Genomic DNA, 55,169 nt, shown 5'->3' with positions numbered 1-55,169 from the left:
CACGCCGCGCCACCTCCAGGGCTCTCCAGCAGAGATCGCTGGTACGCCACGACCGCGCGGGTCGCGGCGGGCAGATCACAGGGCGCGGTCCAGAGCAGCGCCCTGGCCGCGCTGTAGCCGGCCAGAACGTCCGAACGCTCGATCAGGCCGAGCCGGGCGGCCTTCGCCCGGTAGGCCTCCAACCGGCCGCGTAGTTCCTCGCGCCGGGCGAGCAGGCCGTCGGCGAACCGGTGCCGTTCCCCGGCGTGGTCCAGCGCCTCGCGGACCGACCGCTCCAGCGCGGGCAGCGCGGTGTCCAGCGCGACGACGTCGAGCCGCTCGAGCGTGGCCAGCCGCCGCCGCAGCGCCGGTTCGGAGTCGGTGGCCGCCGGGAGTCGCGGGTCGTGGATCTTCTCGGTCGCCAGCGCGTACACGTCCCGCGCCGCGCTCTCGGCGGCGGCCAACCGGTCGAGCGCCTCTTGCACGGCCGCGCGCCGGGCCGGGTAACCCGCGCGCAGCGCGGCCTGCCGCGCCAGCCGCGCGGCGGTCTTCTCGACGGCGGCGACGAGACGCTGCACGTCCGCTCCGGCCGGGTCGGTGCCGAGCGGATCGGCGGTCGCGCGGGCCCGCAGCTCCCGCAGCGCCGTCCGATGCGCGTCCACCTCGGCGTCCGCCGCCGGCGCAGGCCCGGCGCCCACACCCAGCCCGGCGTCCGCGTCGGTGAGCGCGCTCTCCAGGCGGCCGAGGAGTGCGGTCAGCGCGGCCACCCGCTCGTCGACGACCGTCAGGGTCCCGCGGATCTGGCGGCAGTCCTCGTCCAGCCGGTAACACAGCGCCGCGGCGCCCAGCACGCGGTAGGCGCCGGGCAGCGACTCGTCCGCGATCGGCGCCTCCAGCAGCGCCGACACCTCGGTGACCTGGGTGCGCGACGGCCACCGGGCCGACGTCCGCAGCCGGGCCGCGGCGTCGAGCACGGTTCCCAGCGCCGCGAAGCCCGCCCACAGAGCGTCCACCTGAACCCGGACGCGCTCCGCGACCTCAGCCGTCGCTCCCCGGAGACCGGGGGACCGCAAGTGGGCCAGGCCGCCGTGCTCGGTGTCCATCGCGACCAGCGCCGCCGCGAGCTGTTGGCGACGCTCGTTCAGCGCGGCCAGTCCGCGGTCGACGCCGCCCCGGCTCCTCGGCGCGGCCACGTCAATCCCGGTAGTCCGAGGGCAGCGCGGGCGGCTCACCGAGCGCACCCAGCCAGTTCCGGTAAGCGTTCACCAGCGAGCCGTCGGCGCGCAGGCCCTCCAGGACCTTGTTGACGAACCGGACCAGATCGACGTGGCCCTTCTGGATCCCGATGCCGGACAGCTCGCTGCTCAGCGGCTCTCCGACGATCTCCGTGCCCGGGTCCTGGGCGGCCAGCCCGAGCAGGATCGTGTCGTTCGTGGACACCGCGTCGATCTGGCCCTGCTGGAGCATCAGCATGCAGTCGACGGTCAGGTTCGCGCTGACCGGGACCACGCCCGGCACCGCCGCGATCTTGACGATGCTCGTGCTGCCGCTGGTCGCGCAGATCTTGCCGCCGCGCTTACCGATGTCGAAGATCGTCGTGATGTCCGACCCCCTGTTGACCAGGAGCTTCTGACTGGCCCACAGGTACCCGGACGAGAAGTCGATCTGCTTCCAGCGCGCGCAGTTCATCGTCATGGTCCGGATGACCATGTCCACCTCGCCGCGTTGCAGCACCGGGATCCGGTCGGCGGTCGTGATGTGCCGGAACTGGATGCGGTTCGGGTTCGTGCGCCCGTCCGGGAACAGCGCGGCGGCGATCCAGCGGGCCATGTCGATCTCGAACCCGGCGAGGTCGCCGGTCGTCGGGTCGAGGTAGCTGAGTAGGTTCGCGTTCTGGTCGGTGCCGATGATCAGCCGGCCCCGCTTGACGATCGCCGCCATCGTCGATCCGGGAGGCATCCGGCCCGGCGCAGGCAGCGTCGAGACGGGCCGGTAGCTGGCCTCGGGGAAACAGTCGGCCTGCGGTGGCGGGCTCGTCACGACCGCCGGATCCGACACGCCGGGCGGACGGGGCGCCGCCGCGGACGGGTGATCCACCTCCGGCAGTGCGGCCGGGGACCCACACGCCGCCAGCGTCAGCACCAGCAGCAGTGCACCGAGACGTTTCATCGGTACTCCCCGATCCGGGCGCGGGTGCCGAGCACCGTCGCGACGAGGACGATCAGGATCGGCAGCACGAGCCCGATCCGCGCGCTGGTCAGGCCGCCGACGGCGTCGCCGGACTCCCGGGCGAACCGGTCGCCGGTGATCTCGATGGCCTTGCCGAGGTCCGCGTCGAGCTTCGCGAACCCCGTCGACGGGCTCTCGGCGTTGTCGCTCAACGCGAGCGTGACCGCCTCGGCGTGCCGGCCCTGGTCGTCGAGGAGGCGGAGGCCGTCGTGCTGCGCCTCCCAGGCGCGCGCGGTCTCGGTGAGACCGGCAACCAGGTCCCGGTCGCCGGTGTCCCGCGCCCGGTCGGTGATCTCGCGGAGCACACCCGACTGCCGGTCCTCGCCGAGGAGCTGATCCATCATCACCTGGTAGTGATCCTCGTCGGACGCCCCGTCGCCGCGCGCGATCAGCGCGAGCGACTCGTCGGCGCGGGCCTGCAGGGCGAGCACCCTGGCCTCGGCGAGGTCGGCGAACAGGGCCGATCCGGTCCGGCGTCCGGTGTCGACATGGCCGGTCGCCGAGCCCAGCGCGACCGTCACCCAGACGATCGAGACCACTGTGGCCAGCGTCGCCACCGCGAGGCCCGGGTTGACCAGCCGGTTGGTCCGGCGAGTGACGAACACCTGGACGCCGATCAGCGCGCCGAACAGGACCAGGCCGAGCAGGAAAACGAGCACCGGGAAGTCGGCGCCGCTCCGCTGAGCCGCGGCCAGCCGGTCGGTCTCCAGCGTGAACAGCTCCTGCGCGGCGGGGAGCAGCGTGCCGCGCATCAGGCCGGACGCCTCCTGCAGGTAGGCGCCGCCCAGCGGGAGCCGCTGGCGGTTGTACGCCCGCGCGGTCTCCACGACTCCGGTGTAGACCGGCAGTTGGACGGCGAGCGAACGGAGCAGCGTCTCGCTCCGGTTGTTCGGGTCGGTGGCGTCGTCGGTGGCGCGCAGCGCGAGCGCGAGCGCCGAACTGGCCCTGGCGATGTCGTCGAGGTACCGCTGGCGCAGCGCCGGGGTCTCGACCCCCTTGGAGAGGAACGCCGCCGCGGCGGTGGCGTCGGCGTCCGACAGTGACCGGTAGACGTCCAGGGCGTGGACGCTCAGCGGCCCGCTGACCGTCCGGATCTGGTCGACGCGCGCCGCGCGCTGCTGCACGGCCAGCAGGCCGACGACGCCGAACAGCACGGCCAGGGCGACCAGGGCGGCGGTGAGCGTGACGAGGAGCCCGGGGGTGGTTCTCGCCCGCCGGACGGCCGGTAACGTCGCGATCCGCGTAGGAAGTTCGACCGACACCCAGACGCCCCCCGATGCAAGCCGAGCGAACCAAGCACTGCAAGGTTAGGGCCGACGGTCAAGCCCTCGTGCCGTTTCCGGGTCAGCCCGGGTCTGACGTCGTGTAACGGGTGCGCGCACCGCAATAACAAGCCCAAACATCCGGTGGTCCGGCAGCCTGCGGGATGTATCAATCCGGGCGCCCGCGCCTCTGTGTCTGCGAACAGCGGACGCAGGGGAGAACTGATGGAAGACACCGAGAGGCTGGCGATCGTCCGTCTCGCGGCGACGTATCACGAGACGCTCGGGCGCATCCAGACCGCCGGTCAGCTGGACGCCGTGCTGCGGCTCGGCCGGGAGTTGTCGACCGCGCTGCCGGAGGACCAGGCCCGGCTGTTCGGCCGGCTCGTCGCCGCGAAACAGGGTGCGGCCGGCCGGGTCCCGCGTCCGCGGGACGGCGACTAGCCTCGTGGCACCGAGTCGCCGTTGAGCGGATTGCATTTGGAAGGGCCCCGGGTCTCCCAAATGCAATCCGCCCGGGCGGCGTCATGCCCCGACGGCGGCGTCCAGCTGCTCGGGGCGGAGGCGGCTGAGGCCGCTGAGGCGGAGTAGCGGCGGCGCGAGGACGAGCAGTCCGACGCCGAGCGCCGCCACCGCCACCATCGCCCCGCGCAGCCCCACCGCGTCCGACCAGAGCCCGACGTACACCGGGCCGCCGAGGAACCCCAGGTACGACACGGTCGTGACGATCGACGTCGCGCGGCCCCGGTGCGTCTCGTCGACCGCCCGCGACACGATGCCGACGAGGGTAGGGAACAGCACCGCGGTTCCGGCCGCCGCCAGCGCGAGCCCGAGCGCGGCGACGACGAGCGTGGGCGCCACCGCGATCAGGCCCGCGCCGGCGGCGGCACCGACGGCGCCGGCCAGTAGCACGGTGCCGGCCCGGTCGGCGCCCAGGCCGCCGGCCGCGAACCGGGTCAGCGCGACCGTGGCCGCGAACACGGCGGGCGCCACCGCGCTCAGCCCTCCGGTGGCGTGCAGTTCGTCGTCGGCGAAGACCGCGCTCCAGCTCTGGTGCGCGTTCTCGCTGGCGAACGCCAGAGCGCCCAGGATCCCGACGAGCACGAACGGGCCGATCCGCCACCGGCCGGTCGCCACCGCATCCCGGCGAGGCTCCGGGGAAGCGACACCCACCGGCAACGTCCGGCGCAGCGCGACACCGGCCGCCACCGACAGCACCGCGACGACGACGAACGGCACCGCGAGCGGCAGCGACGCCGCCGAGGCCAGACCGGTCCCGAGGCTGCCGAGGACCACCAGGCTCGAGAACACACCGTGCGCCCGCGTGATGACCGGTCGCCCGGCGAGCGTCTCGGCCCGTCCGGCGACCGCGTTCATCGCCACGTCGGCGGCTCCGCTGGTGGCGCCGACGAGCGCCAGCCCGGCGCACAGGCTGACCAGGTCCACCGCGGTCAGCGCCAGCCCCGCGGCGGCGACGCCGAGCGACGCGATGAGCGCGGCCGCGACCGGGAGCCCCCAGCGGTCGAGCGCCCGGCCGACCAGCAGCATCGCGGGAAGAGCGCCCGCGCCGACGAACAGCAGCGCTAACCCCAGCTCGCCGTCGCTGAGCCCGGCTTGCTGCTGGACGCGGGGCACGGATGCGCCCCACACCCCCCAGAACGCGCCGAAGGCGGCGAACGCGACGAAGGCCGAAGTCGTGAGGCGTGGCATGTGTGTAACGATACACAGCCGAGCTAGGCTGAGCACGTGGCATCCTCGAAGCGGGTCACGCTGGCCCAGGTGGCCGAGCTGGCCGGCGTCTCGGTGATGACCGCGTCCTACACGTACAACCAGCCCGGGCGCGTCTCCGACCAGGCGCGCTCGAAGGTGCTGGAGGCGGCCGAACGCCTGGGGTACGCCGGGCCGGATCCCAGCGCCCGATCGCTGCGCCGCGGCAGCACCCAGACGCTCGGCGTCGTCCTGGGCGAGCACCTGACCTACGCGTTCGACGACCCCGGAGCCGTCGCGTTCCTGGCCGGGATCGCCGAGGTCTGCGCCGGCCGCGGTTACGGCATGACGATCCTGCCGATCACCGGCGCCCCCGACGACGTCCCGCGGGTCACCGGCGCCGCCGTCGACGGGTTCATCGTCTGGACGACCTCGGACGACGACCCCGTGCTCGCCGCCGTCCGCGCGACGAAGCGTCCGGCGGTGATCCACGGTGGACCGGCGGTTCGCGGACTGGAGCTGGTGACCGTCGACAACCGCGCCGCGGCCGCCGCGGTCGGAGTGCTCGCGTTCGCGGGCGCGCGGCGCCCGGCGATCCTGAGTTTCCCGCTGTCCCGCGAACGGGTCAGCACGATCGGACGGGCCGCCGACCTGCCGCACGCCACGTTCCCGGTGACCCGCGAGCGGCTCCAGGGTTATCGGGACGCCGCCGAGCGCACCGGGTTCGCCTGGGACGACGTCGTCGTCGCGGTCTGCGCGCGCAACGACGCCGCCGAGGCCGAACGCCTCGCGGCGACGCTGCTCGGATCCGCCGATCCGCCCGATGCGATCGCCGCGATGGGTGACCAGCAGGCGGCGGGCGTGCTCGCCGCGGCCCGCGCCGCCGGGTGCGCCGTCCCGGACGACCTCGCGGTCACCGGGTGGGACGACGCCGAGGTGGCGGCGCGGCTCGGGCTGACCACGGTCGCGCAGTCGCTGCGCGAACAGGGCGCGGTCTGCGCCCAGGTCGCGCTCGGGCAGCAGACGAGCCCCCGCGCCGCGCGGTGGTCCCTCGTCCGCCGGAGCAGCACCCGGAGCAGCACCGGGCGCGGCGCCCGCTGACCGCCGGACGGCGGCCCGGTCAGCGCGGACGAGTCAAACGGTCAGCGCGAACGGGTCAGGAACGCAGCGGCGCGGTCCAGGGCGTCGTCGGCGTCGTCGAGCACGCCGTGCGCGAGCTGATAGACGTGCGGTAGCCCGGCGGCGACCTCCAGCGTCACCTCGACGTCGTCCGCGGCCGCGCGAGCCGCCAGCCGGACCGCGTCGTCCAGCAGCACCTCGACGCTCCCGACCTGGATCAGCAGCGGGGCGATCCCGGAGAGGTCGGCGAAGATCGGGCTCGCCGCCCGCGCGTCCTCCGACACGTACTTGTCCGCGTACCACCGCAGCGCGGCCTCGTCGAACAGCGGGTCGCGCCCGACCCTGGTGCGGATGCTCTCGCCGGTCAGCGTGAGGTCGGCCCACGGGGAGAACACCGCAGCGGCGGCCGGCTGGGCGAGCCCGGCCTCGCGGGCGGCGGCGAGCAGCGCCACCGCCAGCCCGCCGCCCGCGGAGTCGCCGGCCACGAGGAGCCGCTCGGCGGGAACCGTGTCGAGCAGCTCGCGGTAGGCGGCCAGCGCGTCGTCGAGCGCGGCCGGGTACGGGTGCTCGGGAGCCAGCCGGTAGTCCAGGGAGTAGGCGGTGGCTCCGAGGCGGCGGGCGAGTCCGGCGGCCAGGTGGGTCCCGGTCCGGGCGGAGCCGACCACGTAACCGCCGCCGTGCAGGTAGAGCAGCGTCGTGACGGGCTGCACCCGTACGGCGGGCCGTCCGCCGAGCACGACGTCCCCCAGCGTCACGTCCGGGGCCGGGGGATGGGTCATGGCCGCGGCGAACGACTCCCGCTCGGCGGCCACCGTGCCGCCGATGGGCGGAGCGGCGGCCAGCGCCGCGATCAGATCGTCCCGCTGTTGCTGTCGGTTCACGTCGACCTCCGTCGGGGTCTGCCAGGATGTGCAGAGACTGTTTACCAGTAACTAGATTCCTAGGAATCTAATTCCCGCGATTGGAAGTTTGGATGGCGGATCCGTTCGTGTTCTTCACGGCCCTGGTGCGGGTCGAGACCCGGCTCTGGAACGTGATCGACGCTCGCCTGCGTGCCGAGCACGATCTGCCGGTCGGATCGCTGCAGTTCCTCCGCCTGATGAGCGGCCCGGGCCCGTGCCGGGTGCAGGACATCTCGTGCGCGCTCGACCTCACGGTCGGCGCCACCAGCAAGGCCGTCGACCGGCTCGAGGCGCGGGGCTTCTGCGAACGACAGGCCAATCCGGACGATCGTCGCTCGTCGCTGCTCGTGCTCACCACCGCGGGCCGGGAGAAACTCGCGGCGGCGACCCCGACGTTCGACGCCGCGATGACGCGCCTGCTGGCCGCCCTGCCCGCCGACGCCGTCGCCGGCCTGGAGCGCGGCCTGGAAGTGCTGGAGCGCGAGCTGGACGGCTGAGCCGCGGTCAGGCGTAGTCGGTCGAGCGGCTGACGTGGGCCCACTTCTCGGCTTCGGCGTTGCGCGCTGCCCCCGACGCGAGCGCGGACGCCAGCGCGTCGGAGCCCAGCGGCAGCCGCCGCGGCGCGCCACCGCGGCGGCGGCCGCCTGCGGGTCGGTGACGTCCAGCGCGAACGCCTCCACCCGGCCCGGGTGCGCCGCCACCAGATCGTCCAGGTCGCCTGCCCGCCGCGCGGTCGCCATCACCCGGGCACCCGAGGAGGCAGCGGCTGCCGCAATCGACCGGCCCAGCCCCCGGGAAGCGCCAGTGACCAGCCACACCGTCGGCTCTGCCATGGTTCTCTCCACCCTTCGAAACGGAAAAGCATCCGCATCCGAGAGTGGCCCGGGTTCGGCACGGGCGACCCCGGTACCCGACCCTGGTGTCGCCGACCAGGGGGTTCCACCGGGGTGATCGGTGCCCCTCCGGGGGCAGGCTGAAAACCAGCCCCACCACCCCTCGGCAAGGAGCCCGGACATGTCCACGATTCACCTCCACCAGACGACCACCGCGACGCCCGAGCAGTTCGTCGCCGCGCTCACCGACTTCGGGCCGGGCCGGTCCGAGCTGTTCAGCGCCAGCGCCGACGAGTACCTGGAGGTGCACGACAGCGGCCCCAGCCACGCCGACGTCACCGAGGGCTCACGCCGCGAACTGGCCCCCGCCCTCGGGGTGTCCGGTCAGGACTCGAGCCCCGCCGCCCGGGCCATGTAGGCCGCGTACCAGGCAGGCCACTCCGCGTCGGCGTGGCCGAGCTCCTCCTCGTGCTTGCCGTGCGCGATCGCGGCGGCGCGCAGGGCCTGCTCCACCTCGGCCACCGACCCGTACACGACCTGGGTGATCCGTCCCGGATGCCGCTCGGTGACCTCCTGCAGCGTGAACAGGTTGCCGTCCGGGTCGGTGAACGTCGCGAACGAGCCGTACGAGCGTCGCTCCGGCTGCAGCCCGGGCACCCGGTCCTTCCGTCCGGCGTGGTGGAACACGCCTCCGGCGTCGTGGTAGACCTCGCTCACCAGAACGCCCCGGGAGACCAGCTCGTCCCTGGCGGCGACGATGTCGTCGACGACCATGTGGACGCCCTGCGCGGAGCCCGGCTCGGCGGCGGTGATCCCGTGACCGAAGAGGAGCGACGCGGCCGAGCCGGGCGGGGTGAAGTGCACGAGCCGGAAACCGTTCGGACCGTGGTAGTCCACGTCCTCCCGGAAACCGAGCTTGCCGTAGAAGTCCTTCGCGCGGTCCACGTCCGAAACCGGCAGGACGATGACCTCGATCTTGAAATTGACCATGCACCCGACGATCGCGTGCGCGGCCGGTCATCGCCCCCGTGGCGGTCCCTGGTCGAATCCCTGGCGCACCCGGGAGGTCGCGCCCCACACCAGACCGGCCGCCAGCGCGCCGAGCGTCGTCAGCGGGAACAGCCAGCGGGCGATCGCGCCGTCGTCGCCGAGCACGTCGGGCAGCCGGATCAGCGAGTACACGTAGACGAAGCCGGTCACGACGAGCGTGAACGCGCCGGCGACGACCGGGGTCTCCCAGCCGAGGAAGCCGGTGTCCTCCTCGTCGCGGCGCAGGAACCAGACGACGATCGCCAGCGCGGTGAGCGCGATCAGCAGCGTCACGCCCAGGCCGCCGATCATGCCCTGGAACAGCGCCATCCAGGACGAGTCCGAGGTGACCGCGGCCAGCGCGGCCACACCGGACAGCACCGGGCCGATCAGCGCGGCCCTGGTCGGCCTCCCGTCGGTGGCGCGATGTGCCAGCGGTGCCGGCAGGGCACCGTCGCGGGCCAGCGCGGCGACCTGGCGGGCGATCGCGTGCGCGAACGTCACTCCGACCGCGAGGCCGCCCGCCGCGAGCAACGCGGTGAGCAGGTCGGTGACCGCGCCGACCGAGGACGGGTCCACGATCCGCAGCACGACCTCGACGATCAGCGGCTGGCTCCCGGTGCCGGTCAGCGACTGGTAACTGCCCTGCGCCATCGCGATCACGTCCTCCGGGCCCAGTGCCACGCTGATCGCGGTGGCGCTGACCACGAGGACGACGGTGACCAGCGCGTAGGCGATCGTGGTGGCGCGCGGGACCGTGCGCGCCGGCTCGTCGGCCTCGTCGCGGTAGGCCAGTCCGACCTCGGTGCCGACGAACGCGGTCAGCGCGAGGCACGTCGCGAGCGTGAACGAGCCGGTGAGCAGCGAAGCCGGGTCCAGCCCGGCGAACGACACCGTTCCACCGGCCGGGTTGGCCAGCGCCTCGACGTCCAGCCAGACGACCGCGAGTACCTGGACCACGCCGAGCACCGCGAGCAGCCCGACGACGTGGCGCAGCGGCAGCCGGGTGGTGGCGGCGACGAGCACGGCCGCGGCGACGACGCTGCACCACAGCGGGGTGTCGACGTCGACCAGCGCGAACACCAGGCCGCGGAGCGCTCCGCCGAAGAACACCAGCACACCGGCGAGGAACGCGAGGTAGGAAACCAGTGCCAGGGCCGCCGCGCCGAGCCCGGCCACCGGCCCGAGACCGGCGGTGACGAGCGCGTGCAAACCGCCGCCGTGCGGGACCCGCCGGGCCATCCCGGCGTGCGCCGCGGAGAACACGACCATGACGATGCCGCCGAACGCGAGTACCAAAGGCACCGCCACCGAGCCGCTGTACTGGTAGATCGTGGGGAGGAACCCGTACAGCGGGACGAACGGAGCGTGTGCCATGGCGAGCAGCACAACGAGGTGCAGCGTGCCCGGACGGCGCGGTCCGGTATTCGTGCCGACGGGGGTGCGACGCGCATCAGTGCGCATGGGTACTCCAGACAGAAAGGGGCGCACGCGCCCGACTACCCCGGGCGCGACCTGCGGCGAGGCCCCAGATAGTGGCAGTGCGGCGGGCCGGTTTCAACTGCTGGAGCGAATTCCCTAAATCAGTTAGACGAAAGGCTGGTGCGAGTTGTCTAAAACCATTAGGTTCGGATTATGGCGGTGGCGGCGATGACCAGTGTGGATGGAGCCGGGACGATCGCGCTGGACGTGGCCGACGGCATCGCCACGATCACGCTCGACCGGCCCGACCGGCTCAACGCGTTCACCCCGGGGATGGCCGTCGAGCTGGTCGCCGCGTTCGACACGACCGACGCCGACGACGCGGTGCGGGCGGTGATCGTCACCGGCCGCGGCCGGGCGTTCTGCGCGGGTGCGGACCTCGGCGGCGGCTCCACCACGTTCGTCCCGTCCCAGGCCCGCACCGTCGAGACGATCGACGGCGTTCCCCGTGACCTCGGTGGCGTCGCGGCGCTGCGGATCGCCGCGTCGCGGAAGCCGGTGATCGCCGCGGTCAACGGACCGGCCGTCGGGGTCGGTGCCACGATGACGCTGCCGATGGACGTGCGGCTCGCCGCCGAATCGGCCCGCTTCGGGTTCGTCTTCGCCCGCCGCGGCCTGGTGCCCGAGGCGGCGTCGAGCTGGTTCCTGCCCCGGGTCGTCGGGATCTCGCAGGCGATGGAGTGGGTGGCGACCGGCAGGGTCTTCCCGGCCGCCGAGGCGCTCACCGGCCGCCTGGTGTCCCGCGTGGTCCCGGACGCCGACCTGCTGACCACCGCACGCGCGCTCGCCACCGAGATCGCGGAGAACACGTCGGCGGTCGCGGTCGCCGCGGCCCGGCACATGATGTGGTCGATGCTCGGCGCCGCGAACCCGTGGGAGGCCCACCGCCTGGACTCCCGGGTGATCGCCGCGCTCGGCGCCGGGCCGGACGTGGCCGAGGGAGTCGCGTCGTTCCTGGAGAAACGCCCGCCGCGGTTCACCGCGTCGGCCGGCGACGCGGTGCCCGATCTGGTCGCGGAGTGGCCGCCGAGGCCGGACGAGTGGGGCCGTTGATGGATCCACGGACCCCGGTCCTCGTCGGCGGGGGACAGGTCAGCTGGCGCGACGGCGGCCGGGAACCGGTCGACCTGCTCGTCGACGCCGCTGAGCGTGCCGCCGCCGAAGCCGGCACCACCGCACTCCTGAGCGACCTCGACGCGATCGACGTCGTCGGCCTGCTCTCCTGGCGGTACCGGGACCCCGGCGCGCTGCTCGCCGAGCGGCTCGGCGTCACCGTGCGCCGCACCGGCTACACCGGCGCCGGCGGCAACAGCCCGCAGGCGCTGGTCAACCGCGCGGCCGCCGACATCGCGGCCGGCCGGGCCGACGCGGTGCTGATCGGCGGCGCCGAGGCGTGGCGCACCCGGACGAAGCTCCGGGCCCGGGGCGAGCGGCCCGCCTGGACGGTCCAGGACGAGACCGTACCGGCCGCCGATGTCGCGCTGCCGGACGTCCCCATGAAGACGGAAGGCCAGGTGGGGATCGGCCTGGACCGGCCCGCCTACGTGTACCCCCTGTTCGAACAGGCGATCCGGGTGGCCGCAGGCCGCCCGGTCGCCGAGCACCAGGCGAGCATCGCCGCGCTCTGGGCGCGGTTCAGCGATGTCGCGGCCACCAACCCGCACGCCTGGTTACCGCGGTCGCACAGCCCCGAGGAGATCCTGGCCAGCCGGATGGTCAGCTGGCCGTACCCGAAGCTGCTCAACGCGAACAACGCGGTGGACCAGGCGGCGGCGGTGCTGCTGTGTTCGGTCGAGCGCGCGACACGGCTGGGGATCGCCTCCGATCGGTGGATTTTCGTGCACGCGGGCGCCGAGGCCCACGACCGGTACGACGTGGCCGAGCGGTATGAGCTGCACCGGTCCCCGGCGATCCGGCACGCGGGCGCGCAGCTGTTCGCGCACACCGGGAGCGGGCCGGACGACGTCGCGCTGGTCGACGTCTACTCGTGTTTTCCGTCCGCGGTGCAGGTCGCGGTCCGCGAGCTCGGGCTCGACCCGGACCGGCCGCTGACCGTCACCGGCGGGCTCACGTTCGCCGGCGGGCCGTGGAACAACTACAGCACCCACGCGATCGCCGCGCTGGCCACCGCGCTCCGGGAACAGGGCGGGTCCGGCCTGCTGACCGCCAACGGCGGTTACCTCACCAAACACGCGCTGGGGCTGTACGGAACGCGGCCGGCAGCCAAGCCGTTCGCCCGGATCGACGCGCAGCCCGCGGTGGACGCGGAGCGGATCCGCCGGGCGCTGGTGGGTTACGAGGGCCCGGCGACGGTGGAATCGTGGACGGTCGCGCACGACCGTGACGGCGCGCCGGAGCGGGCGTTCGTGGCGTTGCTGACCGCGGCTGGGGATCGGACGCTCGCGGGCACGTCCGATCCGGAGTTGCTCGACCGTTTGCTGACCGAGGACGTCGCCGGGGCGCGGTTCACGGTGGCCGCAGGCTCCCTGCTTTGACTCACGAAGGAGTGTGTCCGTCATGTCTGACGAGTTTCGCGAGCTGTTCGAGCGCCACGTCGGGTACGTGGTCGCCGGGGACATCAAGGCCGCGCTGGCCGACATGGTCCCGGAGCGGATCCCGGCGGTGTTCGAGGGCGTGACCGTGCCCGGCGGCGAGGTGACGGACGCGCGGATCGTCGACGTCCGCCGGGACGGCGAGACCTGGATCGGCGAGGCCGTGTACGAGACGCCGAACGGGCCGGTCGGGCTGCGGTCGATCTGGATCCTTCACGAGGGTGCGTGGAAGGCGAACGCGCTGGAGAACTTTTCGTGACCGACGCCGGGCAACTGGTCGTGCAGCGGTGCCGGGGCTGCGCCACGTGGCTCTGGGGCCCACGCCGGATCTGCCCGTCCTGCCACGGCTTCGACCTGGGCTGGGAACCGGTCGCGGCCGAGGGCACGGTCTACACCTGGTGCCGCAGCCACCATCCGTACGTGGCCGAGCTCGAGGTGCCGTACACGACCGTGCTCGCGGAGCTGCCCGGCGCGGGAAACGTGCGGGTGCTCGGGCTGCTGGCCGCCGGATCGCGCGCGCCCGCGATCGGTGACCGGGTGGTCGGCGACGTGAACTCGTCGACCGTGTACTGGCGGGTCGCGTGAGGGGCGCGGCCGCGGTCGTGGGCGTGGCCGAGCAGCACTACCGGCGGGGGCGGGCGCCCGGCGACGAGCACCGGATGGCGCTGGAGGCGATCCTGGCGGCCTGCCGCGACGCCGGTGTCTCGCCGCGCGAGGTCGACGGGTTCGTCTCCTACGCCGGTGGTGACCTGTCCGGCCCGGTGCTCGGCGCGGACCTGATGATCGACGAACTGCGCTGGTCGTCGATGGTGTGGGGCGGCGGGGGAGGCGGGGCAGCGGCCGCCGTGGTCACCGCGGCCGCGGCGATCGCGGCCGGGCAGGCCGAGTGTGTCGTCGTCTTCCGGGCGATGGCGCAGGACGACACCGGGCGCCTCGGCTACGCGAAGTACCACTTCGACGACCGGTACGTGGCCGCGGGCGTCGGCGCACCCGCACACGTTTGCGCGCTCCGTACGCAGCGAATGCTCGAGCACGACGGTGTACCGCGGTCGGCGCTGCGTGCGCTCGTCCGCGCGGCGTACCACCACGCGCAGCAGAACCCGTCGGCGAGCGGCTACGGGCGGCCACTGGACGACGCCGCCTACGAGGCGTCCCGGCTGATCGTCGAGCCGTTCCACCTCTACGACTGCTCGCGGGAGAGCGACGGGGCGGTCGCGCTGCTGCTGGTGTCCGCCGAGCGGGCCCGCGCGTTGCGTCCGGACCCCGCCTACGTGATCGCCGGAGCCCAGGGCGCGCCGGGCGGGTACTCGGAGCACGGCGAGAACGACGCCGAGTACACGAGTGCGGGGTTCCGCACCGTCGCGGGCCGCCTGTGGGCGTCGGCAGGCCTTCAACCGTCAGAGGTGGACGTCGTGCAGGTGTACGAAAATTTCAGCGGACCCGCGGTGGCGTCGCTGATCGACCACGGGCTGGTGCCGCCCGGGGCCGACGCGGGCTCCGTGCTCACGCTGGAGAACCTGATCGCGCCGAGTGGACGGCTGCCGCTGAACACCAGCGGCGGCAACCTCGCGGACAGCTTCGTCAACGGGATGGGGCTGGCGGTCGAGGCGGTCCGGCAGATTCGCGGCACGTCGACCAACCAGGTGCCGGGAGCGCGGACGTCACTGTTCATCGGAGGCCCGATGGCACCGCTGGTGAGCTCGGTTTTGTTCGGGTCGGAGGAGGCGCTGTGATCTTCATCGACGGGGCTTTTGTGGAGCCCCGGACCGGGGTGACCGTCGACGTCGTCGAGGCGGCGACCGGGAAGCCGTTCGACACGGTGACGCTCGGCGGGCGCGCGGACGTCGACGCGGCGGTGGCCGCCGCGAACCGGGCGTTGCGGGGGCCGTGGGGGCAGTGGGCGCCGTCTGCGCGGGCCGAGGCGCTCGACGCGTTCGGAAAGGCGCTGCGGGCGCGTGGTCAGGAGACCGCCACGCTCGTGACCCGCGAGAACGGCATGCCGATCACGCTCTCGTCCGTGGTGAACGGCCGGGGCGCCGCCGCGATCATCCGGTACTACGCGCGGCTCGCGGAGTCGCTGGCGTTCGAGGAGACCCGGCCGAGCCTCGCGGGCGGGCGGCACGTCGTCCGGCGGGAACCGGTCGGTGTCGTCGCGGCGATCACCCCGTGGAACTACCCGCAGGCGCTCGCCGCGATGAAGCTCGGACCGGCGCTGGCGGCCGGGTGCACGGTCGTGCTCAAACCGCCGCCGGAGACCGCGCTCGACGCGTTCGTGTTCGCATCGGCCGCAGTCGAGGCCGGTCTCCCGCCCGGCGTCATCAACGTCGTGCCGGGGGACCGCGACGCGGGGGAACACCTGGTGACCCACCCCGGCGTCGCGAAGGTCGCGTTCACCGGCTCGACGGTCGCCGGCCGGGCGATCGGTGCGGCCGCCGGACGGCTGCTGCGCCCGGCGACGCTCGAGCTCGGCGGCAAGTCCGCGTCGATCGTGCTGGCGGACGCTCCGCTCTCGGCGTTCGTCGCGGCGCTTCCCGCCGTGTCGCTGCCCAACAACGGGCAGACCTGCCACGCCTGCACGCGGATCTTGGCGCCCCGTTCCCGTTACGACGAGATCGTGGACGCGGTGACCTCCGCCGTCCGGTCGCTGGTGGTCGGGGATCCGCTGGAGCCCTCCACTCAGATCGGGCCGCTGGTGAGCGCGGCCCAGCGCGACCGGGTGCTGAGTTACGTCGCGGGGGCGTCCGCCCGGCTCACCACCGGCGGGCGCGCCGTCGACGGTCCGGGCTGGTTCGTCGAGCCGACCGTCTTCGCGGACGTGGACAACCGCTCCCGGATCGCCCAGGAAGAGATCTTCGGCCCGGTGCTGGCCGTGATCCCCTACGGCACCGAGGACGAGGCGGTGGCGCTGGCGAACGACTCGGAGTACGGGCTCGGCGGCACGGTGTGGACGGCGGACGAGGAGCATGGTTTGGCCGTCGCGCGCCGGATCGAGACCGGCACGGTGGGGGTCAACCACTACGACCTGGACCTGGCCGCGCCGTTCGGTGGGGTGAAGGCGAGCGGGTTGGGTCGGGAGCTGGGCCCCGAGGGCCTCGAGCCGTACCTCCGCCTGCAAACGATCTACTTGGGCTAAGGCGGCGCGCGCTGTGCGCGCTCGCCGCGCCGGTGCTCAGGGGCGGCCGATGAGGTCGCGGCGGATGATCTCCTTCATGATCTCGTTCGTCCCGCCGTAGATGCGCTGGATCCGGGAGTCCAGGTAGGCCTTCGCGACCGGGTACTCGGTCATGTAGCCGTACCCACCGTGCATTTGGACGCCGGCGTCGATCACCTCGCCCTGCAGATCGGTGGCCCAGTACTTCGCCTTCGCCGCGTCCACCGCCGACAGCGTCCCGGCGTTCCACTCGCGCACGCAGCGGTCCACGAACGCCCGGCTGACGTCGATCGCGGTGGCCAGCTCCGCCAGCCGGAACGCCAGCGCCTGGAAGTCGCCGATGCGGCTGCCGAACGCGGTGCGCTGCCGGACGTAGTCGAGCGTCCACGACAGCACGGCCTCGGCGGACGCTTGCCCGGCGATCGCGATGCCGAGGCGCTCCAGCGGCAGGCTGCCCATCAGGTACTCGAACCCGGCGCCGATCTCACCGAGCACGTTCCGGTCGGGGACCCGCACGGCGTCGAAGAACAGCTCGGCGGTGTCCTGGGCGTGCAGGCCGACCTTGTCGAGTTTGCGGCCACGGCTGAAGCCGGGCATGCCGTCCTCGACGACGAAGAGGCTGAACGTGTCGCGCCGCGCGTGGCCCGAAGGTTCGTCCTCGGTCTTCGCGAACACGATGACGAGGTCGGCGAGGATGCCGCTGGTGATGAACGTCTTGCTGCCCCGCAGCACCCACGCGTCGCCGTCGCGGGTCGCGGTGGTGGAGATGCCGCGCAGGTCGCTGCCCGCCGCCGGTTCGCTCATCGCGATCGCGCCGATCGTCGTCCCGGTCGCGAACCCGGGCAGCCAGCGGGCCCGCTGGTCGGCGTCGGCGTGCCGGAGCAGGTAGTTCAGGACGATGTCGTCGTTGGTGGAGAAGCCCGACTGCAGCGCCGACGCGCCGACCCGCGCGATCTCCTCCTGGACGACCACCCGGAACCGGTAGTCGGTCTCACCGGAACCGCCGTACTCGGCCGGGACCGCGAGTCCCAGCAGACCCTGGGCACCCGCCGCCAGCCAGGTCTCCCGGTCGATCAGCCGGTCGGCGTCCCACTTCTCCATGCGGGGGACGACCCGGGTGGTCACGAACCTCCGCACGGTCTCGCGGTAGGCCTCGTGGTCGGCGTCGAAGAGGTCGGTCCGCACGGTGGCTCCTCCGGCTCGGTTACCTATCCCTAATAGGTTTAGGCGAGCGCGGAGTCCGACGCAAGCGTGCCGGCCAGAAACGCCCGCACCGTCGCCTCGAACAGCTGCTTGGGCGTCAGCGGATTGTCCGCGACCGCGCGGGCCAGCGTCGGGTGGGTCGCCGAATCGACGCCGGGGAAGATCGACCGCCGGGTGGCGTGCGGCCGCAGAGCCTCGCTCACGGTCGCGCTGACGCTCAGCTTCTCCATTCCGTCCAGGATGCGGACGTGCAAGTGGCGCGGGACGCCGCAGTGCTCCAGGTAGGCGGCGACCTCCTCGTAGAGGTGGGTGAGCTCCTCCCGGGGCGGGAACTGCAGCAGGATCGGTGCGGCGTGGCGGTGCCGCAGGATCGCCGTGCGGAAGTTGAGCGCCAGCTGGACGAGCCAGTCGACCCACTTCTGCGGGTCGGCGGGCTTCCGGGGCATGACGGTGGCACCCGCGATGGTTCGGGAGACCGCGGCGAGGATCTCCGACTTGTCGGCGAAGTGGTGGTACAACGACGGCGCGCGGACGCCGAGCTCGCGCGCCAGCCGGGGAAGGCTGAAGCTGTCCAGCCCCTCGGTGTCGATGATGCGGATGGCGGCGTCGACCGCCGACGTGCGGTTGATCAACGGCTCGCGGGGCCGGGGCATGGAGGTTCCTCCGCTCTCTCGGTTTCGAGCCTACAGTCATTAGGTTTTGTGCTACCGTGCCGGGTCGTAACCTAATGGCAATAGGTTTGGGGGTGGTGGCCACGAACAGCTACGTGGTCGCTTCCGTCGACGCGGCGGCGGACGACGTGGTCGCGCTGACGCTGGAGCCGGTGGAGTCGGGGGCCGTGCCGCCGTGGGAGCCGGGCGCGCACGTCGATCTGGTGCTCGGCGAGTCGCTGGTGCGGCAGTATTCGCTCTGTGGGAGCCCGGACGACCGGTCGTCCCTGCGGATCGCGGTGTTACGCGAGCCGGGCGGCCGGGGCGGGTCGCGGTTCGTCCACGAGCGGCTGCGGCCCGGCGCCCGGGTGGCGATCGGGGGTCCGCGGAACCGGTTCCCGCTCGCACCGGCGCGGGCCTACCGGTTCGTCGCGGGTGGCATCGGGATTACGCCGCTGCTGCCGATGATCCGCCGGGTGGCAGCGGAGGGCGCCGACTGGCGTCTGCTGTACGGCGGCCGCACCCGCTCGTCGATGGCGTTCGTCGACGAGCTGGTCGCCCTAGGCGCGGCCGCCCCGGACGCCGGGCGCGGCGCTCGGGTCGGGGGTCGGGCGGGCGCCGTTCGCGCCGGCGCGGCGGGCGAGGGCTCGACTGCGGACCGGGTTGAGGTGCGGCCGGCGGATGAGGGTGGGCTGTTGCCGGTGGCGGCCTTCGTCGCGGACGCGTCGCCGGGAACGGCGGTGTACTGCTGCGGCCCGGAGCCGCTGCTGCGCGCGGTGGAGGACGCGTGCGCGGCGCGGCCCGCGCTGACGCTGCACACCGAGCGCTTCGCACCCCGGGCCGAGCCCGTTCCCAGCGGGGCCGGGGCGTTCGAGGTGGAGCTCGCCCGGTCCGGCCGGGTGCTGCCGGTCGCCGCGGACGTCAGCCTGCTCCAGGTCCTGGAGGACGCCGGGGTCGCGATCGAATCCTCGTGCCGCGAGGGCACCTGCGGCACCTGCGAGACAACCGTCCTCGGCGGCGATCCCGACCACCGGGACTCGCTGCTCACCGACGACGAGCGAGCGGCCGGAGACGTGATGTTCCCGTGCGTGTCCCGGGCGCGGTCCGCCCGGCTGATCCTTGACGTCTGACCACCCGACCGTCCCGATTCCGAAGGAGTGCTCGTGGATTTGCCGCTGAGCGGGGTGCGCGTTCTCGACCTCACCGACGGCCCGGCGCAGTGGTGCGGTCGGTACCTGGCCGACCTGGGCGCCGACGTCGTGCTGGCCGAACCGCCGGGCGGGTCGCCGTCCCGGTTCGAACCACCGCTGCACGCCGGGCAGAGCCTCCCGTTCGCGCTGCGCAACGCGAACAAGCGCACGACGGTCGGCGCGCCCCCGAGCTCGGGGCTGCCGGGTGCGGGGCTGCTGGCCACCGCGGACATCGTGCTCGACTCGCGGCGCTCGGTGGCTCCGGGCGACTACCCGGACGCGGTGGTCGTCTCGATCACGCCGTTCGGGAACACCGGGCCGTACGCGGACTGGTCCGCCCCCGAGCCGGTGCTCGCCGCGCTCGGTGGGGTGCTGTCGCGCTCCGGGTTACCGGGCCGGCCGCCGCTGCTGCCCCCGGCCGGGCTGGTCGACGGGGTGGTCGGCGCGCACGCCGCCTGGGTGGCGCTCGCCGCCTACCTGCGGCGGCTGCGGACCGGCGCGGGTGAGTACGTCGACGTGTCCGCGCTGGAGTGTGTCGTCCACGGGTTCGACCCCGGCTTCGGGACGCAGGGCACCGCGGCAGCCGGACGTGCCGAGACGTTCCCGCGCGACCGTCCGGAGGCGCGCAACTTCTACCCGGTGTTCGCGTGCCGGGACGGCGAGGTGCGGATTTGCCTGCTGGCCAAGCGTCAGTGGCGGGCGATGTTCTCCTGGCTCGGTGAGCCCGCGGAGTTCGCCGATCCGCGCTACGACACGATCCCGGCGAGGTTCGCCGCGGCCGACCGGCTGCACCCGTTGATCGCCGCGCTGTTCCGGGATTTGTCGCGGGAGGAACTGGTCGCCGAGGGCGTGCGCCGCGGGGTGCCGGTCGCGGCCGTGCTCACGGTGCCCGAGGTGCTCGGGGCCGACCACTTCGCCGTGACCGGCGCGCTGGACGACGTCGAGATCGCGCCGGGGGTGACCGCCCGCGTGCCGACCGGGTACGTGACGCTCGACGGAAAACGCGCCGGAATCCGCACCCCGGCGCTCCAGGCCGACCACGCGACCTGGCTGCCCGCCCACCCCGCCGAGGAGGTCACCCCCCGCGCGGCCGGCTCGGCCGGCGCGGCTGACGCAGCCGGCGGGGCGGACGTGGCGTGGGCGGTCCCGCCGGTGGGGGCGGGGGATCCGCCGCTGGCGGGGTTGCGCGTGCTCGACCTCGGCGTGATCGTGTTCGGCGCCGAGCTCGGGCGGGTGTTCGCCGACCTCGGCGCGGACGTCGTCAAGGTCGAGAACCCGGCGTTCCCGGACGGGTTACGGCAGTCGCGCCGCGGCTCCGGCACGAGCGCGTCGTTCGCGTGGGGCCAGCGCAACAAGCGCAGCATCGGCGTGGACCTGCGCCACCCGGACGGCGCGGCGCTGTTCCGTGCGCTGGCCGCCGAGGCCGACGTCGTCCTCGCGAACTTCAAGCCGGGCACGCTGGACGCGCTCGGGTTCTCCCCGGCGACGCTGGCCGCGCTGAACCCGCGGCTGGTGATCTCCGACAGCAGTGCGTTCGGTGACACCGGGCCGTGGAGCAGCCGGATGGGGTACGGGCCGCTGGTGCGGGCGGCGACCGGCGTCACGGCCCGCTGGCGCCCGGCGTCCGAAAGTGACTACTGCGACGGTGCGACCGTCTACCCCGACCATATCGCCGCGCAGCTCACCGCCGTTGCGGTGCTCGCGTCGGTCATCGGACGGGTGCGCACCGGCCGGGGGCGGACGGTGGGCGTCGCCCAGGCCGATGTCGCGCTGCTCCAGCTCGGGACGCAGTTCGCCGCGGCCTCGCTGGGGCTGTCGCTTCCGGAGCCCTGGCCGGAGCCCGCGGTGGTGGCCTGCGCGGGCGACGACGAGTGGTGCGTGATCGCGGTTCGCGACGACGCCGACCGGGCCCGTCTCCGCGCGGTCGTCGACAGCGACGCGTCGGTGGCGGAGTGGGCCGCGTCGCGGACGCCGGATGAGGTGATGCGGACGCTGCAGGCGGCGGGCGTCCCGGCCGGTGCCATGCGGCGGTTGCCGGACGAGCTGACCGACCCGCAGCTGACCACCCGCGAGGCGTTCGCGACGCTCCACCACGACGACCTGCCCGAGCCGCTGCCCACCGCGGCACGGCCGGCGCGGTTCGCCGCGATCGGTGACCCGCCGCTGCGCCCGGCGCCGCGGCTCGGGCAGCACACCCGCGAGATCTGCGCCCCGCTCGCCGACGTCGACGCGTTGCTCGAAGCGGGCGTGCTGCACGAGGACAGCAGTGTCACATCCCCGACGTCATAGCACCGGAGATGTGACACCGCTCCGCTCAGTGGCCGGACATCCCACCATCGACGGCGAGCGTGGTGCCGGTGACGTAGCCCGACGCCGGGGACGCCAGGAACAGCAGCGCGGCATCCAGTTCCCGCTGCGTCCCCAGGCGTCCGAGCGGCGAGTGCGCCAGGAACGTGCCGAGGTTCTCCTCGGACATCTCGGCGATCATGTCGGTGGCGACGAACCCCGGCGCGATCGCGTTCACCCGGATGCCGCGCCGTCCGGCCCACTGCTGCGACAGGTCCCGCGTCAATCCGAGCAGGCCGGCCTTGCTCGCCGAGTACGCGGCCTGGGGGAGCGAGGAGGCCACCAGCCCGAGCACGCTGGCCACGTTGACGATCGCGGATCCGGGCGCCATGACCCGGGCGCACGCCTGGCTCATCCAGTAGGCGCCCATCAGGTTGACGTCCACGACCGACCGGAACGTGTCCGGGTCCTCCCGCAGTGCGGGCACCACCGCGCTGACCCCGGCGTTGTTCACCAGCACGTCGACCCGCCCCAGCGACTCCACGGCCCGCTCGACCAGCGCCGTGCACTGCTCGGGCGACGTCACGTCGGTCGGCACCGTCACGCACTGCCGCCCGAGCTTCTCGACCGCGACCGCCGTCTCGGCCAGTCCCTCGGCCCGCCGCGCGCCGAGGACGACGTCCGCACCGGCCTCGGCGAGCGCGATCGCGAACCCGGCGCCCAGGCCGGAACTCGCGCCGGTCACCACGGCCACGCGGCCGTCGAGGCGGAAGAGGTCGAGAACGGTGGTCACCGGCACTCCGATCGTCCGAAAACTGTCGCATTTACCGAAAGACTTTAGGGGAAATGCGATCACGGTTGACCGGTGATCCGCATCACCACTAGCCTACAACCTTTAGGGAGATCGTTTCCCTTTCCCGGCTCCACCCGCACTCCGCGGACGACGCGCACCGGCGCGACTACGTCAATTCCGACAGGAGGCTCCCCATGCCCACGACGACCGAGGACGTCTCACCCGACCGCGTGGTGGACTTCGACATCTACGATCCGGCGGTCACGATTCCGGTCGACCGCATGCAGGAGCACGCCGCGGCGCTGGCCCGGAAAGCGCCGCTGGTGTACTCGACGGCCCACGGCGGCCACTGGATCGTGACGCGCTACGACGAGGTCCACGAGATCCTGCGCAGCCCCGACCTGTTCTCCAGCCATCCGAACAACCTGGTCGACGCCGGGCAGGGCAAGTTCATCCCGCTCGAGCTCGACCCGCCGGAGCACACCGCGTACCGGTTCGCGCTGCAGCCCCTGTTCAACCCGGCGCGGATGCGGGCGCTCGAGGGGCAGATCCGCGACCTGGTCAACGAGCTGATCGACGGGTTCGCGGCGCGCGGCGAGGCGGAGTTCGTCGCGGAGTTCGCGCACGAGTTACCCACCCGGGTGTTCCTCGCGCTGATGGGCTGGCCGATGGCCGACGCACCGCTGTTCACCGAGGCGACCGAGGTGGCGCTCAACGGACGGCCCGGCGACACGCCCGAGCAGGCCGACCAGTCGCGCGCCGAAGCCGCGATGTCGATGTTCGCGTACTTCGGAAAGGTCGTGGCCGAGCGCCGAGGGCCAGAAGGGGTAGTCGGGAATGACGTCACCGCGGAGCTGATGCGTGCTCCGGTCACCGTGGACGGTGCGGAACGCCTGCTCACCGACGAAGAGCTCACCCGGATGTTCTTCCTGCTGCTCATCGCCGGACTGCACACCGTCCAGGGCGCGCTGGCCTGGGGTGTCATGCACCTGTCGGCGAACCCGGAGCAGCGTCAGCGGCTCGTCGACGACGCCGGCGCGGTCCCGGACGCCGTCGAGGAGATCCTCCGCTACGAGGCGGCCGTCTCGATGGGCCGCCGGGCACGGCAGGACGTCGAGATCGGCGGCGTGCACGTCAAGGCAGGCGACCAGCTCCTGCTGCTGCTCTGCGGCGCGAACCGCGACGAGTCCCAGTTCGAGGCACCGGACGAGCTGCGCATCGACCGCACGCCCAACCGCCACCTGGCGTTCGGATCCGGCCCGCACCGCTGCATCGGCTCGCACCTCGCGCGGATCGAACTGCGGATCGCGCTGGAGGAGCTACATCGGCGCCTCCCGGACTACCGGCTCGACCCGGCCAACCCGCCGCTGACGCTGCCCAGCCAGGTGCGCAGCGTCGCGAAGCTGCCAATTCGGTTCACGGCAGTGCCGCCACGCCCATGAGAAACGCCCGCACCGACGCGACGAACCGCTCCTCGGCGTCCAGCGAATTGGCCGCGATCGCGGCCGCCAGGCGCGGCTGCTGCTCCGGGTCGACGCTGGGGAACGGGTTGCCGTCGGCGGCCCGCGGTGCGGTGGACTCGATCAGCGCGTTGCCGAGCACGAAGCGCTCCAGCCCGTCGAGGATCAGGACGTGCGCCGACGTCGGGATGTCGGTGGTCTCCGCCAGGAGGACCGCCGACTCCTCGTAGAGCGAGGTCAGGACGTCGCGGGGCAGGAACTGCAGGAGCACCGGTGCGGTGTTCGGGTGACGCAGGATCGTGCGCCGGAAGTTCACCGACAACTCGACGAAGTACTCGGTCCACTCCGCGTCGGGACGCCGCACCGGGATCGGCGTCTCCCGGACAACCGCTCGGGCGATCTCGGCCAGCAGTTCGGCCCGGTCGCGGAAGTGGTGGTAGAGCGACGGCGTCCGGATGCCGAGTTCGTCGCCGAGCCGCGGCAGGCTGAACGCCGCATAACCGTCCCGGTCGAGTAGGTCGATCGCGGTTCGCAGGATCGTTCGCCGGGTGAGCTGAGGGGGTGCGGCTGGCATGCGTCCGATTATGCCGGAAGGTGATCCGACCGTTCGCCACCGCCACCCGCGAATCTCTTGACGGCATTTACCTAAAGCATTTAGGCTTACGAAATAGCTACCCTAGAAAGGGACTTCCCATGGCACGACTCGAGGGCAAAGTCGCCGTCATCACGGGTGCCGGCTCCGGATTAGGACGCGAGGCCGCGCAGCTGTTCGCGGCCGAGGGCGCCAAGGTCGTCGTGATGGACGTCCTGGGCGACCGCGCCGAAGGCACGGTCAAGCTCGTCACCGAACAGGGTGGTGAAGCGGTCGCCGTACAGGCCGACACGACGATCGAAGCCGACGTCGCCCGCACGATCCGGACCGCGGTCGACACGTTCGGAAAGCTCGACATCGCGTGGGCCAACGCCGGGATCGTCTCCCGCGGTGGCGTCCCGTCGGTGATGGGCGGCGAGCAGCTGGAGTTCGAGGACTTCCCGGTCGAGGACTGGGACGCGGTGCTCGGCGTCAACCTGCTCGGCCCGTTCCTCGTCGCGAAGCACGCCACGCCCGCGCTACGGGCGAACGGCGGCGGGGTCATCCTCGTGACGTCGTCCGCGGCCTCGTTCGTCGCGTACCACAGCATCGCGCCGTACTCGGCGACGAAGGCCGGCGTCAACGGCCTGGTCCGCGGCCTCTCGCTGGACCTGGGCAAGTACGGCATCCGGGTGAACGCGCTCGCCCCCACCCACGGCATGTCCCCGAACTTCCTGCTGCCCGAGGGTGCGCCGGTCGTCGGACAGTCCTACGAGGAGACGGCGGGCCCCTGGGATCCGGGGCTGTCGCCGATCCCGCTCAAGCTCAACCGGCCGCCGTCGCTGCGGGACAACGCCTACGCCGCGTTGTTCCTCGCCTCCGACGAGTCGGCCTACATCTCCGGGCTGACGCTGCCTGCTACCGACGGCGGCACGCTGGCCCGCGTCGCCATGCAGTTCCCGGAGGACGAACCCCGACCGACCCGATGAGGCTGGACGTCGACCGGCGCGCCTGCGCCGGCCACGGGCTCTGTTACGGCAACGCGCCCGACCTGCTCGACTGCGACGACCAGGGCGACCCGATCGTCCTGGTCGACCCGGTGCCGGAAGCCCTGCTCACCGACGCCCGAGGCGTCGTCGACGGGTGCCCAGAAAGAGCACTGACGCTGGAGGCAGCACCATGACGAGGCCGATCGTCCCGCGTGAGGACCGGATCCGGCGCACGCTCGACCACCTGCGCAACGAGACCACCGACGAGTACGAGACCGTGAGCGCGTTCTACCCGGACGAGTTCACCGACCCGCTGCTCGCCGGCCGCGAGCGTGACCTGGTGTTCGGCCGGGTGCCGTCGATCGTCGCGCACAGCTCGGAACTGCCCAGGCCGAACGACTTCCTGACGCTGCAGATGCCGCGCAACCGGATCATCGTCGTGCGGCAGCGCGACGGCGGCGTCAAGGCGTTCGTGAACCTCTGCCGTCACCGCGGCGCGCTGCTGGAGGAGCAGGAGAAGGGCCGCTGCCGGCTGTTCTCCTGCGGGTACCACCGCTGGTCCTACGACACCGACGGCAGCCTCCGCGCGGTGACCAAGGACAGCACGTTCGGCGAGATCGACCGGTCGAAGTACGGGCTGGTCGAGCTGCCCTGCGAGGAGCGGCACGGGTTCGTCTGGGTGGTCGACGACGCTGTGCCCAAAAAGGAGGGCACAGGGATCGACGTCGCGGATTGGCTCGGTCCTGACCTGGACCCGATGCTGGCCGAGTACCACCTCGAGGACCTCGTCGCGTTCCGCGCGGAGGGGTTCGACGAGCCGGTCAACTGGAAGATCATGCAGGACGCGTTCCTGGACGGCTACCACATCCAGTACGCGCACCCGAACACCGCCGGAAAGCACATCCACACGAACGTGCTGACGGTGGAGGACTTCGGACGGCACGCGCGGTTCATCTCGCCGCGTAAGTCGATCGACCGCTGGCTGGAGGAGGACCCCGGCGACCGCAGCCTCGCGAAGTACGTCACCGAGACGCACTTCCTGCTGCCGAACAGCACGTTGCTGCGCCAGCCCGACCACTTCCAGCTGCTCACGTTCCGGCCGCACCCGAAGGACCCGGGTCGGTCCCGGATGGAGATGCGCCTGCTCGTGCCGACCGTCTCTGCTTCCGGGATGGCTGAGGACGAGTGGTCCGGGCGCTGGCAGAAGAACTGGGACATCCTGATCGCGGTGCTGCACCAGGAGGACTTTCCGCTGCTGCGCGGCTCGCAACAGGGGATGGCCAGCGCCAACGCCGGGTCGATGGTGCTGGGCCGCAACGAGGTCGTCAACCAGATCTTCCATCGCGAACTCCGCCGGCTGCTCACGTGATCGAGCACTCCTGGCGCGACGAAATCCCCGACGCGGAGGCGGCCGAGGTGCGGGAGCTGCTGGCCGTCTGCGCGAAGGCCGACGCGGAGGCGGGCTTCAACCGGCCCGAGCCCCCGTGCGGTGGTTCGCGGCACCTGCTCGTGCGGCTGCTACCGGACGAGCGCTGGGGTGGCCACCGGTCCGGCGTCCGCCGCCTCGCGGCCTACCTGCAGGTCCGCGGTCGCGAGGCCGCCTACGTCGTGCATCCGGACCTGCGGTCACGCGGCCTCACGACGCTGCTGGTCGAACAACACGCGTTGGACGACGTCCCGGGCTGCACGATCTGGGCGCGCAACAACCATCCCGCGGCGGCGCGGCTCGCGCAGAGGTTCGGCGTGCGGGCCGCCCGGCGCGAGTGGCAACTGCTGGCACCGCTGCACAGCGCGGAACCACCGCCCGGCCTCCGTCCGGCCACCCCCGCGGACGACCTCACCACCCTCTGGAGCGAGGGTAGCCCGCCGACGACCGCCACAGCCCTCGTCGCGCCCGCGGGCCGCGGGCTCGACGGCTCCGCGGCCCGCGACGCGGCGCCCGGGACTCCGGCGCCCGGCGGTCCGGCGTCCGGTGGCTCCGCCGCGAGTGCGGGAGCGCCGCGCGGGGCGGTGTGGTTCGACGCCGCAGCTCGGGAGGCGACCGAGTACGGGCCGGCCGGGCGGATCCACGCGGTCCGCGGCGGGCCGGTCCGCCCGCTGCTCACCGCTGCGATGGCCGCGCTGCACGACGCCGGGCTCCGCGTCGCCGTCCTCACGATCCCCTCCACCGAGAGTGAACTCGTGCACGAGGCCCGCACGCTGGGGTTTCGTCACGATCAGACCGACGTTCAGTACCTGATTCCCTGACCCGCAACGAGGCGTGGGAGAGAAACTCGTGGCTACTTCGATAGCATCCGCAGTGCGCTGGTGGGCCCGCACGGATGGCGGGCGCACCGCGCTGACGTTCGGCGCCGACTCCGTCTCCTACCGGTCGCTCAACGACTGGTCGAGCCGCATCGCTCGCACGCTGGTCGACCGCGGCGTCGCCCCCGGTGACCGCGTCGGTCTGCTGGGCGGCAACACCCCCGAGTGGGCAGCCACCGCGTACGGGGTCATCAAGGCCGGTGGCGTCCTGGTGCCGCTCAACCCGCGGTTGGTCGCCGCCGAGCTGCACAAGCTGTTCACCGACTCCGGCCTGACGCTCGTCGTCACCGACGCCGCACACAACGGCACGCTCGACGAGGTCGGGCTCCCGGTCCCGCGGATCGGCCTCGACGAGATCACCGCGCTCCGGACCGGCGGCACCGACGACTTCCAGATCGACCGCGCCCCCGACGAGCCGGTCGCGATCCTGTTCACCAGCGGCTCGACCGGCCTGTCGAAGGGCGTCGTCTGTACGAACCGGACGCTGCTGGACATCGTGTTCGAGGCTTCGCTCACCCAGGACGGGTTGCGTCCCGGCGGCAGCAGCCTGCTGCTGCTCCCGCTCTGTTTCACACCCGGCCTGGTCTGGGGCCTGGTCATGTCCACGGTGCTCGGCGGGACGCTGTTCGTCGAGGCGGAGCTGAACCCGTCGCGGGCCGTGCGGATCATCGCCGAGCACCGCATCGGCACGCTGTTCGGTGTCCCGCTGATCTGGGAGGCGCTCGCCGCGGCCCCGGAGTTCACCGACGCGGACCTGTCGTCGCTGCGCACCGCCGTCGTCGGTGGCGCCGCCGTCTCGGTGCCGCTGCTGCAGGCCTGGGCCGCCAAGGGCGTCGCGCTGCGGCAGATCTACGGCATGACCGAGGCCGGCGGCATCGCCACCGCGACGCTGACCTCGGAGGCCGCCGACCACCCCGGCTCGTGCGGCAGCGGCTCGATCTTCACCGAGCTGAAGGTCGTGCGCGCCGACGGTACCGAAGCGGCACCGGGCGAGCAGGGTGAGGTCCTGCTGCGCGGCCCCGGCGTCACGCCCGGCTACTGGAACGACCCGGAGACGACCGCGCGGGCGCTGCGCGACGGCTGGCTGCACAGCGGCGACCTCGGCGTCCGCGACGAAGCCGGCCGCCTGACGTTCGTCGACCGGCTGAAGGACCTGATCATCTCCGGCGGTATCAACATCTCGCCGGTCGAGATCGAGGCGGTGATCAGCGGCATCCCGGGCGTGGCGGAGGTGGCGGTGATCGCGGCGAAGGACGACCGGTTCGGCGAGACTCCGGCCGCGATCGTCAGCGGCTCGGTCGACGCGGGGACGGTGGTCGCCGCGTGCGACAAGGCGATGGCCGACTACAAGGTGCCCCGGTACGTCGTCGTGCGGCCGGAACCGCTGCCCCGGCTGGCCAGCGGAAAGCTGTCCAAGCGCGCGATCCGCGACGAGTACGCCGACGTGAACGAACGATTCGAGAAGGTGCGCTGATGCAGGATCTGCTCAACCGCGTCGGGGGCGAGTGGCGCGAGTCCGCCACCGGGCGCTGGATCGACGTCGAGGACCCCTCGTACGGCACGGTGTTCGCCCGCATCCCGGACAGCTCCGCGGCCGACGTGGACGACGCCGTGCGCGCCGCGCGGACCGCGTTCGACACCGGCGAGTGGCCCCGGTTATCGGTCGCCGAGCGGGCCGCGCTGCTCCGCCGCCTCGCCGACCACCTCGAAGCCCGCGTGCCGGAGCTGACCGGCGCGCTGGCCCAGGACACCGGCACCGCCGCCAAACTCTGCGGTGCGCTGCAGGTCTTCGGGCCGGTGGTCAACCTCCGGGGCTTCGCGTCGATGGAGGACCTGCTCGCGGCGCCGACCGTCTGGGACCAGAGCGGACCGGCCGGCGACGGCCAGTGGCGGGTCACGCGCGAGCCGATCGGTGTCGTCGCCGCGTTCGTGCCGTACAACTTCCCGCTCTACGAGGCGGTCTGGAAGTTCGCCCCGGCGGCGCTGGCCGGCAATACCGTCGTGCTCAAGTCCGCGCCGACCACCCCGGTCGGCGTCCAGGAATTGGCGAAGGCGGCCGAGGCGGTCGGCTTTCCGCCCGGCGTCCTCAACGTTGTTCATGGTGACGCGGACGCGGGCAGCGCGCTGGCCGCGCACCCCGGCGTCGATTTCATCAGTTTTACCGGCAGTTCGGGCGTAGCCCGGAAGGTGATGGCCGCCGCGGCGGCCAACCTCACGCCGGTGATGGCCGAGCTCGGCGGGAAGTCACCGGCGGTCGTCCTGGATGACGCGGATCTGTCGCTCGCGGTCCGCGGCACGGTGTTCTCGTCGATGATCCACGCCGGACAGGTCTGCGTGGCGACAACCCGCCTGCTGGTGCCCGACCACCTCTACGAGGAGGCGGTCACGGCGGCCGCGCACTACGCGGACCTGCTGACGGTCGGTCCGGCGCTGGCCGAGGGTACGGACGTCGGGCCGGTGAACAACGCGGCGCAGCTGGCGAAGATCGAGCGGATCGTGGCGGCGGGCGTGGCCGAGGGTGCGGTGGTGGCAGCGGGTGGGCGCCGGGCGTCCAAGGTGGCCGAGGGCGGGTACTACTACCGGCCCACGGTGCTGCGCGACGTCGCGAACACGATGTCGGTCGCGCGGGACGAGATCTTCGGGCCGGTGCTGTCCGTGCTGGCGTACTCCTCGTTGGACGAGGCGGTCGCGGTGGCCAACGACTCGCCGTACGGGCTCGCGGCGTCGGTGTGGAGTCAGGACGAGGAGCGCGCGCGGCAGGTCGGCGACCGGCTGCAGGCCGGTTTGGTCTGGATCAACGACGCGGGCGCGATCGACGTCGCCCGGACGCCGCTGGCCGGGCGGAAGCACAGCGGGGTCGGAACCGAGCTGGGCCCGGACGGGTTGTACGCGTACACGCTGCCGAAGAGCGCGTGGGCGTCGCACGGCAAGGGCGCGCAGGCGGCGGCGTACGGGATGATGCTGCACCCGGAGCTGGCGGGCTAACCCCGGCGCAGGGCCGGGAGGACCTCCGTCGCCAGGCGGTGGATGCACGTGAGCGTGTCCTCGCGGCTCCCGGCGGCTTCGACCGCGAGCAGCAGGCGGGAGGCTCCGGTGACCTTCGCGGAGTGGCGGAGCCGCTCGATGCACAGCGCGGTGTCGCCGACCGGGTGCAGGTCGAGGAGGTGCTGCGTGTACTCGTGCGGGTCCCGGCCGGGCCCGGTCGAACCGTCCAGCCGGACGTACTCCGCGGTGCGCGCCAACCGCCCCGGCAGCGTCGCGGTGATGCGCGCCCGAGCCTCGGCGACCGTGTCCGCGACGTAAGCCAGATGCGCCACCGCGGGCCCCGGAACGCCCAGGGCTGCGCCCGGGGCCGCGTCCCGGCCTGGGCCGGCGTCCGGGCCTGGGCCGTCGCCCGGACGCGCGTGTGCGCGCGGTGTGGCGGCGGCTCGGGCGGCGTCGAGAATTGCGCGGTGTTCTTCGGGGGAGGCCTGCATGCCGAGCAGCACCGGAAGCCCACGCTCGGCCGCGAGCGTGGCGGTCGCGGCCGACGTCGCCGCGACCCACACCGGCGGCCGCGCGACCGGCCGGGGGACCACCCGCACCGGCCGGAACCGGTGGTGGTCCCCGTCGGCCCCCACCGTCTCGGCGCCGGAGAGCCAGCGCAGCAGCAGGTCCAGCGACTCCGGGAACCCGTCCTGGTAGCGGGCGAGCCCGGTACCGAACACCTCGAGGTCGACCCACGGCCCGCCCCGCCCGACGCCGAGCGCGAAGCGCGTTCCCGCGACCGCCGCCAGCATCGCGGTCTCCTCGGCGAGCGCGACCGGGTGCCGCGCGGAGAGGACGGCCGCGGCGGTGCCGACCATGATGCGCCGCGTCCGTCCGAGTACGTGGGCGGCGAGCGTGATCGCCGACGGGCACGCGCCGTACGTCAGGAAATGGTGTTCGGCGAGCCAGACGCCGTCGAACCCGGCGTCCTCCGCCGCGATCGCGTAGTCGACGGCCGAGCGCAGCGCGGCCCCGTGGGCATCGCGCAGTTCGTCCGAGCCGAGCCCGGCCAGCAGGAACAGGTCAACGGCGAGTCGGTCACCAGTCACACGACGGGATTCAACCATCACCGTACGAACCGGACATCGCCGCGGTGGCGGCCGCGCTCTCGCCGGGCGGGACGACGCGCAGCACGATCTTCCCCTGTAGATGTCCACGCTCCGCGCGGCGATGAGCGGCGGCCGCCTCGGCGAGCGGGAAGACGCTGTCGAGGCCGACCCGGACCAGGCCGGAGTCGATCAGCCCGGCGAGCGCGGCCATCTGCGCACCGTCCGAGTGGACCTGACCGCTCGGGAACGTGATGCCGCGGGCGGCCGCCTCGTCGCGGTGGTACTCGCCGAGGAAGACCGGGCTGATCGTCCCGCCGGGTTTGACGACCGGCAGGAACCGGTAGCCGTGCGGCCCGCCCACCGTGTCGACCACGTGATCGACGTCGCGCACGAGGTCGGCGACCGGCTCGGTCGTGTAGTCGAGGAACCGATCGGCGCCCAGTCCCAGGAGGAACTCCCGGTGCCGGCGCGGTACGGCCGGACCTCACCGGCGCGGAGCTGTTCGAGCTGGTCACCGCCGTCGGATGGGTCGCGGAGCAGTCGGCCCACCCGGAGGAGCGGCGGGAACGCCTGCTCGCGCTGGTCACCGAGGGGCTCGCGCGAGCAACCCCTCGGTGATCGTGTGCAGGCGCATCGCGTCGGCGGGGTCGAAGTGCGCCGGGTCGAGCGGCCTCCGGACGCCTTCGTGGACGGCGGTGACCCGGTCCTCACCGGCATCGAGGTACGGCAGGATCTGCGCGACGCTGGTCGCAACGGACTTGCCGGTCACCTTCAGCTGCTCGACCTGCGCGGCCGTCACCGCGTCGTACTCCCCGGCGAAACTCGTCACGACGACGCCGGGGTGGTTGAGCACGTAGCGGACGCCCAGCTCGGCGTGTAACGCGCTGAAGCTGACCGCGAGCAGGTCGTTGAGCCGCGCGGCGTGCCCCATCGCGCGGACGCCGTGGTAACCGTGGGCGAGCTGGAGATCGTCCCAGCGCACCGCGTTCGGCGCCCCGGCACCGCCGAAGTTGAGGACGACCGGGTCCGCTGCCCGCCCGAGCGACGGAGCCAGGCCATGGCTGAGCAGGAACCGGCTCAGGTAGAACAGCGCGAAGTTGCTCTCGAAACCATCCGGGGTGACGACGCGCCGGGACGAGCAGAAGCGCGCGCCGAGTACCAGCGCGTCGATCGCCGGAAATCGCTCGGCGAGGTGGTCGACGAGCCGCCGCACCTCGCCGACGCGGCGGAGATCCACCGGCAGGAAGTGCGCCCGGTCGCCGCCCGCCGCGACGAACGCGTCGCCCTTGGCGCGGCTCCGTCCGATCACGACCACCTCGTGCCCGCGGCGTAAATAGACGTCGGCCAGCGCCCGGCCGATCCCGTCGGTGCCGCCGCTGATCACCGCTGTGCTCATGCCGTGACCCGCCCCACCATGCCGCGAAGGGTGGCGTCGATGAGGCGCTCGGACTGTTGCTCGGACTGGCCGTGGGTCCAGGCGGCGGCGTTCATCAGCGTCGTGAGGTCGTCGTCGGTGACCGTGGCGTCGAGGGCGCCTGCCCGGCGCGCCGCGGCCGCGATCCGGTGGGTGAGGTCGGCCATCCGGGCGCAGTCACCGTGCAGTTCGGACGCCGCGTCTCCCGGCCCGGCGGCGAGCAACTCGGCGAGTCCCCGGTACGTCGCGGCGTGCACGCTGCACGCCCGCACCCAGGACCGCAGCGCCTCGGCGGGCGGCTGCTCGGCGAGCAGCGTCTCGCCGTGCCCGAACAGCGCGTCGTGGCGAGTGCGCAGCACGGCGGCGATCAGCGCTTCGCGGCGGGGAAAGTGCCCATAGAGCGTGCCGACGGCGACCCCGGCCGCGCGCGCGATGCGCTCCAGCGACGCGTCGGTGCCGTCTCGGCGGAACGCGTCCTCGGCGGCGGCCAGCAGCCGCTCCGCGTTGCGCTGCGCGTCCGCGCGTGGGCGGCGCTGGGTTGGCATTCCGTCCTCCGTGGTTAATTCGAGGATGCCTCAGGTTAATATCCCGAGGCATCCTCGACTTTAACGGGAGGTGGATCGGATGATCCTGGTTCTCGGCGCGACGGGCTCGATCGGGACGCCGCTGGTGCGCGCCCTCCGCGACGCGGGGGAGCCGGTCCGGGCGTTCGTCCGCGATCCGGCCGAGGGCGAGGCGCTGGGCGTGCCGTACGCCGTCGGTGACCTGGACGACCCGGCGTCGGTGGCGGCTGCGCTCGACGGCGTCGACCGACTGTTCCTCAACGCCGGCGGTGCGGTGCCCGCGGCTGGTGAGCAGCCGATGGTGCGGCAGCAGAAGGCGGCGATCGACGCCGCCGCGGTGGCCGGGGTGAGCCGGGTGGTCAAGGTGTCGGTGTGGGGTGCGAAGCCGGGCGGCCGCCTCGCCGAAGGAGCGCACTGGGAGATCGAGCGGTACCTGGAAGCCTCCGGGCTGTCGTGGGCGACGCTGCAGCCCAGCGGGTTCATGCAGAACTTCCGCACCGGTGCGGGGGCGTTCACCGACGACGGTGACCTGATCGGCGCCTACGGGAACGCCCGCGTGTCCTACATCGACGCCGCCGACATTGCCGCGTGTGGCGCCGCACTGCTCGCCGGCTCATGGCGTCCGAAGGAGACTTTTGTATTGACCGGGCCGGAAGCGCTCACGCACGCCGAGATCGCCGCGTTGCTCGCGGCCGCCTGGCGGCGGCCGATTCGCTACGTGGACCTGTCCCCGGACGAGTTCACCGCGCGGCTGGTCGCCCAGGGGCTTCCCCACGACTTCGCGAACGACGTGGCGACGCTCTACCGCGAGGTGGCAGCGGGTTCACTGGCGGCGACGACGACGCACGTCGAGGAGCTCACCGGCCGTCCGCCACGCTCGTTCGCCGAGTTCCTCGCCCAGTAGGCTGGTGCCACCATGAGCGAGCCGGACGCCTTCCACCGCCGCCTCCATCACATCGCCGGTGCGGGGCTGTCCCGCGACACCGCCCAGACACCGGGTATGCGCAGGGTCGAGGCGATCAGCGGCCGGTCGGTCGGCGCCGAGGCGCTCTGGATGGGGCAGACGCACGTCGAGCCGGGTGTGGCCTCGGCGAACCACCATCACGGGGCGTCCGAGACCGCGATCTACGTGGTCAGCGGCCATCCGGAGTTCGTGTTCCTCGGTGAGGACGGCGACGAGGTGCGGCTGCGCACCGGGCCGGGCGACTACGTCTACGTGCCGCCGTGGGTGCCGCACCGGGAGGAGAACCCCGACCCCGACGAGGAGGCCGTCGTCGTGATCGCCCGGACGACCCAGGAAGCGATCGTGGTGAACCTGCCCAGCCTGCGGCAGGGCTAGAACGGCTGCTGCGCGGGCCAGGTTGCAACTAAGAGTGGTGTGGGCGCGCGCCCACACCACTCTTAGTTGCAGGGAAGGGGCCAGGCCCCGACATGCGCGGGGGTCAGGCCTTGTCGAAGGCGGCTCGGCGGAGGCGGCGGGCGGGGTGTTCGTCGGGGAGGAACGGGCCGTGTCCGGGGAAGAACTTCTCCCGGAGCGTCCCCGGCCCGTAGCTCTTCTGCAGCAGGCCCCGCTGCCGCAGCACCGGCGCGACGTGATCGGCGAAGTCCTGGAACGTGCCGGGTGAGGTCACGTACTGCACGTTCAGCCCGTCCACACCGGCGTCCTGCCAGGCCTCGATCCGGTCGGCGATCTGCTCCGGCGTGCCCACCACCCGCAGGTTCCCGAACCACCGCACGAGCTCGCCGATCGTCCAGTCCGGGTTCGGCGACTGGTCGATCAATGTCTTCGCGATGCCGTCCGCGCTCGCCGTGGAACGTGACCCGCTCCCGGGTCCAGAGCGCACGGACGATCTGCAGGAACTCTCTCGTGCGCGCGTACCGGTGGGCGCGGTCGCCCTCGACCTCGCCGTACGCGGCGAGGTCGTCGGCGCCGGAGACGACGTTGACCAGCACCCGCCCGTCGCTCAGGTGGTCCAGTGTCGCGGCGGCTGCGGCGAACTGGGCCGGGCGCCAGTAGCCGGGCCGGACCGCGATCAGCGGCCGGAACGTCGTGGTGCGGGCCGCCAGCGCGGTCGCCACCGTGAACGTGTCGGGGCGCCCCCAGCCGGTGCCGAGCGAGGCCCCGTCCCAGCCATAGGCCTCCAGGGCGCGCGCCTGCGCGGTGAGCGTCGCCAGGCTGTTGTGGTTCTCGACGACGTCGTCACCGCGGTGACCGGCCTGGACCTCGTTCGGGATGTACCAGAGGAACACCCACCTATCCTATGGGTTATATAGATCCAAGCCCCGGGCTTGCGCTGAACTGCGGTTGAGCTTTTAGCGTCCGAAGTGACAGTCTTCGACGCTTTGGAGGTCCGATGTCTCGACCCACGCTGAGTGACCCGGCGGCGCTGCGCGCCGCGGAGGAGGCGGTCGAGCGCTTCGCCGACGAACTGCAGGCCGCCGGTGAGGCGTTCGACGCCGATCTGTACGACCGGTCTTTTGCGGACGACGTCCTGTGGGGCAGTCCGTACGGCGCGACGCTCGCGGGCTTCGCGTCGCTCAACCGGATCCACCACTCGCTCATGGACGCCGCCCGCGACGCCGCTGACCCGGACGCACCGTCGCGCGGGGCACCGCCCTCGAAGTTCGAGGTGGTCTCCGTACTGGCGCCCGCGCCCGGCGTCGCGGTGGCGCAGATCCGGCGGCAGGCCACGGCCGAGGGCGCGTTCTCGGAGATGGCGCTCTACGTCCTGGTCGAGCGCGAGGGCCGGTGGTGGCTCGCCGCCGCCCAGAACACCCCGATCCGCTGAGGCTAGACGTCTTCCAGACGCAGTCCGCCCGGTACCGCGAGGAACGTGGCGATGGCAGCGGCCAGGGCGGCGGGCTGTTGCTCTTGGACGTTGTGGCCCGCTTCGATCTCGACGATCGTCGCCCGGGGCACGCGGGTGCGGAACTCGTCGACGGTGGGCGGGCTCAGGAAGCCCTGCGTGCCGCGCACCAGGAGCACCGGGATCTCGGAGTTCTCCAGCGTGGGCCACAGGTCGTGGAAGTCGACGTCGAGCGTCGCGCCGGGCGGAGGACTCCCGAGGTGGTGCTTGAACACGACCGTGCCGTCGTCGCGGATCCGGGTGTTGAGCACGACGCCCCGGGTCAGCGCGCGCCGCGACGACCCGATCCCGGCGGCGAGCGCCAGCTCGACGATCTCCTCGCGGGAGCTGAACACCAGCGGGCCGGAGAGGAAGTTCGTCACCTGGGCGGCGTCCTCGGCGCGCAGGCCGGGGCTCACGTCGACGATGACCAGGCGTTCGACCAGGTCCGGGCGCGACTCGGCGAGCGCGATCGCGGTCACGCCGCCGAGCGACTGGCCGACCACGGTCTGCCGGGTCCCCGGCGCCAGCGCGTCGAGGACCGTGGCCAGCGCTGCCGCGTTCGTCCGCGGTGAGTAGTCGAAGTCGTCGCGCCACGCCGAGTCGCCGTGGCCGGGCAGGTCCACCGCTAGCGCCGGACGGCCGAGCGCCAGCAGCGTCGCGTCCCACGTGTGGGCGTTCAGGCCTCCGCCGTGCAGCAGCGTGAGCACCGGCGACTCGCCCCACAGCAGCGTGCTGACCTCACCGGACGGCGTCGTCACGCCGACGCGGGACACGGACGGCAGGTCGGCAGGCGCGCCGACCTCCGCGGCCTCTTCCGCGAGGAACTCGAACTCGGTCGGGTCGTCGCTCACCGTCATCCCTTCGCCAGCGGACCACTTCTCGGCTCTGAACTCTTTTCCACCTCACACGTTTCCGCAAGCTGACCGCGGAGGCGAAACAGTGCCGTCACACGTACTGGGTCACGACAACCCGGCCGTCGAGCACGCGGGAGCCGACCACCTGCAGCGACAGTCGTTCCGCGGTGTCCGCGAACAGCGGGCGGCCACCGCCGAGCACAACCGGGTGCACCGCCACGGGGTACTCGTCGATCAGGCCGAGCGCGGTGGTGATCCGACGAGGCGGTCGAGGCCCTCCGCGGTGCCGACCTCGGCGCGACGACCGGGATCGTCGCGGTAGGTCTGCAGCGCATGGGCGAGGAACTCGGGATCGACCAGGATGTCGCCCAGCGCCAGCCGATACCAGTAGTGACCGGGCAGCGGCGGCCGCCCGTACAGGTCGACGAAGTAGGCACCGCCCAGGACTGGGTTGGGGTGTGCCTGGAGCCAGAGCACGCGGCGATGGACCTCGTGCCGGGTCGGGCCGCCGGGCCCGAGCGCATCCCAGGGCACCAGCCTGCTGCGCAACGTGGTGATCACCAGCCCATCGGTGGTGAGCCGGAGACGCGCGGGACGGAACAGCACCAGGACGTGCGCCACCGCGAGGACGATCGCGATCACGATCGCGGCGATCGGAACCAGCACCGGTCCGATCGTCCAGAGGCCCGACCAGGTGGGCAGGAGGAGCCCGATGACCATGAACTGAGAGATGAAAAACGGGCCGGCGAAAAGCGGTGTCACCGGCGCGGCGTACGCGGGCTTCCCGGCGTAACGGCCGAGCAGGAACCCTGGTGCCGGGGATCGGCACGACCGCCAGAACACCGCGACGTGGATGAGTACCAGCCCGGCGATCGCTGCCCCGATCACGACGAGGAAGAACGCGAGCTGAACTTCCAGGCCGAGGCCGGACCCCCAGTGCGGTGGTGCGGCGCGGATTCCGACGCCGACCAGGATTCCGCAGACACCGAGGACGAGTGCGACGACGCGACTCCGCCGTACCAGGTCGGCCATGCCGGAGAGCGTCGCATGCGCGGTCGCGCGGGGTGGGAGCGGCCCGTTACCGGGGGCCGGCGCGGTACGGCCGGGGCAGGCGGTAGCCGCGCTCGGCCAGCACGGTGCGAAGGCGATCCGGGTAGTCGGTGATCAGCCCGTCGACCCCGGCGTCGATCAGCGCGTTCATCGTCGCGGTGTCGTCGACGGTCCACGGGACGACCTTCAGCCCGGCAGCGTGGGCCTCGGTGACCAGGGCTCGGGTCGTGTAGGGCCGGTACCCGGGGTCGGTCACCGAGCCGTTCTGCGGGGTGCCGTGCACCGGCGAGATCGCGTCCGCACCGAACGACTTCGCGGCCGCGACGAGGCTGCCGCCGAAGTCGTCGATGTCCAGGCCGCCCAGCCACGGCGACGCCCCCGGCTGCCCGACCTGGAGGAAGTCCCCGTTGGTCAGCGCGATGATCGGAAGCCGCGGCTCGACCTGGCGCATCCGCATCAGTGCACCCCAGTCGAAGCTCTGGATCGTCACCTGCCGCAGCAGCCCCGAGGCGCGAACCTGCCGGGCGACGACCTGGACGAACTGCTCGCGCGGCGCGGTCTGGGTCGGTGCGCCTGCCTCCACCTTGGTCTCGATGTTCAGCCGGACGCCCCACGCGCGGTACCGACGGACGAGCGCGAACACGTCGGTGAGCAGCGGCATCCGGGCGCCGGGGGACGCGACCTGCCCCGGGAAGGCGGGAAGCGTCTTCGATCCGCAGTCCAGCGTGCGGACCTGCGCCAGCGTCAGCGTGTTCACGTACTTACCGACGTACGGGTACTCCGCGTCGCCGGGCGCGACCGGCCCGGTGTCGGCGCACTTCGACCCGCTGACCTGCCGGTCGTGCGTGACCACGGCGGCGCCGTCCTGGGTGATCTGGACGTCGAGCTCCAGCGTGCTGACGCCCAGCTCGAGTGCCTTGCTGAACGCGGCGATCGTGCTCTCCACGGTCAGCCCGAGCCCTCCGCGGTGGGCCTGCAGGTCGAACGTCCGCGGGCGTGCGTGCGCCGGTGCGCCGAACGTCAGAACGGTCACGGCGACGACGAGGGTGACGAGTAACCGGCGCACAGCGGAGCACCTTCCGGCGGTCGACGGGGCGCCAACCACAGTGGTCAGACGAGCCCACGGCGAGCCGACCGACAAGACAATGCCGGACGAAGAGGGACTGAACGGCGGGTGCGCTGCTAACGCGTCGACGGCTCGGCGATCGCGTCGGCGGCGTCGCTCCAGGGGGTCAGGTCGAGCGCCGGATAGCGCAGCGCCATACCGGCCAGCGTGTCCGGTGTCCAGAAAGGATGCCCCGGTGGCGGGAAGCCGAGCGCCAGCAGCTCGCGCACTCCGGCCCGGACGACGAACCCGTCGGTCTCCCACGTGTGTACCGCGTCGGTCAGCTCCACGGGTCTCAGACCACCAGCGCCGGCAGGTCGCTCTGGGCGAGCATCTGGAACACCAGGTAGGCGTTGTCCGGTGTGCCGGCCTGCCAGCTGACGACGTGCTCGTCGCCGCCGACGTCTCGGACGGTGGCCGATTTCAGCAGTTCCGCGTACGGCCGCTGGGTTCTCGCCGACGCGCCACGATCGAGCGCGTCGCGGACCTCGGTGGCGTACGTGTCGGCCGCCGCGGACGTCGACCAGGCCGTGCACGCCAGCGCCTGCGGCGTGTCACCGCCGCTCTTCGGCCTGCGGACGCCGACCGCCGTCATCGTCGGACCGTCCGGTGCCTTCGGATCCTGCGAAATCACGAACGACGCCGCGACCACATCTCCCAGACAGGAGGCGAGTGCAGCCACGCGCCGGTCGTCCGCGAGCGAACCACCGTCCGGGGAGCCGACGTCGGACAAGCCCCCGTCCGTTCCCCCGTAGACGACGTCTTCCCCGTCGGTCCGCACCCGGGCCAGGATGATCGGCAGCGTCGAGCCGTCCCCACCCGCGCCCAACGCCGGCGCCACCAGCTCGTCGCCGTCGCGTTTCCAGCCGGCGCCGGTCAGCTGCTTCTCGACCTCGTCGGCGTCCTGGCCACCGGCGAGCAGCGAGACCGTCTCCGGGGCCCGGCCCGCGGTCACCGTGAACGACGCCGACTTGGGCCGCAGCCCCTTGGCCTGGTCCGCGTACGTCGTCAGCGCCGCGACCCCGGACAGCGACAGCGCGCCGAACGTCTCACCGAGCGAAGCCAGCGCCGCCGTGTCGTCGAACGTGATCTGCTGCCGGGTCGTGTCGGTGGCCGCGACCCGGCCGAGGGCCCGCTCGAGGGCGGTGCCGCTATCCGGCCCGGACGACTCGGGCGACTCCGACGAGCACCCGTTCACGAGCGCCAGACACACGAGCGCGCAGAGCAGCACCGGCCTCAGTTGCATCAGCCATTATCGACACGGCCGATCAACCCCTTACTTCGTGAACCCGAAGTACGTGCTCCGCAGCCCCAGCTTGGTCCGGAACGTCGCGCCGGTGACCGAGATCGTCGTCTTCTTGCCGCCGGCGACGACGCCGGTGAGCTGGACGGTCTCCGCCCGGCCGCTCCAGCGTCCGACGCCGGTGCGCTTGGTGACCTTGACCGCGGTGACCTTCGTCAGACCGGCCGAACCGTCGAGGGCGGCCAGCTGTGCCGGGGTGAGGACCTTCGTCCAGTTCGTCGCCGACGAGCCGGCGGCCAGCGTGTGGGGGTCGGCCTTGGCCGGGAGGTAGCTGACGCCACCGGAGGCGGTGTAGCCGCCGCTGTCGGAGGAGAACTCGGCGCTGATGACCTTGCCGCCGACGGTCAGGACCTTGCCCGCCGTGGCGGTGATCGCGGCGTTCGTCGCGGCGGTCTCCGAGAGCTTGCCGTCCCAGCACTGGTTGGCCTGGGTGTCGATGACGTCGTAATAGCGGGACGGGGTGATCTTCGCGGTGGCGTAGGTGCGGGCCGCGATCGTTTGGGCCTGCAGGGCCGCGGCGGCCCAGCTGGAGGGCATCTCGGACGCGACGACGCCACGCAGGTAGGCGTCGATCGGCATCCGCGCCAGGTAGTGCGCCGTACCGCCGGAGACGACGGCCTGGAGCGAGCCGTTGAACGTCACGCTGGTGCCGCCACGGCAGTCGCTCTTGGCCCTGCTGTAGTTGACCTTCAGCGTCGACGGGCCGCTGAACGACACCGGCGCGGCGAGCGTGTAGCTGGTCTTCCAGGCGGTGCCGACCTTCTGCTGGATCACGTAGCTGTTCCCGGTCCGGGCCACGTGCCAGCCCGACCGCGCGGGCAGCGCCACCTTCTTGCCGTTGCCCGCGGTGGCGACCAGGCCGGTCACGGTGGTGCCGGACGTCGGGGCGAACGTGAAGTGCCCGCCGTCGATCGCCGAGAGCCGGACGCGCAGCGCCGGGTTGCCCTTCGAGGTGACCGCCGCGCCGGGGTAGTAGAAGTTGACGATCTTCGTCGCGGACAGACCCTTCTTCGCGGCGCCCTTCGCGCCGTACTGGCTCATCCCGCGGCCGTGGCCGAAACCGGCGCCGTAGAGGGTCAGGCCGGCGTTCGACACCGTGGCGCTGGACGCCGTAGCCGCTGCCGCCGCGGTCGGGGGGACGGCGAGTGCGCCGACCAGTACCGCCGCCACCGCGGTGGGCAGGATCAGGCCACGCCGGAGGGCCGTGGTGGTTCGCGCCATGGGTCGTCGTCCTCGCGTCTGTCGGTGTCGGCTTCGGTCGTGGAATCGGGATCCACGTCCGAGCCGTCGACACGACGTGAGGCGGCGTGAGACAAGGGTGCGTCGTGCAACCGGGTGAGCCCGCAACTACTCCGGTGCGGCAACCAACTGCGCGACGGCCCGCTCTTAGCGGGGTAAGCCGCCGTTGGCGGCCAGGGCCTTCACCATCGCGTCCCAGTCGCGGGGGTGCGCGTAGCGTCGATAGGCGGGGACGCGATGCGCCTGGCCGAATCGCCGGACGACGAGCCGCCCACCACCGGTCTCGATCCGGTCCCGCGGCTTCAGCGCGAGGGAGTCCCACCGGCCGACGGTCGCGACGCGGATCTGCGACTCGCTGATCGTCACGTACGCCATCGGGCCGGAATAGAGGATGCCGGTCAGGACCAGGAAGCCGGTCGCCGCCAGGACCGGGTACAGAACTCCGGGCTGGTCGCGCCAGAGCAGAACGGTGAGCACGCCGAGCAGCGCCCCGGTTCCGAGAAACGATGCGGCCAGCCAACGAGCGAATCGGACCCGCATGTCGTCAATCTTGGCGGAGCGTGCGGCGCGGGGGCCGAGGTTTGCCGAGTTAGCCCGCTTCGTACCGTTTATGGGTGTTACTGTGGCTTTCCGGGTGGGGGGCTACGTGAGCGTCAGCGGGAACCGTAAACAGAAGCGGGGGCGCATCGCGGTCGCCGAGCGTGCGGTGAGGCCGGACGAGGTGGCCGCGCTTGCCGCGCGCCTCGTGGACGCTCCGGCGGCGGTGTGCACCACGATCGACGACGACCAGGAGCGACTCGACGGCCGGTACGGTGCGGTCGCCGACGAGTGGCCCGTCGTGTGCCCGGTCGCGGACGGTCCCGCCACCTGCCTCCTCCGCTCCGACGCCTCGGTCGTGGTCGACGACACGGGCGCTGACCTGCGCTGGGGATGCTGCTCGGTGGTCGTGTCCGGGGGCGTGCGGGCGCTGCTCGGGGTGCCGTTGCGGGACTACGGCGGGCGGATCGTCGGCGCGCTCTACGTCGTCGACACGGCGCCCCGCCGCTGGAACACCGAGGAGGTCGACGCGATAGCGCGGCTGGCCGCGCTGGCGGACGCGAGGCCCGCGCCGGGGCCGGTGGCGGTGCCGGAGGCGCCGCCGGAAGCCGTCGCGCAGCACCCGTTCTTGGCCGCCGTGTTCGACACCCTGGACGTCGGGGTGGCCGCCTGCGACACGCAGGGCCGCCTGGTCCTCTACAACCGGGCGCTGCGGGAGCTCCGGGGTTTGCCGGACGCCTGGTCACCGGTGGACGGGGTGGCCGCGTCGCTGGCCACCAACCCGCTGCTCGACGCGGACGGACGGCCGGTGACCGCCGCCGGGACGCCGCTGCTGCGCGCGCTGCGCGGCGAGGTCGTCGAGCAGGCCGACCTCATCCTGTCCGACCCCGGCCGGCGCGTGCGGATCGGCTCGGCGCGGGCCAAACCGATCTACTCCGCCGAGGGCCGCTGCCTGGGTGCGGTGGTCGCCTGCCACGACATCACCGACCGCCGCCGCGCCGAGCGGTTCGCCGACTGCGAGCTGCAGGTCGCGAAGGCGCTCGCCGAAGCCCCGTCGGTCAGCGCCGCGGCGCCCGCGGTCCTGGAGGCGGTGGCACGCAGCCTCCAGTGGCCGCACGCCGAGCTGTGGCTGCTCGACCCGACGTCCGAGTACCTGGAGGCAGTGGCGCAGTGGAGCGCGCCAGCGCTCGACCTCCGGGTCGACCTACCGGCCGTCACCGGCCCGGAGGGCATCGTCGGGTCGGTCTGGGCGGGTGGCCGGCCGCTCTGGGTGCCCGACCTGCTCACCAGCCCGTACGTGGCCACCGGCGAGGCGGCGGCGCGGACCAGGGAGTGCGCGCGCCAGGGACTCCGCACGGTGCTGGCGGTGCCGCTGCTCGACGAGGGTGTGGTGCAGGGGGTGCTCGCCTGCTTCGCGGACACGATCGAGGGCAGCGAGGATCTCCTCACCACGCTGCTGGGCACGATCGCGCACCAGATCGGGCAGTTCATGGCCCGGCGGCGCGCCGACGAGCTGGCCCTCGACCTGGCCCGCACCAAGGACCAGTTCCTCGCGCTGGTCAGCCACGAGATGCGCACCCCGCTCACCGCGATCTCGACCTACACCGAGCTGATCCTCACCGACCCTGACCAGGAGTGCTCGCCCTCGCACCGGCTGCTGCTGGAACGCGTCGACCGCAACACCCGCAGCCTGCGGGCGATCGTCAACGACCTGCTGGACCTCGCCGCGCTGGAGTCCGGCCGGTTCACCGTCCGCCGCGACAAGATCGACCTGGTCGGCGTCGTCGTGGAGTCGGTCGGCGCCGCCGCGACCGCCGCCCGCACCGCCGGCGTGGAGATCCGCTGCGAGCTGCCGGACCGCGTCGACCTCTGGGCCGACGCCGTCCGCCTCCGCCAGGTGCTGGACAACCTTGTCTCCAACGCGGTGAAGTACAGCCCGCACGGCGGGGAGGTCGTGATCCGGGTCCGGCCGGAGCCGGACGCGGTGGACCTGACGGTCAGCGACACCGGCATCGGGATCCCGGAGGCCGAACGCGCGCGGCTGTTCCACCGCTTCTACCGCACCTCGACCGCCCGCAACCACGGCATCCCCGGCACCGGGCTGGGGCTGACGATCGTCCGGGCGATCGTCGAGGCGCACGGCGGCACGATCGGGATCGCCGACACGACCGGGCCCGGCACGACGTTCGACGTCCGCCTGCCGACCACGGCGCCCGCGGAGACGCCGGACTGACGCTCCCGAGCCGCCCCGGATCTGCACCGGTCCCGGTGCGGCACGACACCGATGGTTCTCTCAGCGCGGGCTCCGACCGCGGTCCGCTCCGAGAGGACTCCGATGATGAAGGCGTTTGCTCCGGCCACCACGCTGGCCGAACCGCGAGTTCCCACGACCGGAGCGCAGGTCCTCGTCATCGACGACGACCCCGACATCCGGGCGATGCTCGAGTGGGCGCTCTCCCGCTCCGGCCTGGACGTGGCCACGGCCGTCGACGGCCGCACCGGCCTGGCGGCAGCGAGCGCGCTCCGCCCGGACCTGATCGTGCTGGACGTCATGATGCCCGGCCAGTCCGGTCTGCTGGTCTGCGACCAGCTGCGGCGTACTTCCTCGACGATGACGACGCCGATCCTGATGCTCAGCGCCGCACCCACCGAGACGAACATGGCCTGGGGCCGGGAGGCGGGCGCCAACGCGTTCCTGGCCAAGCCGCTCAGCCCGGCGCTGCTCACCGCGCACGTCCACCGGATGCTCGACGAGGGTCCCGCCACGCCGCCGCCGTGGCACGCGCCCCGCTCGCGGTGACCGGATCCGCGATGGACGAGTCCCTCGAACTCGCACGCCTGGCCGCGCTGCACAGCTACCAGCTGCTCGACCGGCCGCGCCCCGCGGTGCTCGACAACCTCACCGGGCTCGCCGCCGCGCTGTTCGACACCCCGATGTCGGCGGTGTCGCTGATCGACCGGGACCGGCAGTGGTTCGCGGGCAAGACCGGTCTCGCCGGCGACCAGATGTCCCGTGCCGTGTCGTTCTGCGCGCACACGCTGCCGGACCAGAGCCTCGTGGTGGTGCCGGACGCCCGGCGGGACGACCGGTTCGCCGAGTTCCCCACCGTGCTCGGCGCCCCCCACGTCCGGTTCTACGCGGGCGCGCCGATCGTCGACGAGGACGGGTACGCGCTCGGTGCGGTGTGCGTCATCGACGACCGGCCGCGGGACACCACCGACCGGCTGCTCGACCAGCTGACCGCGCTGGCCGGGCAGGCGGCCGGTCACTTCGCGCTGATCCGCAGCCGGCTGCTGCTGGCCGGTCTCGGCGACGAGCTCGCGCGCGCCGAACAGCGCGAGGAGGACCTCGTCGCGACGATCTCGCACGAGCTCCGCACGCCGGTCGCGTCCATCCAGGGGTACCTCGAGCTGGTGGCCGACGACCCCGCCCTGGCCGACCGGTTCGCCGAGCCGATCCGCCGCAACGGCGATCGGCTCGTCGCGATGGTCGACCACCTGCTGGCCGGGACCCGTCCGGTCCCGACGCTCCCCGCCCCGGTCCGCGCACCGGTGGACCTGCGGGCGGTGGCCGAGGCCGCGATCCGCGGCTGCACGGATCTGGCCGCCTCCCGCGACGTGCCGATCGTTCTCGACGCGCCGGTCGCCGTCCCCGCCGACGCGGACGCGGTCCGGCTCGCCGACGCGACCGGACAGCTCGTCCGCAACGCGGTGCTGTTCAGCCCACCCGGCGCCACGGTGACCGTGCGCGTGCAGCGGTGCGACGACGGGCGGCCGCAGCTGCGCGTCCTCGACCACGGGGCCGGTATCCCGGCGGGGGAGGCCCCGTACCTGTTCGACCGGTTCTCCCGCGGGCGGCACGCGCGGGACTACGCGGTCCCCGGCGTGGGGCTCGGGCTGTCGATCGCGCGGCAGTGGGTGGAGGCGCACGGCGGTGAGCTGTGCTACGAGCCCGCCCCGGGCGGTGGTTCGATTTTCGTCCTGACGTTGCCCCGCAGCACCGAGGAACGCTCGGATCGAACGGTCACGCTCCGGGCCGGGTGAAGCGCACCGTGAGGTGGTCGTCGGACGGGTCGCGCTGCACGGTGGCGCGGACTCCGTAGACCTCGTGGATGCGGTCGGCGTCCAACACCTCGGCGGGCGTACCGGCCGCGACCGCCCGCCCGCGGTGGAGCAGCACCAGCCGGTCGCAGAACATCGCCGCCAGGTTGAGGTCGTGCAGCGCCATGACGGTCGTCACCGGCAGCGCACCGACCAGCGCGAGCAGATCGAGCTGCGCACCGATGTCCAGATGGTTCGTCGGCTCGTCGAGCAGCAGTTCGCGCGGTTGCTGGGCGAGCGCCCGGGCGATCTGGGCGCGCTGGCGTTCACCGCCGGAGAGCGTGTGCCACGCCTGGTCGAGGTGGGCGGTGAGGCCGGTCCGGGCCGCGGCGTCCAGGACCGCCCGGTCGTCGTCGGCGGTCGGGGCGCTCCAGCCGCGGCGATGCGGCGTGCGGCCGAGCGCGATGACCTCGCGGACCGTGAGGGCGACCTCGGTCGTCGCGTGCTGCGCCACCACGGCCACCCGCCGGGCGAGGTCCCGGCGCCGCACCGCGGGCAGCGGCGCGCCGTCGAGCGTCACCAGACCGGCCGTCGGCCGTCGCAGACCGGCCAGGATCCGCAGCAGCGACGACTTCCCGGACCCGTTCGGACCCAGTAAGCCGATCGTGCTGCCCGGTTCGGCGTGCAGGCTCACCGCGTCGACGATCAGCCGGCCGTCCGCCGTCCAGCTCACCGCGTCGGCGCGCAGCGTCATCGTGTCCTCCGGCTCCGGAACAGCACGATCGCGAACGCCGGGACGCCGACCAACGCGGTCACGACACCCACCGGGATCTCCTGCGGCTCGAGCACGGTCCGGCCGAGCGTGTCGACCCAGACCAGGAAGACGGCACCGACCAGCGCGGTCGCCGGCACCAACCGGCGGTGCGAGGGCCCGACCAGCGCCCGCGCGGCGTGCGGGAGCACCAGCCCGACAAACCCGATCGCCCCGGCGGCGCTGACCAGGACCGCGGTTAGCAACGCAGTGACCGTCAGCAGGATCGCGCGGACCACGTTCACCGGAACGCCGAGCGTCGCCGCGGCGTCGGAGCCGAACGCGAACGCGTCCAGCGACAACGCCAGCCCCGCGCACACCAGCAACCCGGCCGCCAGCACCGCCGCGCCCACCGCGACGTCACCCCAGCCCGCGCCGCTCAACGACCCCAGCAGCCAGAACAGTACGCCCCGGGTCTGGCGGGCATCGGCCGACGAGATCACGACGAACGACGTGATCGCGGAGAACAGCTGGGTGCCTGCCACCCCGGCGAGGATCAGCCGGTCGGTGGTACCGCCCGCGACCCGGGCCAGCACCAGGACCAGCAGGAACGCGAGCACCGCACCGGCGAACGCGCCGACGCCGAGGCCGATCGTGCCGGCACCGAGCCCGAGGACCAGCACCAGCACCGCCCCGGTGGACGCCCCCGACGAGATGCCGAGCACGTACGGGTCGGCGAGCGGATTGCGCAGCAGCGCCTGCATCACCGCACCGCACATCGCCAGGCCCGCGCCGCACACCGCGGCGAGCAGGGTGCGCGGCAGCCGCAGGTCCCACACGATCGCGTCCCGGATCCGCGACCGGCCCGACGGCCGCCCACCCAGGTGATCGGTGACCACCGCGACGACGTCCCGCACCGACAGGTCGGCCGGACCGATCGTGATCGCGACCGCGATCGACGTCACGAGGACGCCGATCCCGGCCACCCAGAAACCGAACCGGGACAACTACTTCTGCGCCCAGACCACGTAGTCGTCCAGCAGCTGCCACACGGTCCCGGTCGCACCGAAACCGGCCTGACGCAGCGCGGCGAGCCGGAAGTCCACGGTGGTCGCCGGAGCCGAGGTCCGCGCGCCGTACCGGCGGTCCCGCTCGGCGACGTGCGGGCTGAGGGCCGGGTGGGCGCGCGCGGCGTCCCACCACGTCGCCCAGTCCTCCGCGCCGGCGGCGAACGCCACCTGCTGGGTCCGCTCGTCGTGGGCCAGCGCCACCTTCTGCAGCACCGGATCGCGGTCGTCGAACCGGAAGTGGTCGCCGTCGAGCAGCACGCCACCCGGCGTGAGCAGCGCGTGCACCCGGGCGTAGAGCCGCAGCAGCTCGTCCGGTGCCAGCCAGTGCAGCGCGGTGGTGGAGACCGCGGCCGACAGGGCGCCCAGGCCGTCAGTCCAGTGCGGGTCGAGCAGATCCACGTCGACGACGGTGACCCGCTCGCCGTACTCGGACAGCGTCTTCCTGGCGAGCGCCAGCAGCACCGGGTCGTAGTCCAGGGCGACGACGCGAGCCCGCGGGAACCGCTCGAGGACCCGGCGGGTCAGCGAACCGGGGCCGCAGCCGAGGTCGACGATCGTGGCGTCGCCGCCGACGGTCAGCTCCAGCACGTCGAGCATCGCGGTGAAGCGCTGTTCGCGGCCGGCGATGTACGCGGCCTGCTGGGCGTCCCAGCGCCGGACCAGGTCGTGCAGGTCTGCAGTCATGATGTGTACCCGAGTTTCGTGAGGCCGGCGCTGACCTTCTCCACGGCCTGCACGGTGCGGATACCGGGGTCCATGTCCGAGCCGGAGAGGATGACGTAGCGCTTGTTCTTCACCGCGGTGAGCTTGCGGGCGACCGGGTCGGACTCGAGGAACTCGATCTTCGCCGCCGCGCTGTCCCCGTCGTCGCCGCGGGTGAGGTCGGCGAGGACGAGCACGGTCGGGTCGCGGTCGAGGATGCTCTCCCAGCTGGTCTCCGGCCACAGCTGGGTGCTGTCGGCGAACGCGTTCTTCGCGCCGACCGCGCCGGTCACCAGGCCCGGGGTGCCGCAGCAGCCGGCGATGTACGGCGTCTTCGTGCCGGAGTACCACCAGGCCAGCGTGGTGTTCCTGGCGTCGACGGCCTTCGCGGCGGTGGCCATCCGCTGCGTCAGCGACGTCACCAGCGCGTCGCCGCGCTGCCGGACGTCGAACAGCGTCGCGAGGTCGTCGATCTCCCGGTACAGGTCGTCGATCGTCAGCGCCCGGCTCTGGACGGCGTCCTGCCCGGTGCATTCGCTGGACGACAGGTACGTGGGGATCTTCACCGCGTCGAACTTCGCGCGGTCGGCAACGCCCTCGGGCGTGTAGGTGTACGCGAACGTCGTGTAGACGAAGTCCGGTTCCTCCTCCAGCAGCCGCTCGAACGACGGGAAGTCCTTCGCGATCCGCGGCACGGTCTCGTTCGCGGCGGCCAGGTTCGGCAGCACCGGGTCGCTCCAGGACGCCGTGCCGGCCATCCGGTCCTGAACGCCGAGCGAGAGCAGCAGCTCCGAGGCCGGTTGGCTGATCGACACCGCGTTCTCGATCGGCCGGTCGACGCTCACCTGGCGTCCGCAGTTCGCGACGCTGAGCGGGTAGCCGGGGTCGGCGGCGGACGCGGATCCGGTGTCCTGACCGCAGGACGCAAGCAGCAGCAGGCTCGCGGCAGCCGCGAGCCCATGACGTGACGACATGGGTTCCTCAAAGATCGCGGGCCCGATCGCGAGGCCCGTTGCCGATCCGGCGTCCGGGGCGGACGCCGGTCGCCAGCAGGTCTTCGGACTCGGGTTCGTCCGGCCGCGGCGCCTTCCCAGACCCATCGGTCCAGTGGCCAGTGCCGCGGCCGTCCCCCTCACCGCTGCGCGTCAGCCCCGGAATCGCACCGGGTTCCCTGACCCACTTCGTGGGTTGACTGGCGTCGTGACGATAACAGCCGGGCCGGTCAGGCCCGGCCGCGGATCAGGTACTGCAGCTGCACCTCGTGGTTCGGGGCGACGCCGAGCCGTTGGTCCAGTTCGAGCAGCGCGGTCAGCGGGACGATCTCGACGCCACGGAGCCCGGCCTCCGCCAGCACGTCCGCGGTCTGCTGGATCGACGACGCGGCGGCCAGCGGCAACGCGTCGCGGACCGACGTGTCGTACCAGCGGCCGAAGTTCTCCCCGGAGGCATCGAGCCCGTTCGGGAACCACGTGCTGTCGACGACCGCGAGCGTTCCGCCCGGACGCAGCAGCCGGATCCAGTTCGCTACCGCGATTGCCGGCTCGCGGAGCGTCCACATAACGTACCGGTTGACGACGGCGGCGAAGCTGCCGTCGGGGAAGTCAGGGGCGACCGCGTCGCCCCGCCGGAACACCGGCGGGTTCGGCAGGCCGTCGGCGTGCCTGCGGGCGCGGTCCAGCATGCCCTCGGCCAGATCGATGCCGGTGACGCGGTGGCCCAGACTTGCCAGCGTCAGCGCGACGTGGCCGCTGCCGGTGCCGACGTCGAGCACGTCGGTGGGCGCGGGCGGCAGAGCGTCGGCCCAGATCCGCGCCCAGACCGCGGCGTCGGCCGCGAGCCGGTCGGGTTGCTGCTGGTAGTCGTCGTAGGCGGGGGCGCGTTCGGTCCAGTACTGGTTGATGCGGTCCTGCACGCTCACGCGGGCGCCCTTTCGTCGGCGGGGTGGAACAGGAGGTGGAGGTGGCCGTCGAGTTCGATCCGGCGGATCCCGATGCCGTAGACCGGCTGCAGGACGTCCGGGTCGAGGACGTCGCGCGTCGGGCCGGTCGCGACCACGCCGCCGCCGTCGCCGAGGAGGACGAGGTCGTCGCAGTAGCGGGCGGCCAGGTTGAGGTCGTGGAGCACGACGATCGCGCACGTGCCGAGGTCGCGGACGAGCTGCAGGATCTCGTGCTGGTAGCGGATGTCGAGGTGGTTGGTCGGCTCGTCGAGCAGCAGGTGGGTGGCCTGCTGCGTCAACGCGCGGGCGATGAGGACGCGTTGCCGCTCGCCGCCGGAGAGGGCCGCGAACGGGCGGGCGCCGAGGCGCGTGGCGCCGACACGTTCCAGAGCGTGGGCGGCGATCGTGTAGTCGGCGGGGCTGGTGCGCTGGAACGTCGAGAGGTGCGGGCCGCGGCCGAGCAGCACCATCTCGCCCACGGTCAGCGCGGTCTCGCCACCGGTCTCCTGGACGACGACGGCGAGGCGGCGGGCGGCCTCGCGCGGGGGGAGCGCGGCGAGGTCGTCGCCGTCGACGGTGACCCGGCCGGCCGGGCTGCGCAGCGCGCCGTAGAGCAGCCGGAGCAGCGTCGTCTTGCCGCTGCCGTTCGGTCCGATCAGGCCCAGTACGCGGCCCGGCCCGGCGTCCACGCCGACGCCGTCGAGCACGAGTTTCGCGCCGTACCGCCAGGAGAGATCCGCAGCCGTGATCATCCGAAGCGCCGCACGATCTTCTCCAGGCCGGTGATCGACAGCGGAGTCGGCGGCTCGGTGAAGTTGAACAGCTGCGTCATCACGTTCTTGCTCTTCACCGCGGTGAGCTTCTCCGCGCCGGGGAGCCCGGTGATCGCCTTCTCCACCGCGGCCGGGTCGCCGTCGCTGTAGAGCAGGATCAGCACGTCGGGGTCGCGGCCGAGCAGCTCCTCGAGCGTCACCTCGAACACGCGCTCGTCGACGTTGCCGAAGACGTTGGTGAAGCCGGCGGCCGTCAGCTGGGGGTCGGCCATACTGAGGTTGCCGTACGCGTAGGTCGTGCCGCCGCCGACCGTCGGGTAGAGCACGGCCGCGGTCCGGTCGGACGCCTGCTGGACGGTGACCCGCTTCTTGAGTGCGGCGACGGCGGCCGTCGCCTCGTCGGGCCGGTTGAAGACCGCGCCGTACGACTCCATCTGGCGGTAGATGTCGTCGAACGTCGGTTTGGTCTTCGTGGTCGCGCAGAGCGCCGGTTCCTCGAGCAACGGGATGTCGACGGCGGAGAGCGTCTCGCGGGAGAGGTTGTCGACCTCGCCGAGCACCAGGTCCGGGCGCTGGCTGATCACGACCTCCTTGGAGATCTGGAGGTGGCCGCTGGTGTCGGTCTTCTCGGTCAGCAGCGGGATCTTCGCCAGCTCGGCGAGCGTCTCGGCGTCGTAGTAGTCCTTCGGGTACTGCCCGGCCCTGGCCGTGACCCGGTCCATCACGCCGAGCTCGTGCAGGTACGGAACCGCGGCGCTCTTCAGCAGGACGACGCGCTCGGGCTCGGCGTCGAACGTCACGTCGGTGCCGCAGTTGCTGACCGTGACCGGGTAGGCGCCGTCCGCGGACGTCGTCCCGCTCTCGGCTTTTTCGCCACACGCGGCGGTCAACAGGAGCAGCGACGCAGCGATCGCGAGCGAGGTTTTGCGCATGTTCGTCCTCGGAGGTCTGTTCATCGGGCGGGGGCGGTTCGTCGGGCGGGGTGTTTCAGCCGGCGGGAGGGTCAGCCGGAAGCGGCGTGGAAGCGGCGGATCAGCACGAGCAGGAAGGGCGCGCCGAGCAGGGAGGTGATGATGCCGATCGGGATCTCCTGGGGCTGGAGCAACACCCGGGAGACGACGTCGGCCCAGATCAGCAGCGCCGCGCCGAGCAGCGCGGCGACCGGGACGACGCGCACGTGGGTCGCGCCGACGAGGCGGCGGGCGAGGTGTGGGACCACCAGGCCGACGAACCCGATGCTGCCGGAGGCCGACACCAGCACACCGACGCACAGCGCGACGACGACCAGCAGCGCCATCCGGAAGCGCTCCGGGGACACGCCCAGCGTGTGGGCGGTCTCGTCGCCGATGGCGAGCGAGTCGAGGCGGCGGCCCCAGATCGTCAGCAGGATCGTCGTGCTGACGATGACAATCGCGACGACGGCCAGCGGAGCGTCCCACTGCGCCAGGCTGAGCGAGCCCAGCAGCCAGAACATCACCGACCGCGCACCCTCGGCGGATCCCGACGCGAAGATCAGGAAGCTCGTCGCGGCGTAGAGCGCGTAGCCGACCGCGACGCCCGCCAGCAGCAGCCGCAGTGAGGTGATCCGCCCGCCGCTGCGGGCGAGGAAGAACACCAGCAGCGACGCGGCGAGCGCACCCAGGAACGCGCTGAGCGGCAGCGCGTGTTCGCCGAACCCGGCGCCGAAGCCGAACAGGATCGCTGCGGCGGCGCCGCTGGAGGCGCCGGAGTTGACTCCGAGCAGGTACGGGTCGGCGAGGACGTTGCGCACCATCGCTTGCAAGGCGACGCCACAGACCGCGAGCCCGGCGCCGACCAGCGCACCGAGCAGCACGCGGGGGAGCCGGACCTGCCAGACGATCGCGTCGTCCGGCGCGGCCCAGGTCACGTCGCCGGGCCATCCGATCAGGTGGTGACCGATGATCCGGGCGACCGTGGTGGGCGCGATGCCGACCGCGCCGGACCCGACCGCGGCCACGATCGAGCCGATCAGCACCGCGGTCAGCGCGACGAGCCAGAGCGTTGTGCGGCGGCGGCGGGCGTCCACGCCGAGGGCGTCCGTTTTCTGCCGTTCCACCACGAGTCCGGACGTCAAGACTTTCCCTTCGCCAGCAGTCTGCTGTTGCAAACTACTTGCAATAGATGCGACGAGGGAAGGGGGCCCTGCGAGGAGAGACGCGCGCCACGGCGACGTCGAGCGTGGGGCTCCGGCGAGGGCGCGCGGACGTCGTCGTGCCCGGTCGCGAGCGGCAGCAGCGGCGGCGGCAGCGGTCGCGTGTAGCGAAGCGCCGTGATGACCGCGGTCGGTGAATTGCTCGCTGGCGGCGGCCACGATCGCCTCGCGCTAGCCGCTGGGCGCACGCCGGGATCCCTCTGGATTTCGTCAAGGCTCGAGGTCACCACTGGTCGTCGAGTTCAGCGACTCGGCGGCGAAGTGCGCGGGCGTCGTGCCGAGGCAGTGCATGGACGACGATGTGCAGGATGCGGCGTAGCTCGATTGGGTCGGGGCAGCAGGCGAGGACGCCGCAGCCGTCTGCCGGGTCGAATAGCCGGTGGTACGGGTCACGAAGGAACTGAGCCCATGCGTCGAGGGCTTCTCGTGCCGCGCCGGGCCAGAGCCGGGTTCGTTCGAGTTGCGCGATCGCGGCGCGGCCGGGTGGGCTGAGGCCGGGGATGGTGGGGACGGGTTCGTGAAGGCGGCGGTGTGCGGCGCGTACTCGCGCCGGTGACCTACGCGCCATTGCCCTTTCGGGTAGCCGCCATGGGGCCATCGTCGCATGAGCTCGGCCAGTCTGGCCTGATCCTTGGGCAGCGGCCTGCCGTGCAGCTGCTTCCCCGCTTGGGCTCAACACGGTCGCGTAAGGACCGTCCTCCCCGACGTACTGAACTCACGTCCGACTCTCTCCCGCGTCCCCGGGAACAGGATGGGGTCGCCGGTCAGGGAACGGGCTGATGGGCATGCCTGAGTGCCGGGCGGCGGGGGTGCCGCCCGGCTGTTTCGGCTGTTGGGGTCGCTAGTCGGGTGGGTCGAGGATGGTGCCGTCGGGTCGGCGGATGGTGAGTTCTCGTCCGTCGAGTTGGAGGGTCCAGCCTTCGTCGTGGACGCGGTGGTGATGAAAACCGCACAGGAGGATGAGGTTGTTCATGTCGGTTGGTCCGCCGTGGGTCCAGGGGATGATGTGGTGGGCTTGGGTCCAGTGGGGTGGGCGGGT

The 55,169-nt window shown here is 72.6% G+C and carries 60 protein-coding genes, 2 pseudogenes and 1 riboswitch (2 of these 63 only partly in view); of the genes and pseudogenes, 26 read left to right on the top strand and 36 right to left on the bottom strand.

The window, feature by feature from the left end; translation table 11 throughout:
* Positions 1–3 carry the beginning of a serine/threonine-protein kinase gene (locus BUB75_RS36135; protein ID WP_084742137.1) on the bottom strand. It extends 2,280 nt beyond the left edge of the window, so 3 of the gene's 2,283 nt are visible here — the first part of the coding sequence; the start codon lies at positions 1–3; its stop codon lies off the left edge, out of view.
* Positions 1–1,172 carry the 5' portion of a hypothetical protein gene (locus BUB75_RS36130; protein ID WP_073263866.1) on the bottom strand. 1 nt of this gene lie to the left of the window's left edge, so 1,172 of the gene's 1,173 nt are visible here — the first part of the coding sequence; the start codon lies at positions 1,170–1,172; its stop codon straddles the left edge of the window (only 2 of its three bases are visible, at positions 1–2). The genes BUB75_RS36135 and BUB75_RS36130 overlap by 4 nt, the downstream gene beginning before the upstream one ends.
* A gap of 1 nt (position 1,173) precedes the next feature.
* Positions 1,174–2,148 (bottom strand): glutamate ABC transporter substrate-binding protein, encoded by a 975-nt coding sequence (locus BUB75_RS36125; protein WP_073263864.1) that lies wholly within the window; start codon positions 2,146–2,148, stop codon positions 1,174–1,176.
* The gene (locus BUB75_RS36120) at positions 2,145–3,470 is read right to left on the bottom strand and encodes a hypothetical protein (protein ID WP_073263862.1); all 1,326 of its coding nucleotides are present in this window, start codon (positions 3,468–3,470) and stop codon (positions 2,145–2,147) included. Before BUB75_RS36120 ends, BUB75_RS36125 begins: the two co-directional genes overlap by 4 nt.
* A 225-nt stretch (positions 3,471–3,695) precedes the next feature.
* Between BUB75_RS36120 and BUB75_RS36115 the strand changes: the two genes are divergently transcribed.
* On the top strand, positions 3,696–3,914 hold the full coding sequence (locus BUB75_RS36115; RefSeq protein ID WP_073263860.1) for a hypothetical protein: 219 nt from the start codon (positions 3,696–3,698) through the stop codon (positions 3,912–3,914).
* A gap of 81 nt (positions 3,915–3,995) precedes the next feature.
* Here the strand turns inward: BUB75_RS36115 and BUB75_RS36110 are convergent, their stop codons facing one another.
* A complete protein-coding gene (locus tag BUB75_RS36110; protein WP_073263858.1) occupies positions 3,996–5,180 on the bottom strand; it encodes an MFS transporter in 1,185 nt (394 codons plus the stop codon).
* A gap of 36 nt (positions 5,181–5,216) precedes the next feature.
* Here BUB75_RS36110 and BUB75_RS36105 point away from each other — a divergent pair, with 36 nt between their 5' ends.
* The gene (locus BUB75_RS36105) at positions 5,217–6,278 is read left to right on the top strand and encodes a LacI family DNA-binding transcriptional regulator (RefSeq protein ID WP_218617975.1); all 1,062 of its coding nucleotides are present in this window, start codon (positions 5,217–5,219) and stop codon (positions 6,276–6,278) included.
* A gap of 41 nt (positions 6,279–6,319) precedes the next feature.
* Here BUB75_RS36105 and BUB75_RS36100 read toward each other — a convergent pair whose 3' ends face one another.
* Positions 6,320–7,177: an alpha/beta hydrolase fold domain-containing protein gene (locus BUB75_RS36100; protein ID WP_073263856.1), complete on the bottom strand. Its 858-nt coding sequence runs from the start codon at positions 7,175–7,177 to the stop codon at positions 6,320–6,322.
* A gap of 92 nt (positions 7,178–7,269) precedes the next feature.
* Here BUB75_RS36100 and BUB75_RS36095 point away from each other — a divergent pair, with 92 nt between their 5' ends.
* Positions 7,270–7,695, top strand: a complete 426-nt coding sequence (locus BUB75_RS36095; RefSeq protein WP_073263854.1) for a MarR family winged helix-turn-helix transcriptional regulator — start codon at positions 7,270–7,272, stop codon at positions 7,693–7,695.
* 138 nt (positions 7,696–7,833) lie between these two features.
* On the opposite strand, the pseudogene BUB75_RS48655 reads toward BUB75_RS36095, so the two are convergent.
* Positions 7,834–8,031: pseudogene (locus tag BUB75_RS48655) on the bottom strand (SDR family NAD(P)-dependent oxidoreductase); the annotation flags it as partial.
* 181 nt (positions 8,032–8,212) lie between these two features.
* On the opposite strand from BUB75_RS48655, the gene BUB75_RS36085 reads away from it, so the two are divergent.
* Positions 8,213–8,449: a hypothetical protein gene (locus BUB75_RS36085; protein ID WP_073263852.1), complete on the top strand. Its 237-nt coding sequence runs from the start codon at positions 8,213–8,215 to the stop codon at positions 8,447–8,449.
* Here the strand turns inward: BUB75_RS36085 and BUB75_RS36080 are convergent.
* Complete coding sequence (locus BUB75_RS36080) at positions 8,416–9,021, bottom strand: VOC family protein (RefSeq protein ID WP_073263851.1); 606 nt, start codon at positions 9,019–9,021, stop codon at positions 8,416–8,418. The two genes, BUB75_RS36085 and BUB75_RS36080, sit on opposite strands and share 34 nt — an antisense overlap.
* Before the next feature lie 27 nt (positions 9,022–9,048).
* Complete coding sequence (locus BUB75_RS36075; RefSeq protein WP_084742136.1) at positions 9,049–10,524, bottom strand: APC family permease; 1,476 nt, start codon at positions 10,522–10,524, stop codon at positions 9,049–9,051.
* A gap of 186 nt (positions 10,525–10,710) precedes the next feature.
* On the opposite strand from BUB75_RS36075, the gene BUB75_RS36070 reads away from it, so the two are divergent.
* The 6 genes from BUB75_RS36070 to BUB75_RS36045 are packed head-to-tail and all read left to right on the top strand — an operon-like array spanning position 10,711 to position 16,227.
* Positions 10,711–11,595: an enoyl-CoA hydratase-related protein gene (locus tag BUB75_RS36070; protein WP_073264036.1), complete on the top strand. Its 885-nt coding sequence runs from the start codon at positions 10,711–10,713 to the stop codon at positions 11,593–11,595.
* A complete protein-coding gene (locus tag BUB75_RS36065) occupies positions 11,595–13,037 on the top strand; it encodes an acetyl-CoA acetyltransferase (protein WP_073264038.1) in 1,443 nt (480 codons plus the stop codon). Before BUB75_RS36070 ends, BUB75_RS36065 begins: the two co-directional genes overlap by 1 nt.
* Positions 13,038–13,059: 22 nt before the next feature.
* Positions 13,060–13,353, top strand: coding sequence for a hypothetical protein (locus BUB75_RS36060; protein WP_073264034.1), 294 nt, complete (start codon positions 13,060–13,062; stop codon positions 13,351–13,353).
* On the top strand, positions 13,350–13,679 hold the full coding sequence (locus tag BUB75_RS36055; protein ID WP_073263847.1) for a Zn-ribbon domain-containing OB-fold protein: 330 nt from the start codon (positions 13,350–13,352) through the stop codon (positions 13,677–13,679). The genes BUB75_RS36060 and BUB75_RS36055 overlap by 4 nt, the downstream gene beginning before the upstream one ends.
* Positions 13,676–14,827, top strand: coding sequence for a thiolase C-terminal domain-containing protein (locus BUB75_RS36050; protein WP_218617974.1), 1,152 nt, complete (start codon positions 13,676–13,678; stop codon positions 14,825–14,827). The genes BUB75_RS36055 and BUB75_RS36050 overlap by 4 nt, the downstream gene beginning before the upstream one ends.
* Complete coding sequence (locus BUB75_RS36045) at positions 14,824–16,227, top strand: aldehyde dehydrogenase (protein ID WP_073263843.1); 1,404 nt, start codon at positions 14,824–14,826, stop codon at positions 16,225–16,227. Before BUB75_RS36050 ends, BUB75_RS36045 begins: the two co-directional genes overlap by 4 nt.
* Positions 16,228–16,263: 36 nt before the next feature.
* Here the strand turns inward: BUB75_RS36045 and BUB75_RS36040 are convergent, their stop codons facing one another.
* Together BUB75_RS36040 and BUB75_RS36035 are read right to left on the bottom strand one after the other, a co-directional pair.
* Complete coding sequence (locus BUB75_RS36040; RefSeq protein ID WP_073263841.1) at positions 16,264–17,430, bottom strand: acyl-CoA dehydrogenase family protein; 1,167 nt, start codon at positions 17,428–17,430, stop codon at positions 16,264–16,266.
* A 38-nt stretch (positions 17,431–17,468) separates the two neighbouring features.
* Positions 17,469–18,101 (bottom strand): TetR family transcriptional regulator, encoded by a 633-nt coding sequence (locus BUB75_RS36035; RefSeq protein WP_073263839.1) that lies wholly within the window; start codon positions 18,099–18,101, stop codon positions 17,469–17,471.
* Positions 18,102–18,175: 74 nt separating this feature from the next.
* On the opposite strand from BUB75_RS36035, the gene BUB75_RS36030 reads away from it, so the two are divergent.
* On the top strand, positions 18,176–19,228 hold the full coding sequence (locus BUB75_RS36030; protein ID WP_073263837.1) for a PDR/VanB family oxidoreductase: 1,053 nt from the start codon (positions 18,176–18,178) through the stop codon (positions 19,226–19,228).
* Positions 19,229–19,261: 33 nt separating this feature from the next.
* Entirely contained in the window at positions 19,262–21,577 is a 2,316-nt protein-coding gene (locus BUB75_RS36025; protein ID WP_073264032.1) for a CaiB/BaiF CoA-transferase family protein, read from the top strand.
* Positions 21,578–21,602: 25 nt separating this feature from the next.
* Here the strand turns inward: BUB75_RS36025 and BUB75_RS36020 are convergent, their stop codons facing one another.
* Positions 21,603–22,367, bottom strand: a complete 765-nt coding sequence (locus BUB75_RS36020; protein WP_073264030.1) for an SDR family NAD(P)-dependent oxidoreductase — start codon at positions 22,365–22,367, stop codon at positions 21,603–21,605.
* Positions 22,368–22,561: 194 nt separating this feature from the next.
* On the opposite strand from BUB75_RS36020, the gene BUB75_RS36015 reads away from it, so the two are divergent.
* Positions 22,562–23,809 (top strand): cytochrome P450, encoded by a 1,248-nt coding sequence (locus BUB75_RS36015; RefSeq protein ID WP_073263835.1) that lies wholly within the window; start codon positions 22,562–22,564, stop codon positions 23,807–23,809.
* Here BUB75_RS36015 and BUB75_RS36010 read toward each other — a convergent pair.
* Positions 23,784–24,401, bottom strand: a complete 618-nt coding sequence (locus tag BUB75_RS36010) for a TetR/AcrR family transcriptional regulator (protein ID WP_073263833.1) — start codon at positions 24,399–24,401, stop codon at positions 23,784–23,786. The genes BUB75_RS36015 and BUB75_RS36010 overlap by 26 nt on opposite strands.
* Before the next feature lie 119 nt (positions 24,402–24,520).
* On the opposite strand from BUB75_RS36010, the gene BUB75_RS36005 reads away from it, so the two are divergent.
* Genes BUB75_RS36005 through BUB75_RS35980 form a run of 6 tightly spaced genes read left to right on the top strand, consistent with a single transcriptional unit; the run spans position 24,521 to position 30,676 of the window.
* Positions 24,521–25,387: an SDR family NAD(P)-dependent oxidoreductase gene (locus tag BUB75_RS36005; RefSeq protein WP_073263831.1), complete on the top strand. Its 867-nt coding sequence runs from the start codon at positions 24,521–24,523 to the stop codon at positions 25,385–25,387.
* Positions 25,384–25,581 (top strand): ferredoxin, encoded by a 198-nt coding sequence (locus BUB75_RS36000; RefSeq protein WP_073263829.1) that lies wholly within the window; start codon positions 25,384–25,386, stop codon positions 25,579–25,581. Before BUB75_RS36005 ends, BUB75_RS36000 begins: the two co-directional genes overlap by 4 nt.
* Entirely contained in the window at positions 25,578–26,756 is a 1,179-nt protein-coding gene (locus tag BUB75_RS35995; protein WP_073263827.1) for an aromatic ring-hydroxylating oxygenase subunit alpha, read from the top strand. Before BUB75_RS36000 ends, BUB75_RS35995 begins: the two co-directional genes overlap by 4 nt.
* Positions 26,753–27,634, top strand: coding sequence for a GNAT family N-acetyltransferase (locus BUB75_RS35990; RefSeq protein ID WP_073263825.1), 882 nt, complete (start codon positions 26,753–26,755; stop codon positions 27,632–27,634). The genes BUB75_RS35995 and BUB75_RS35990 overlap by 4 nt, the downstream gene beginning before the upstream one ends.
* Positions 27,635–27,662: 28 nt before the next feature.
* A complete protein-coding gene (locus BUB75_RS35985) occupies positions 27,663–29,165 on the top strand; it encodes a class I adenylate-forming enzyme family protein (RefSeq protein ID WP_073263823.1) in 1,503 nt (500 codons plus the stop codon).
* Complete coding sequence (locus tag BUB75_RS35980) at positions 29,165–30,676, top strand: aldehyde dehydrogenase family protein (protein WP_073263821.1); 1,512 nt, start codon at positions 29,165–29,167, stop codon at positions 30,674–30,676. Before BUB75_RS35985 ends, BUB75_RS35980 begins: the two co-directional genes overlap by 1 nt.
* Here BUB75_RS35980 and BUB75_RS35975 read toward each other — a convergent pair.
* Together BUB75_RS35975 and BUB75_RS35970 are read right to left on the bottom strand one after the other, a co-directional pair.
* Complete coding sequence (locus tag BUB75_RS35975) at positions 30,673–31,767, bottom strand: LLM class flavin-dependent oxidoreductase (protein WP_218617973.1); 1,095 nt, start codon at positions 31,765–31,767, stop codon at positions 30,673–30,675. The two genes, BUB75_RS35980 and BUB75_RS35975, sit on opposite strands and share 4 nt — an antisense overlap.
* Positions 31,768–31,777: 10 nt before the next feature.
* Positions 31,778–32,209 carry a zinc-binding dehydrogenase gene (locus BUB75_RS35970; RefSeq protein WP_281248428.1) on the bottom strand — a complete coding sequence of 144 codons (432 nt, stop codon included), beginning with the start codon at positions 32,207–32,209 and terminating at the stop codon, positions 31,778–31,780.
* Between the two features lie 56 nt (positions 32,210–32,265).
* Here BUB75_RS35970 and BUB75_RS48935 point away from each other — a divergent pair, with 56 nt between their 5' ends.
* Positions 32,266–32,385, top strand: a complete 120-nt coding sequence (locus BUB75_RS48935) for a hypothetical protein (RefSeq protein WP_425430913.1) — start codon at positions 32,266–32,268, stop codon at positions 32,383–32,385.
* Here BUB75_RS48935 and BUB75_RS35965 read toward each other — a convergent pair.
* Complete coding sequence (locus BUB75_RS35965; protein WP_073263815.1) at positions 32,351–33,163, bottom strand: SDR family NAD(P)-dependent oxidoreductase; 813 nt, start codon at positions 33,161–33,163, stop codon at positions 32,351–32,353. The genes BUB75_RS48935 and BUB75_RS35965 overlap by 35 nt on opposite strands.
* Positions 33,160–33,726 carry a TetR/AcrR family transcriptional regulator gene (locus BUB75_RS35960; protein ID WP_073263813.1) on the bottom strand — a complete coding sequence of 189 codons (567 nt, stop codon included), beginning with the start codon at positions 33,724–33,726 and terminating at the stop codon, positions 33,160–33,162. Before BUB75_RS35960 ends, BUB75_RS35965 begins: the two co-directional genes overlap by 4 nt.
* Positions 33,727–33,805: 79 nt before the next feature.
* Between BUB75_RS35960 and BUB75_RS35955 the strand changes: the two genes are divergently transcribed.
* Positions 33,806–34,648, top strand: a complete 843-nt coding sequence (locus BUB75_RS35955) for an NmrA family NAD(P)-binding protein (protein WP_073264028.1) — start codon at positions 33,806–33,808, stop codon at positions 34,646–34,648.
* Between the two features lie 12 nt (positions 34,649–34,660).
* The gene (locus BUB75_RS35950; RefSeq protein WP_073263811.1) at positions 34,661–35,083 is read left to right on the top strand and encodes a cupin domain-containing protein; all 423 of its coding nucleotides are present in this window, start codon (positions 34,661–34,663) and stop codon (positions 35,081–35,083) included.
* Between the two features lie 103 nt (positions 35,084–35,186).
* On the opposite strand, the gene BUB75_RS47895 is transcribed toward BUB75_RS35950, so the two are convergent.
* Positions 35,187–35,588 (bottom strand): LLM class oxidoreductase, encoded by a 402-nt coding sequence (locus tag BUB75_RS47895; protein WP_178380073.1) that lies wholly within the window; start codon positions 35,586–35,588, stop codon positions 35,187–35,189.
* Positions 35,539–35,994: pseudogene (locus tag BUB75_RS48650) on the bottom strand (LLM class flavin-dependent oxidoreductase); the annotation flags it as partial. The pseudogene BUB75_RS48650 and the gene BUB75_RS47895, both read right to left, overlap by 50 nt.
* A 104-nt stretch (positions 35,995–36,098) precedes the next feature.
* Here BUB75_RS48650 and BUB75_RS35940 point away from each other — a divergent pair.
* A complete protein-coding gene (locus BUB75_RS35940) occupies positions 36,099–36,533 on the top strand; it encodes a DUF4440 domain-containing protein (protein WP_073263809.1) in 435 nt (144 codons plus the stop codon).
* Positions 36,534–36,535: 2 nt separating this feature from the next.
* Here the strand turns inward: BUB75_RS35940 and BUB75_RS35935 are convergent, their stop codons facing one another.
* The 8 genes from BUB75_RS35935 to BUB75_RS46725 form a co-directional block, all read right to left on the bottom strand.
* Positions 36,536–37,444, bottom strand: a complete 909-nt coding sequence (locus tag BUB75_RS35935; protein WP_143175637.1) for an alpha/beta fold hydrolase — start codon at positions 37,442–37,444, stop codon at positions 36,536–36,538.
* Positions 37,445–37,538: 94 nt separating this feature from the next.
* Complete coding sequence (locus BUB75_RS48290) at positions 37,539–37,667, bottom strand: dihydrofolate reductase family protein (protein ID WP_281248426.1); 129 nt, start codon at positions 37,665–37,667, stop codon at positions 37,539–37,541.
* A 14-nt stretch (positions 37,668–37,681) separates the two neighbouring features.
* The gene (locus BUB75_RS46730; RefSeq protein WP_073263805.1) at positions 37,682–38,479 is read right to left on the bottom strand and encodes a hypothetical protein; all 798 of its coding nucleotides are present in this window, start codon (positions 38,477–38,479) and stop codon (positions 37,682–37,684) included.
* Between the two features lie 46 nt (positions 38,480–38,525).
* Positions 38,526–39,563 (bottom strand): glycerophosphodiester phosphodiesterase family protein, encoded by a 1,038-nt coding sequence (locus BUB75_RS35925; RefSeq protein ID WP_084742133.1) that lies wholly within the window; start codon positions 39,561–39,563, stop codon positions 38,526–38,528.
* 116 nt (positions 39,564–39,679) lie between these two features.
* Positions 39,680–39,892, bottom strand: coding sequence for a hypothetical protein (locus tag BUB75_RS35920; RefSeq protein ID WP_073263803.1), 213 nt, complete (start codon positions 39,890–39,892; stop codon positions 39,680–39,682).
* A 5-nt stretch (positions 39,893–39,897) separates the two neighbouring features.
* Positions 39,898–40,848 (bottom strand): hypothetical protein, encoded by a 951-nt coding sequence (locus BUB75_RS35915; RefSeq protein WP_073263801.1) that lies wholly within the window; start codon positions 40,846–40,848, stop codon positions 39,898–39,900.
* Positions 40,849–40,878: 30 nt separating this feature from the next.
* A complete protein-coding gene (locus tag BUB75_RS35910) occupies positions 40,879–42,126 on the bottom strand; it encodes a SpoIID/LytB domain-containing protein (RefSeq protein ID WP_073263799.1) in 1,248 nt (415 codons plus the stop codon).
* 165 nt (positions 42,127–42,291) lie between these two features.
* Entirely contained in the window at positions 42,292–42,684 is a 393-nt protein-coding gene (locus BUB75_RS46725) for a hypothetical protein (protein WP_073263797.1), read from the bottom strand.
* A gap of 106 nt (positions 42,685–42,790) precedes the next feature.
* Between BUB75_RS46725 and BUB75_RS35895 the strand changes: the two genes are divergently transcribed.
* From BUB75_RS35895 to BUB75_RS35885, 3 genes are all read left to right on the top strand, one after another.
* The gene (locus BUB75_RS35895) at positions 42,791–44,914 is read left to right on the top strand and encodes a sensor histidine kinase (RefSeq protein WP_178380075.1); all 2,124 of its coding nucleotides are present in this window, start codon (positions 42,791–42,793) and stop codon (positions 44,912–44,914) included.
* 105 nt (positions 44,915–45,019) lie between these two features.
* Complete coding sequence (locus tag BUB75_RS35890) at positions 45,020–45,481, top strand: response regulator transcription factor (RefSeq protein ID WP_073264022.1); 462 nt, start codon at positions 45,020–45,022, stop codon at positions 45,479–45,481.
* Between the two features lie 11 nt (positions 45,482–45,492).
* Positions 45,493–46,725 carry a GAF domain-containing sensor histidine kinase gene (locus BUB75_RS35885; protein WP_084742152.1) on the top strand — a complete coding sequence of 411 codons (1,233 nt, stop codon included), beginning with the start codon at positions 45,493–45,495 and terminating at the stop codon, positions 46,723–46,725.
* Here the strand turns inward: BUB75_RS35885 and BUB75_RS35880 are convergent.
* From BUB75_RS35880 to BUB75_RS44595, 9 genes are all read right to left on the bottom strand, one after another.
* Positions 46,706–47,476 carry an ABC transporter ATP-binding protein gene (locus tag BUB75_RS35880; protein WP_073263795.1) on the bottom strand — a complete coding sequence of 257 codons (771 nt, stop codon included), beginning with the start codon at positions 47,474–47,476 and terminating at the stop codon, positions 46,706–46,708. The two genes, BUB75_RS35885 and BUB75_RS35880, sit on opposite strands and share 20 nt — an antisense overlap.
* Positions 47,473–48,480 carry a FecCD family ABC transporter permease gene (locus BUB75_RS35875; RefSeq protein ID WP_073263793.1) on the bottom strand — a complete coding sequence of 336 codons (1,008 nt, stop codon included), beginning with the start codon at positions 48,478–48,480 and terminating at the stop codon, positions 47,473–47,475. Before BUB75_RS35875 ends, BUB75_RS35880 begins: the two co-directional genes overlap by 4 nt.
* The gene (locus BUB75_RS35870) at positions 48,481–49,227 is read right to left on the bottom strand and encodes a class I SAM-dependent methyltransferase (protein ID WP_073263791.1); all 747 of its coding nucleotides are present in this window, start codon (positions 49,225–49,227) and stop codon (positions 48,481–48,483) included. It abuts the gene before it with no gap.
* The gene (locus tag BUB75_RS35865) at positions 49,224–50,219 is read right to left on the bottom strand and encodes an ABC transporter substrate-binding protein (RefSeq protein ID WP_073264019.1); all 996 of its coding nucleotides are present in this window, start codon (positions 50,217–50,219) and stop codon (positions 49,224–49,226) included. Before BUB75_RS35865 ends, BUB75_RS35870 begins: the two co-directional genes overlap by 4 nt.
* Before the next feature lie 57 nt (positions 50,220–50,276).
* A riboswitch (cobalamin riboswitch) is annotated at positions 50,277–50,457 on the bottom strand.
* Between the two features lie 10 nt (positions 50,458–50,467).
* A complete protein-coding gene (locus BUB75_RS35860; RefSeq protein WP_073263789.1) occupies positions 50,468–51,163 on the bottom strand; it encodes a class I SAM-dependent methyltransferase in 696 nt (231 codons plus the stop codon).
* Positions 51,160–51,936, bottom strand: coding sequence for an ABC transporter ATP-binding protein (locus BUB75_RS35855; protein ID WP_073263787.1), 777 nt, complete (start codon positions 51,934–51,936; stop codon positions 51,160–51,162). The genes BUB75_RS35860 and BUB75_RS35855 overlap by 4 nt, the downstream gene beginning before the upstream one ends.
* Entirely contained in the window at positions 51,933–52,889 is a 957-nt protein-coding gene (locus tag BUB75_RS35850) for an ABC transporter substrate-binding protein (protein WP_084742130.1), read from the bottom strand. The genes BUB75_RS35855 and BUB75_RS35850 overlap by 4 nt, the downstream gene beginning before the upstream one ends.
* 71 nt (positions 52,890–52,960) lie before the next feature.
* A complete protein-coding gene (locus tag BUB75_RS35845; RefSeq protein WP_073263783.1) occupies positions 52,961–54,052 on the bottom strand; it encodes a FecCD family ABC transporter permease in 1,092 nt (363 codons plus the stop codon).
* 919 nt (positions 54,053–54,971) lie between these two features.
* The coding region (locus tag BUB75_RS44595) for an HNH endonuclease signature motif containing protein (RefSeq protein ID WP_178380074.1) at positions 54,972–55,169 on the bottom strand (198 nt) is incomplete at its 5' end.

Origin of the sequence: Cryptosporangium aurantiacum, from assembly GCF_900143005.1 — a bacterium.
Classification (GTDB): domain Bacteria; phylum Actinomycetota; class Actinomycetes; order Mycobacteriales; family Cryptosporangiaceae; genus Cryptosporangium; species Cryptosporangium aurantiacum.
Note: the sequence above shows the minus strand (reverse complement) of the source record. Positions and strands in the feature narration are given on the sequence as shown.

Bases quoted from the DNA above. Each gene is read 5' to 3' on its own strand.
- BUB75_RS36070 (WP_073264036.1), top strand. From the start codon at position 10,711: ATGACCAGTGTGGATGGAGCCGGGACGATCGCGCTGGACGTGGCCGAC.
- BUB75_RS36080 (WP_073263851.1), bottom strand. From the start codon at position 9,021: ATGGTCAATTTCAAGATCGAGGTCATCGTCCTGCCGGTTTCGGACGTG.
- BUB75_RS36005 (WP_073263831.1), top strand. From the start codon at position 24,521: ATGGCACGACTCGAGGGCAAAGTCGCCGTCATCACGGGTGCCGGCTCC.
- BUB75_RS46730 (WP_073263805.1), bottom strand. From the start codon at position 38,479: ATGGCCGACCTGGTACGGCGGAGTCGCGTCGTCGCACTCGTCCTCGGT.
- BUB75_RS35995 (WP_073263827.1), top strand. From the start codon at position 25,578: ATGACGAGGCCGATCGTCCCGCGTGAGGACCGGATCCGGCGCACGCTC.
- BUB75_RS35955 (WP_073264028.1), top strand. From the start codon at position 33,806: ATGATCCTGGTTCTCGGCGCGACGGGCTCGATCGGGACGCCGCTGGTG.
- BUB75_RS46725 (WP_073263797.1), bottom strand. From the start codon at position 42,684: ATGCGGGTCCGATTCGCTCGTTGGCTGGCCGCATCGTTTCTCGGAACC.
- BUB75_RS35885 (WP_084742152.1), top strand. From the start codon at position 45,493: ATGGACGAGTCCCTCGAACTCGCACGCCTGGCCGCGCTGCACAGCTAC.
- BUB75_RS35940 (WP_073263809.1), top strand. From the start codon at position 36,099: ATGTCTCGACCCACGCTGAGTGACCCGGCGGCGCTGCGCGCCGCGGAG.
- BUB75_RS35980 (WP_073263821.1), top strand. From the start codon at position 29,165: ATGCAGGATCTGCTCAACCGCGTCGGGGGCGAGTGGCGCGAGTCCGCC.
- BUB75_RS35910 (WP_073263799.1), bottom strand. From the start codon at position 42,126: ATGGCGCGAACCACCACGGCCCTCCGGCGTGGCCTGATCCTGCCCACC.
- BUB75_RS35865 (WP_073264019.1), bottom strand. From the start codon at position 50,219: ATGTCGTCACGTCATGGGCTCGCGGCTGCCGCGAGCCTGCTGCTGCTT.
- BUB75_RS36075 (WP_084742136.1), bottom strand. From the start codon at position 10,524: ATGCGCACTGATGCGCGTCGCACCCCCGTCGGCACGAATACCGGACCG.
- BUB75_RS36060 (WP_073264034.1), top strand. From the start codon at position 13,060: ATGTCTGACGAGTTTCGCGAGCTGTTCGAGCGCCACGTCGGGTACGTG.
- BUB75_RS35915 (WP_073263801.1), bottom strand. From the start codon at position 40,848: ATGCAACTGAGGCCGGTGCTGCTCTGCGCGCTCGTGTGTCTGGCGCTC.
- BUB75_RS35950 (WP_073263811.1), top strand. From the start codon at position 34,661: ATGAGCGAGCCGGACGCCTTCCACCGCCGCCTCCATCACATCGCCGGT.
- BUB75_RS36000 (WP_073263829.1), top strand. From the start codon at position 25,384: ATGAGGCTGGACGTCGACCGGCGCGCCTGCGCCGGCCACGGGCTCTGT.
- BUB75_RS35855 (WP_073263787.1), bottom strand. From the start codon at position 51,936: ATGATCACGGCTGCGGATCTCTCCTGGCGGTACGGCGCGAAACTCGTG.
- BUB75_RS36115 (WP_073263860.1), top strand. From the start codon at position 3,696: ATGGAAGACACCGAGAGGCTGGCGATCGTCCGTCTCGCGGCGACGTAT.
- BUB75_RS36015 (WP_073263835.1), top strand. From the start codon at position 22,562: ATGCCCACGACGACCGAGGACGTCTCACCCGACCGCGTGGTGGACTTC.
- BUB75_RS35960 (WP_073263813.1), bottom strand. From the start codon at position 33,726: ATGCCAACCCAGCGCCGCCCACGCGCGGACGCGCAGCGCAACGCGGAG.
- BUB75_RS36035 (WP_073263839.1), bottom strand. From the start codon at position 18,101: ATGCCCCGGCCCCGCGAGCCGTTGATCAACCGCACGTCGGCGGTCGAC.
- BUB75_RS36085 (WP_073263852.1), top strand. From the start codon at position 8,213: ATGTCCACGATTCACCTCCACCAGACGACCACCGCGACGCCCGAGCAG.
- BUB75_RS36010 (WP_073263833.1), bottom strand. From the start codon at position 24,401: ATGCCAGCCGCACCCCCTCAGCTCACCCGGCGAACGATCCTGCGAACC.
- BUB75_RS35880 (WP_073263795.1), bottom strand. From the start codon at position 47,476: ATGACGCTGCGCGCCGACGCGGTGAGCTGGACGGCGGACGGCCGGCTG.
- BUB75_RS35965 (WP_073263815.1), bottom strand. From the start codon at position 33,163: ATGAGCACAGCGGTGATCAGCGGCGGCACCGACGGGATCGGCCGGGCG.
- BUB75_RS36095 (WP_073263854.1), top strand. From the start codon at position 7,270: ATGGCGGATCCGTTCGTGTTCTTCACGGCCCTGGTGCGGGTCGAGACC.
- BUB75_RS35890 (WP_073264022.1), top strand. From the start codon at position 45,020: ATGAAGGCGTTTGCTCCGGCCACCACGCTGGCCGAACCGCGAGTTCCC.
- BUB75_RS35850 (WP_084742130.1), bottom strand. From the start codon at position 52,889: ATGCGCAAAACCTCGCTCGCGATCGCTGCGTCGCTGCTCCTGTTGACC.
- BUB75_RS36030 (WP_073263837.1), top strand. From the start codon at position 18,176: ATGGCAATAGGTTTGGGGGTGGTGGCCACGAACAGCTACGTGGTCGCT.
- BUB75_RS35870 (WP_073263791.1), bottom strand. From the start codon at position 49,227: ATGACTGCAGACCTGCACGACCTGGTCCGGCGCTGGGACGCCCAGCAG.
- BUB75_RS36125 (WP_073263864.1), bottom strand. From the start codon at position 2,148: ATGAAACGTCTCGGTGCACTGCTGCTGGTGCTGACGCTGGCGGCGTGT.
- BUB75_RS36065 (WP_073264038.1), top strand. From the start codon at position 11,595: ATGGATCCACGGACCCCGGTCCTCGTCGGCGGGGGACAGGTCAGCTGG.
- BUB75_RS36110 (WP_073263858.1), bottom strand. From the start codon at position 5,180: ATGCCACGCCTCACGACTTCGGCCTTCGTCGCGTTCGCCGCCTTCGGC.